Source organism: Pseudomonas sp. FSL R10-2189, assembly GCF_009600325.1.
GTDB classification, from domain to species: Bacteria; Pseudomonadota; Gammaproteobacteria; order Pseudomonadales; family Pseudomonadaceae; genus Aquipseudomonas; species Aquipseudomonas helleri.
This window is the reverse complement of sequence record NZ_WIVZ01000036.1, coordinates 1-55,977: the sequence shown is the minus strand read 5'-3', so window position 1 is coordinate 55,977 and position 55,977 is coordinate 1. Positions and strand designations below refer to the sequence as shown.

50 protein-coding genes, 1 tRNA gene and 2 pseudogenes (1 of these 53 only partly in view) are annotated in these 55,977 nt (G+C 59.5%); 16 read left to right on the top strand and 37 right to left on the bottom strand.

From position 1 onward, the window contains the following. The 4 genes from GHO32_RS21415 to GHO32_RS21400 form a co-directional block, all read right to left on the bottom strand. On the bottom strand, positions 1 to 1,851 hold the 5' portion of the coding sequence (locus GHO32_RS21415; RefSeq protein WP_048366901.1) for a cytochrome c/FTR1 family iron permease. Its footprint begins 48 nt before the window's first position; 1,851 of the gene's 1,899 nt are visible here — the first part of the coding sequence; it begins with the start codon at positions 1,849 to 1,851; its stop codon lies beyond the left edge, outside the window. Between the two features lie 66 nt (positions 1,852 to 1,917). Beyond that, the gene (locus tag GHO32_RS21410; RefSeq protein WP_048366902.1) at positions 1,918 to 2,550 is read right to left on the bottom strand and encodes a LysE family transporter; all 633 of its coding nucleotides are present in this window, start codon (positions 2,548 to 2,550) and stop codon (positions 1,918 to 1,920) included. Positions 2,551 to 2,715: 165 nt separating this feature from the next. Further along, complete coding sequence (locus GHO32_RS21405; RefSeq protein WP_153335232.1) at positions 2,716 to 3,273, bottom strand: mechanosensitive ion channel family protein; 558 nt, start codon at positions 3,271 to 3,273, stop codon at positions 2,716 to 2,718. Continuing rightward, positions 3,273 to 5,183 carry an ATP-binding cassette domain-containing protein gene (locus GHO32_RS21400; protein ID WP_048366904.1) on the bottom strand — a complete coding sequence of 637 codons (1,911 nt, stop codon included), beginning with the start codon at positions 5,181 to 5,183 and terminating at the stop codon, positions 3,273 to 3,275. The genes GHO32_RS21405 and GHO32_RS21400 overlap by 1 nt, the downstream gene beginning before the upstream one ends. A gap of 50 nt (positions 5,184 to 5,233) precedes the next feature. On the opposite strand from GHO32_RS21400, the gene GHO32_RS21395 reads away from it, so the two are divergent. After that, the gene (locus GHO32_RS21395; RefSeq protein ID WP_153335233.1) at positions 5,234 to 5,698 is read left to right on the top strand and encodes a TIGR02444 family protein; all 465 of its coding nucleotides are present in this window, start codon (positions 5,234 to 5,236) and stop codon (positions 5,696 to 5,698) included. Here the strand turns inward: GHO32_RS21395 and GHO32_RS21390 are convergent. Continuing rightward, positions 5,695 to 6,711 carry an AlgP family protein gene (locus GHO32_RS21390; RefSeq protein WP_153335234.1) on the bottom strand — a complete coding sequence of 339 codons (1,017 nt, stop codon included), beginning with the start codon at positions 6,709 to 6,711 and terminating at the stop codon, positions 5,695 to 5,697. The genes GHO32_RS21395 and GHO32_RS21390 overlap by 4 nt on opposite strands. A gap of 336 nt (positions 6,712 to 7,047) precedes the next feature. On the opposite strand from GHO32_RS21390, the gene GHO32_RS21385 reads away from it, so the two are divergent. Then, positions 7,048 to 7,623: an FKBP-type peptidyl-prolyl cis-trans isomerase gene (locus GHO32_RS21385; protein WP_371924554.1), complete on the top strand. Its 576-nt coding sequence runs from the start codon at positions 7,048 to 7,050 to the stop codon at positions 7,621 to 7,623. Between the two features lie 88 nt (positions 7,624 to 7,711). Here GHO32_RS21385 and rsd read toward each other — a convergent pair whose 3' ends face one another. The 8 genes and pseudogenes from rsd to GHO32_RS21345 all read right to left on the bottom strand — a co-directional run. Further along, positions 7,712 to 8,182 (bottom strand): sigma D regulator, encoded by a 471-nt coding sequence (gene rsd, locus GHO32_RS21380; RefSeq protein ID WP_123750962.1) that lies wholly within the window; start codon positions 8,180 to 8,182, stop codon positions 7,712 to 7,714. 177 nt (positions 8,183 to 8,359) lie between these two features. Continuing rightward, positions 8,360 to 8,899, bottom strand: a complete 540-nt coding sequence (locus tag GHO32_RS21375) for a disulfide bond formation protein B (RefSeq protein WP_153335236.1) — start codon at positions 8,897 to 8,899, stop codon at positions 8,360 to 8,362. A gap of 226 nt (positions 8,900 to 9,125) precedes the next feature. Beyond that, complete coding sequence (locus GHO32_RS21370) at positions 9,126 to 10,352, bottom strand: heme biosynthesis protein HemY (protein WP_153335237.1); 1,227 nt, start codon at positions 10,350 to 10,352, stop codon at positions 9,126 to 9,128. Further along, complete coding sequence (locus GHO32_RS21365; RefSeq protein WP_048390500.1) at positions 10,349 to 11,476, bottom strand: uroporphyrinogen-III C-methyltransferase; 1,128 nt, start codon at positions 11,474 to 11,476, stop codon at positions 10,349 to 10,351. Before GHO32_RS21365 ends, GHO32_RS21370 begins: the two co-directional genes overlap by 4 nt. A 16-nt stretch (positions 11,477 to 11,492) precedes the next feature. Further along, complete coding sequence (locus GHO32_RS21360; protein WP_262126086.1) at positions 11,493 to 12,260, bottom strand: uroporphyrinogen-III synthase; 768 nt, start codon at positions 12,258 to 12,260, stop codon at positions 11,493 to 11,495. After that, positions 12,257 to 13,198, bottom strand: a complete 942-nt coding sequence (hemC, locus tag GHO32_RS21355) for a hydroxymethylbilane synthase (RefSeq protein WP_153335238.1) — start codon at positions 13,196 to 13,198, stop codon at positions 12,257 to 12,259. The genes GHO32_RS21360 and hemC overlap by 4 nt, the downstream gene beginning before the upstream one ends. Before the next feature lie 238 nt (positions 13,199 to 13,436). Then, positions 13,437 to 14,183, bottom strand: a complete 747-nt coding sequence (locus GHO32_RS21350) for a LytTR family DNA-binding domain-containing protein (RefSeq protein ID WP_153335239.1) — start codon at positions 14,181 to 14,183, stop codon at positions 13,437 to 13,439. Then, positions 14,180 to 14,302: pseudogene (locus tag GHO32_RS21345) on the bottom strand (sensor histidine kinase); the annotation flags it as partial. The gene GHO32_RS21350 and the pseudogene GHO32_RS21345, both read right to left, overlap by 4 nt. 265 nt (positions 14,303 to 14,567) lie before the next feature. Between GHO32_RS21345 and argH the strand changes: the two are divergent. Continuing rightward, positions 14,568 to 15,962, top strand: coding sequence for an argininosuccinate lyase (gene argH, locus GHO32_RS21340; protein WP_048390503.1), 1,395 nt, complete (start codon positions 14,568 to 14,570; stop codon positions 15,960 to 15,962). Positions 15,963 to 16,042: 80 nt separating this feature from the next. On the opposite strand, the gene GHO32_RS21335 is transcribed toward argH, so the two are convergent. Continuing rightward, a complete protein-coding gene (locus tag GHO32_RS21335) occupies positions 16,043 to 16,702 on the bottom strand; it encodes a glutathione S-transferase family protein (RefSeq protein WP_153335240.1) in 660 nt (219 codons plus the stop codon). 125 nt (positions 16,703 to 16,827) lie between these two features. Here GHO32_RS21335 and GHO32_RS21330 point away from each other — a divergent pair, with 125 nt between their 5' ends. Next, a complete protein-coding gene (locus GHO32_RS21330) occupies positions 16,828 to 17,112 on the top strand; it encodes a hypothetical protein (RefSeq protein WP_153335241.1) in 285 nt (94 codons plus the stop codon). An 8-nt stretch (positions 17,113 to 17,120) separates the two neighbouring features. Here GHO32_RS21330 and dibA read toward each other — a convergent pair whose 3' ends face one another. Continuing rightward, entirely contained in the window at positions 17,121 to 19,043 is a 1,923-nt protein-coding gene (dibA, locus tag GHO32_RS21325) for a phosphodiesterase DibA (protein ID WP_153335242.1), read from the bottom strand. Between the two features lie 149 nt (positions 19,044 to 19,192). On the opposite strand from dibA, the gene desA reads away from it, so the two are divergent. Next, entirely contained in the window at positions 19,193 to 20,377 is a 1,185-nt protein-coding gene (gene desA, locus GHO32_RS21320) for a delta-9 fatty acid desaturase DesA (protein WP_048390508.1), read from the top strand. 86 nt (positions 20,378 to 20,463) lie between these two features. Here the strand turns inward: desA and GHO32_RS21315 are convergent, their stop codons facing one another. From GHO32_RS21315 to gabD, 3 genes are all read right to left on the bottom strand, one after another. Beyond that, positions 20,464 to 21,690, bottom strand: a complete 1,227-nt coding sequence (locus GHO32_RS21315; protein WP_153335243.1) for an HDOD domain-containing protein — start codon at positions 21,688 to 21,690, stop codon at positions 20,464 to 20,466. Positions 21,691 to 21,833: 143 nt separating this feature from the next. Then, entirely contained in the window at positions 21,834 to 23,117 is a 1,284-nt protein-coding gene (gabT, locus tag GHO32_RS21310) for a 4-aminobutyrate--2-oxoglutarate transaminase (RefSeq protein ID WP_153335244.1), read from the bottom strand. Between the two features lie 176 nt (positions 23,118 to 23,293). Next, complete coding sequence (gene gabD / locus GHO32_RS21305) at positions 23,294 to 24,736, bottom strand: NADP-dependent succinate-semialdehyde dehydrogenase (protein ID WP_153335245.1); 1,443 nt, start codon at positions 24,734 to 24,736, stop codon at positions 23,294 to 23,296. Between the two features lie 348 nt (positions 24,737 to 25,084). Here gabD and GHO32_RS21300 point away from each other — a divergent pair. Continuing rightward, positions 25,085 to 25,161 (top strand) — tRNA-Arg (locus tag GHO32_RS21300). A 23-nt stretch (positions 25,162 to 25,184) separates the two neighbouring features. Here the strand turns inward: GHO32_RS21300 and GHO32_RS21295 are convergent. Continuing rightward, entirely contained in the window at positions 25,185 to 26,210 is a 1,026-nt protein-coding gene (locus GHO32_RS21295; protein ID WP_153335246.1) for a 5'-nucleotidase, read from the bottom strand. Between the two features lie 148 nt (positions 26,211 to 26,358). Further along, positions 26,359 to 26,622: a DUF3077 domain-containing protein gene (locus GHO32_RS21290; RefSeq protein ID WP_048390979.1), complete on the bottom strand. Its 264-nt coding sequence runs from the start codon at positions 26,620 to 26,622 to the stop codon at positions 26,359 to 26,361. A gap of 440 nt (positions 26,623 to 27,062) precedes the next feature. On the opposite strand from GHO32_RS21290, the gene GHO32_RS21285 reads away from it, so the two are divergent. The 5 genes from GHO32_RS21285 (at position 27,063) to GHO32_RS21270 (ending at position 29,922) form a co-directional block, all read left to right on the top strand. Then, positions 27,063 to 28,316 carry a colicin E3/pyocin S6 family cytotoxin gene (locus GHO32_RS21285; protein ID WP_153335247.1) on the top strand — a complete coding sequence of 418 codons (1,254 nt, stop codon included), beginning with the start codon at positions 27,063 to 27,065 and terminating at the stop codon, positions 28,314 to 28,316. Continuing rightward, positions 28,313 to 28,573 (top strand): colicin E3-like toxin immunity protein, encoded by a 261-nt coding sequence (locus GHO32_RS21280; protein WP_372239834.1) that lies wholly within the window; start codon positions 28,313 to 28,315, stop codon positions 28,571 to 28,573. The genes GHO32_RS21285 and GHO32_RS21280 overlap by 4 nt, the downstream gene beginning before the upstream one ends. Before the next feature lie 87 nt (positions 28,574 to 28,660). Further along, positions 28,661 to 28,921, top strand: coding sequence for a hypothetical protein (locus GHO32_RS21275; RefSeq protein WP_153335248.1), 261 nt, complete (start codon positions 28,661 to 28,663; stop codon positions 28,919 to 28,921). A gap of 302 nt (positions 28,922 to 29,223) precedes the next feature. After that, positions 29,224 to 29,463 (top strand): pyocin S6 family toxin immunity protein, encoded by a 240-nt coding sequence (locus GHO32_RS27265; RefSeq protein ID WP_368668461.1) that lies wholly within the window; start codon positions 29,224 to 29,226, stop codon positions 29,461 to 29,463. A 228-nt stretch (positions 29,464 to 29,691) separates the two neighbouring features. Continuing rightward, positions 29,692 to 29,922: a hypothetical protein gene (locus GHO32_RS21270; protein ID WP_153335249.1), complete on the top strand. Its 231-nt coding sequence runs from the start codon at positions 29,692 to 29,694 to the stop codon at positions 29,920 to 29,922. Between the two features lie 81 nt (positions 29,923 to 30,003). On the opposite strand, the gene GHO32_RS21265 is transcribed toward GHO32_RS21270, so the two are convergent. From GHO32_RS21265 to GHO32_RS21245, 5 genes are all read right to left on the bottom strand, one after another. After that, positions 30,004 to 30,975, bottom strand: coding sequence for a biotin-dependent carboxyltransferase family protein (locus tag GHO32_RS21265; protein ID WP_153338227.1), 972 nt, complete (start codon positions 30,973 to 30,975; stop codon positions 30,004 to 30,006). Next, entirely contained in the window at positions 30,972 to 31,844 is an 873-nt protein-coding gene (locus GHO32_RS21260) for an allophanate hydrolase subunit 1 (RefSeq protein ID WP_153338228.1), read from the bottom strand. The genes GHO32_RS21265 and GHO32_RS21260 overlap by 4 nt, the downstream gene beginning before the upstream one ends. After that, positions 31,841 to 33,214: an acetyl-CoA carboxylase biotin carboxylase subunit gene (locus tag GHO32_RS21255; protein ID WP_153338229.1), complete on the bottom strand. Its 1,374-nt coding sequence runs from the start codon at positions 33,212 to 33,214 to the stop codon at positions 31,841 to 31,843. The genes GHO32_RS21260 and GHO32_RS21255 overlap by 4 nt, the downstream gene beginning before the upstream one ends. Before the next feature lie 10 nt (positions 33,215 to 33,224). Next, the gene (locus tag GHO32_RS21250) at positions 33,225 to 33,470 is read right to left on the bottom strand and encodes an acetyl-CoA carboxylase (protein WP_153326086.1); all 246 of its coding nucleotides are present in this window, start codon (positions 33,468 to 33,470) and stop codon (positions 33,225 to 33,227) included. A gap of 88 nt (positions 33,471 to 33,558) precedes the next feature. Beyond that, entirely contained in the window at positions 33,559 to 34,317 is a 759-nt protein-coding gene (locus tag GHO32_RS21245; RefSeq protein WP_153336882.1) for a 5-oxoprolinase subunit PxpA, read from the bottom strand. Between the two features lie 124 nt (positions 34,318 to 34,441). Here GHO32_RS21245 and GHO32_RS21240 point away from each other — a divergent pair, with 124 nt between their 5' ends. Further along, on the top strand, positions 34,442 to 35,359 hold the full coding sequence (locus GHO32_RS21240; RefSeq protein WP_153336883.1) for a LysR family transcriptional regulator: 918 nt from the start codon (positions 34,442 to 34,444) through the stop codon (positions 35,357 to 35,359). Between the two features lie 76 nt (positions 35,360 to 35,435). Here GHO32_RS21240 and GHO32_RS21235 read toward each other — a convergent pair whose 3' ends face one another. From GHO32_RS21235 to GHO32_RS21225, 3 genes are all read right to left on the bottom strand, one after another. Continuing rightward, positions 35,436 to 38,132, bottom strand: coding sequence for a TonB-dependent receptor (locus tag GHO32_RS21235; RefSeq protein ID WP_218577092.1), 2,697 nt, complete (start codon positions 38,130 to 38,132; stop codon positions 35,436 to 35,438). A 100-nt stretch (positions 38,133 to 38,232) separates the two neighbouring features. Beyond that, complete coding sequence (locus GHO32_RS21230; RefSeq protein ID WP_256665549.1) at positions 38,233 to 39,228, bottom strand: FecR domain-containing protein; 996 nt, start codon at positions 39,226 to 39,228, stop codon at positions 38,233 to 38,235. Between the two features lie 90 nt (positions 39,229 to 39,318). Beyond that, positions 39,319 to 39,825: an RNA polymerase sigma factor gene (locus GHO32_RS21225; protein WP_153336885.1), complete on the bottom strand. Its 507-nt coding sequence runs from the start codon at positions 39,823 to 39,825 to the stop codon at positions 39,319 to 39,321. A 203-nt stretch (positions 39,826 to 40,028) separates the two neighbouring features. Between GHO32_RS21225 and GHO32_RS21220 the strand changes: the two genes are divergently transcribed. The 3 genes from GHO32_RS21220 (at position 40,029) to GHO32_RS21210 (ending at position 44,082) form a co-directional block, all read left to right on the top strand. Then, on the top strand, positions 40,029 to 40,577 hold the full coding sequence (locus GHO32_RS21220) for an RNA polymerase sigma factor (RefSeq protein ID WP_256665545.1): 549 nt from the start codon (positions 40,029 to 40,031) through the stop codon (positions 40,575 to 40,577). Between the two features lie 10 nt (positions 40,578 to 40,587). Then, positions 40,588 to 41,514: a FecR family protein gene (locus tag GHO32_RS21215; protein WP_153338230.1), complete on the top strand. Its 927-nt coding sequence runs from the start codon at positions 40,588 to 40,590 to the stop codon at positions 41,512 to 41,514. A 114-nt stretch (positions 41,515 to 41,628) separates the two neighbouring features. Then, entirely contained in the window at positions 41,629 to 44,082 is a 2,454-nt protein-coding gene (locus GHO32_RS21210) for a TonB-dependent receptor (RefSeq protein WP_153338231.1), read from the top strand. A gap of 56 nt (positions 44,083 to 44,138) precedes the next feature. Here GHO32_RS21210 and GHO32_RS21205 read toward each other — a convergent pair whose 3' ends face one another. The 7 genes from GHO32_RS21205 to GHO32_RS21175 form a co-directional block, all read right to left on the bottom strand. Next, positions 44,139 to 45,620, bottom strand: a complete 1,482-nt coding sequence (locus GHO32_RS21205) for a YdgA family protein (protein WP_153336682.1) — start codon at positions 45,618 to 45,620, stop codon at positions 44,139 to 44,141. Between the two features lie 308 nt (positions 45,621 to 45,928). After that, positions 45,929 to 47,374: an efflux transporter outer membrane subunit gene (locus GHO32_RS21200; protein WP_153336683.1), complete on the bottom strand. Its 1,446-nt coding sequence runs from the start codon at positions 47,372 to 47,374 to the stop codon at positions 45,929 to 45,931. Next, positions 47,371 to 48,273, bottom strand: a complete 903-nt coding sequence (locus GHO32_RS21195; RefSeq protein ID WP_048390953.1) for an HlyD family secretion protein — start codon at positions 48,271 to 48,273, stop codon at positions 47,371 to 47,373. Before GHO32_RS21195 ends, GHO32_RS21200 begins: the two co-directional genes overlap by 4 nt. Next, positions 48,270 to 48,479 (bottom strand): DUF1656 domain-containing protein, encoded by a 210-nt coding sequence (locus GHO32_RS21190; RefSeq protein ID WP_153336684.1) that lies wholly within the window; start codon positions 48,477 to 48,479, stop codon positions 48,270 to 48,272. The genes GHO32_RS21195 and GHO32_RS21190 overlap by 4 nt, the downstream gene beginning before the upstream one ends. Beyond that, the gene (locus GHO32_RS21185; protein WP_153336685.1) at positions 48,476 to 50,566 is read right to left on the bottom strand and encodes an FUSC family protein; all 2,091 of its coding nucleotides are present in this window, start codon (positions 50,564 to 50,566) and stop codon (positions 48,476 to 48,478) included. The genes GHO32_RS21190 and GHO32_RS21185 overlap by 4 nt, the downstream gene beginning before the upstream one ends. Then, positions 50,563 to 50,994 (bottom strand): MarR family winged helix-turn-helix transcriptional regulator, encoded by a 432-nt coding sequence (locus tag GHO32_RS21180; RefSeq protein WP_048366941.1) that lies wholly within the window; start codon positions 50,992 to 50,994, stop codon positions 50,563 to 50,565. The genes GHO32_RS21185 and GHO32_RS21180 overlap by 4 nt, the downstream gene beginning before the upstream one ends. 100 nt (positions 50,995 to 51,094) lie before the next feature. Further along, positions 51,095 to 52,717 carry a glycosyltransferase family 39 protein gene (locus tag GHO32_RS21175; RefSeq protein ID WP_153336686.1) on the bottom strand — a complete coding sequence of 541 codons (1,623 nt, stop codon included), beginning with the start codon at positions 52,715 to 52,717 and terminating at the stop codon, positions 51,095 to 51,097. 287 nt (positions 52,718 to 53,004) lie between these two features. On the opposite strand from GHO32_RS21175, the gene GHO32_RS21170 reads away from it, so the two are divergent. Then, complete coding sequence (locus GHO32_RS21170) at positions 53,005 to 53,703, top strand: GntR family transcriptional regulator (protein WP_368668462.1); 699 nt, start codon at positions 53,005 to 53,007, stop codon at positions 53,701 to 53,703. Positions 53,704 to 53,750: 47 nt separating this feature from the next. Here GHO32_RS21170 and GHO32_RS27260 read toward each other — a convergent pair whose 3' ends face one another. Both GHO32_RS27260 and GHO32_RS27255 read right to left on the bottom strand, forming a co-directional pair. Then, positions 53,751 to 54,536: a methyl-accepting chemotaxis protein gene (locus GHO32_RS27260; protein ID WP_371924584.1), complete on the bottom strand. Its 786-nt coding sequence runs from the start codon at positions 54,534 to 54,536 to the stop codon at positions 53,751 to 53,753. Positions 54,537 to 54,605: 69 nt separating this feature from the next. After that, a pseudogene (locus tag GHO32_RS27255) lies at positions 54,606 to 55,631 on the bottom strand (cache domain-containing protein); the annotation flags it as partial. Between the last annotated feature and the right edge of the window lie 346 nt (positions 55,632 to 55,977).

Sequence of the window (55,977 nt, the reverse complement as noted above, 5' to 3'; positions counted from 1 at the left end):
GAGCACGATAATCGCGAGGATGGCGATGGCTTGTGCGCTGAGCGAGTAGGCGTCTGCGTGAATGCCGAGCCAGTCGAACTCGAAGAACGGCACAGGTCGTGTGCCAAAGATTCCGGCTTCCTGCAGGGCTTTGACACCATGGCCGGCGAAGACGACGGACAAGGCGCACAGCAGCGCGGCGTTGATGCCGAAGAACACGCCCAGTGGTAATTTGGCTGAGCCGCGCAGGATGATCCACGCCAGGCCAATCAGCAGCACCAGCGCCGTGGCACCGCCCGCCAGCACGGCGTCATGTCCGGCCGGGCCCGCTTGCAGCCACAGGGTTTCGTAGAACAGGATCACTTCGAACAGTTCGCGGTATACCGAGAAGAACGCCAGCACCGCAAAGCCAAACCGCCCGCCGCCGCTGACCAAACTGCTTTTGATGTAGTCCTGCCAGGCATCGGCATGGCGGCGGTCGTGCATCCACACGCCCAGCCACAGCACCATGACGCTGGCAAACAACGCGGTGCAGCCTTCGAGCAGTTCGCGCTGGGCGCCGCTGACGTCAATCACATAGGCGGCCAGCGCCCATGTGGCCAAGCCCGCGACCAGTGCCAGGCCCCAGCCGATGTTGACGCTGCGTACCGCCGATTGCTGGCCGGTGTTGCGTAAGAAGGCGAGGATCGCCGCCAGCACCAGAATCGCTTCCAGGCCTTCACGCAACAGAATCAACAAGCCCGAGATGTAGCTCAGGGACCAGCTCAAGCCGTCGCTGCCCAGCAGCCCGGCCGACTCTTTGAGCAAGGCTTTGGCCGCGTCCAGACGCTGCTCGACCTGTTCAATTGGCAAGCCGTCCTGCAGCGATTGCCGATACGCCATCAGGGCTTTTTCGGTGGTTTTACGCACGCTGCTGTCGACGTTGTCCAGCGAGCTTTCTACCAGCTCAAAGCCTTCCAGATACGCCGCTACAGACAAGTCGTAGGCTTGCTCACGATCGCCCTCGCGATAGGCCGCCAGGCTTTTGTCCAAGGTTTGGCTGGTGTAATCGAGCAACTGCGCCGGGCCGCGCTTGACCTGCGGCGGCTGCGCCCGTTGTGCGCGGAACGTGGCAGCGGCTTGCGGACCTTCTGCGGCCAGCACTTCGCCGGGGGTCTGACGGGCCAATTCAGCGAGGTCGTAGGTTTTGTCTGCTTTAGCCGCCGCTGGGTCTGCACTCAGGCCCGCCACATAGGTGGCCAGGTCCCAGCGCTGACGGTCGTCCAGTTGGTCGGCAAAAGCAGGCATGTCGGTGCCTTCAACGCCCAGCGCCAAGGTGTTGAAAATCGCGTAGAGGCTCAGGCGGTCAAGACGCGCAGCATCGCGCAGGTTGGCCGGTGGCGGGGTCATGCCCATGCTGGCCGGGCCGTCCCCGGCGCCGGTGGCACCATGGCACACCGAGCAATGCAAAGCGTAGAGCGGCTCACCGCGTGCAGGATCCGGGGTAATCACCGGCGCTTGGCTGACTTCGTAAGCGACCGCCAGCTTGGCCCCTAACTGGCGCGCTTCACGGGCGACCTTGGCGCCGTCTTCGCGCTGTTCAATGGCCGATTGCAGGGCCTCAACACCTTGTGCCAGCTCCGCACGCTCAGGGCGTTCAGGCAAGTCGGCAATCAGACCCTTGAGGACGGTGAGGAACTCTAACTGTTCGTGATACTCGGTTTCGTCGATGACTTTGCCGTCTTCGACCGTAGGCGGATAGTCCGCACCGATGTAGTCAATAAGGTGCAACGCTTGGGAAGCACCTTCTGGGGAATTGGCTGAAACAGCGAGGCTGCACAACGCGAGCACTGGCACCATCAGCCAGGCCAAACAGCGCGATCGGGCGGTCATTGAAAGATCCGGGTGGAAATGAGAAGTAACACATTGTTCACTTCCAATGACCGCGACTCAAGATGTTTAGGTGGTGGCGCGGTGCAACGTCGCCAGAAACCCTGCTGCACCCACGAACAAACCGGCAAAGGTGCGGTTCAGGCGGCGCTGCTGTTTGGGCGTGCGCAGCAGGCGCAAGACCTTGGACGCCAAGCCAGTGTAACCGGCCATGACGATCAGATCGACGGCGATCATGGTCACACCCAGGGTCAGGTACTGGCTCACCAGCGGCTCGTTCGGGTTCACAAACTGCGGCAGCACCGCGAGCATGAACACCAGCGCTTTGGGGTTGCTGACATTCACCAGAAAGCCACGGAACACCAGCGCCAGCGGTTTGCCGATGGGGCGGATGGCCGAGTCGTCGCTGAGGTCGGACGGCAAGGCACGCCATTGTTTAACGGCGAGGTAAACGAGGTAGGCCACACCAAACCATTTGATCGCGTAGAAGGCGGTGGACGACGCGGCGAGGATGGCCCCGACACCGGCGGCGACAATGAAGATTTGCAGGGCCAGACCCAGTTGCAGGCCCAGCGCATTCCAGTAGCCGCGCCAGAAGCCGTATTGCAGGCCGCACGACATCGACGCAATGGCACCTGCGCCAGGCGACAGGCTAATGACCCAGCAAGCAGCGAAAAAGGCCAACCACGTTTCCAGCGACATCGCACACCTCGGACAAAAACTGTAACAAGTCCTTAAGCTAATGCGCGGGCTGAAAATTGACCAGATGTTTTTGCGGATAGTGCGTGTAGGAGCGAGCTTGTCTCGCGATCTTTTTAAGGCCAAAAGATCGCGAGGCAAGCTCGCTCCTACAGAGGGTTGGGCGCCTTACAGATCGCCTTCGCGCCAGCGGCGCACGGAGCGCTGGAAGAACAGGCTGTTGGGGACTTGCACCATGCTGCTGCCACTGCCGGTTTCGGCAGGCTCAACCAGGGTGGTGTACAGCAGGTTGATGGCCACAACGCGCCCTTTAACCCCCGGCTTGTCGAGGGTGTCGAGCAACTCCACCACATCGCCAATGCGAAACGGCCCCACGGTGAAGATCAACACCGCGCACAGCAGGTTGGACAACACGCTCCACATGGCGAAGAAGGCAATCGCCGCCACCGCCACAAAGCCTGACAGCGCCGTCCACAACACCGTGGCCGAGACGCCCAGGCGTTCGAGGACGAAGATCACCGCGCTGCCCATGATGAACCAGCGCAACCCGCCTCGCAGCGGCAACAGCAACTGCGGCGGCAAGGGGTAACGCTCGCCCATGCGGGTCAGAAAACGTGCAACCCCGCGCTGCAGGAAGTACCCCGCCAGCAGGATCAGCAAGATCTGCACGCCGATCCACAGGGGCGCGATCAACTCGGCCGGTACGGGTAAGTTGAGCGACTCCATCAGGACAGGGCTTCCAGTTCGGCTTGCAAGGTCTCAAGCACTTCCAGGGCTTCCATCCAGCGTTCTTCAAGCTGGCCTTCGAGCACCTTGAGCTTGGCCTGATCGGCCAGCAACTCACGCAGCTCGTCTTTGCGCGCCGCCTCGTAGACGCCGCTGTCACCGAGGCTGGTCTCGATCCGGGCGAGCTTTTCAGTGACCTTGCCCAACTCGCTTTCGAGCTTGTCGGCTTCACGCTTGTGCGGTGCCAGTTGCTGACGCAACGCAGCCGCCGCCTGACGTTGAGCCTTTTTATCGGTCTTGTCCGGGTTGATTACGGTGTTGCTCACCGGCGCATTGCGCAGGCGGTAATCAGCCAGCCAACGGGCGTAGTCGTCGAGGTCGCCGTCGAACTCCTGGACTTTGCCATCGGCCACCAGCAAGAACTCGTCGGTGGTGCTTTTGAGCAAGTGACGGTCGTGAGACACCACTAGCACCGCACCACTGAACTCTTGCAAGGCCATTGTCAGGGCCAGGCGCATTTCCAGATCAAGGTGGTTGGTCGGTTCGTCGAGCAGCAACAGGTTCGGGCGTTCCCACGCGATCAGCGCGAGGGCCAGACGGGCTTTTTCACCGCCCGAGAAGTTCAGCACCGGCTCGTCGATGCGCGCCCCGCGGAAGTCGAACCCGCCGAGGAAGTCACGCAACACTTGCTCACGCTCGGTCGGCGCCAGACGCTGCAAGTGCAGCAACGGGCTGGCCTTGGAGTCCAGCGAGTCGAGCTGATGCTGGGCAAAGTAACCGACCGAGAGGTTTTCGCCACGGGCCAGACGCCCCGCCAGCGGAACGAGCTCACCCGCCAGGTTTTTGATCAGGGTCGATTTACCGGCACCGTTCGGGCCAAGCAAACCGATGCGGGCACCCGGCACCAGTTGCAGCTTGACCTTCTCAAGGATGGTTTTGTCGCCATACCCCAGGCGCGCGTCCGACAAGTCGAGCAACGGGCTGGAGAGTTTGACCGCTTCACGGAACACAAAGTTGAACGGTGAGTCGACGTGGGCCGCGCTCAGTTCTTCCATGCGTTCAAGGGCCTTGATCCGGCTCTGTGCCTGACGGGCCTTGGTGGCCTGGGCCTTGAAACGGGCGATGTAGCTTTCCATGTGCGCACGTTGCGCCTGCTGCTTCTCGTAGGCCTGTTGTTGCTGGGCCAGACGCTCGGCGCGGGCACGTTCAAAGGCGCTGTAACCCCCGCGGTAGAGGGTGATTTTGCGCTGTTCGACGTGAGCGATGTTATCGACCACGGCGTCGAGGAAGTCCCGGTCGTGGGAGATCAGCAGCATGGTGCCGGGGTAGCTTTTGAGGAAGTCTTCGAGCCACAGAATGGCGTCGAGGTCCAAGTGGTTGGTCGGTTCGTCGAGCAACAACAGATCGGACGGGCACATCAGGGCCTGGGCCAGGTTAAGGCGCATCCGCCAGCCGCCGGAGAAGTCGGCGACCGGGCGGTCCATTTGTTCGTTGGTAAACCCCAGCCCGGCGAGCATTTTGCGCGCCCTGGCATCGGCGGTGTAACCGTCGGCGCTGTCCAGTTCGGCATGCCAGCGGGCCTGCGCGGCACCGTCCTGGGCGGCCTCAGCCTGGGCAAGATTGGCTTGCACCTCGCGCAAGCGCTGGTCGCCATCGAGCACGTAGTCGATCGCAATGCGATCGAGGGTGTCGATTTCTTGCCGCATGTGGGCAATCCGCCAGTCGGCCGGTAGCAGACAATCCCCGGAATCAGGCGTCAACTCACCCAGCAGCAAGGCGAACAAAGTGGATTTACCGGCGCCATTGGCGCCGACCAAACCGGCTTTGTGGCCGGCGTGCAGGGTCAGCTCGGCGTCTTCTAGCAGACGCTGAGGGCCACGCTGTAAAGTCAGGTTCTGAAGTCGGATCATAATGGCCGCGGAGTCTACCAGCTTCCCTCTCAACTGGCGCGAATTGCACTATGCAGACCGATCTGTGGAATTACTGTTTGAAGGTCTATGCCCTGCCCGGCATTGAGCACGCCTGTTTAAGCCTGCAAAGCCAGGGCCTGGATGTGTGCCTGCTGCTGTGCGCAGCCTGGCTGGAACACCGGCGTATCGCCTGCGATGAGGCGCGTTTTGAGTGCTTGCGGGACTGCGCTGAGCCTTGGCAACGCGACGTCGTGCAGCCCTTGCGCCAATTACGCACGCAATGGCGCGAAGCGGCCACGCACGATGACGAACTGTCTGCGTTACGCGGGCTGATCAAAGGGTTGGAACTGGAGGCAGAAAGGACGTTGTTGCGACGTCTGGAGGCGGCAACCCTGGGCTGGCTGCCTGCGCAATCGCAAGACGACTGCGACTGGCTGCAAAGACTGGTCAGCCGGGTTGAACACCCTGATCACGGCGCGCTGCAAACGCTGCGCGCCGCAATCAACCACGCTTAAGAAGCGCTGGTAGGGGTTGTTGCCGGCGTTGCGGGTGCCGCTGCAGCGGGTGCAGCCGCCGGTGTTGACGCTGCGGTTGCGGTGGCTGCGGTGGTTGCAGGCGCAGTCGCAGGTTTTGCCGCAGGCTTGGCAGCTGGCTTGGCGGCAGCTGGCTTTCTCACGGCTGGCTTGGCAGCGGGTTTGGCCGCAGGTTTAACCGCTGGCTTGGCAGGTGCCTTGGCCGCAGTAGAAGCCGGTTTGGCCGCTGCAGGTTTAGCCGCTGGTTTTGCAGCAGCTGGTTTTGCCGCTGCGGGCTTGGCCGCCGGGGTTCTGGCCGCTGGCTTGGCGGCTGCGGATGCAGGGGCTTTGGCAACAGCAGGTTTGGCGGCGGTAGGTTTGGCTGCAGGTTTTGCAGCAGCAGTGCGAGCTGTCGCTGGTTTGGCGGCTGGCGCTTTAGCAGCGGCCGGTTTGGCGGCAGGAGCTTTGGCAGCGGGTTTTGTCGCAGCGGTTTTAGCCGCAGGCTTGGCCGCTGCTGGCGCTTTGGCCGGTGCTTTAGCGGCAGGTTTAGCAGGCGCCTTGGCGGCAACCGGTGCTTTGGCCGCAGGTTTTTTCGCGCTGGCAGCAGGCTTGGCGGTGCGAGCCGTCAGGGCCTTGCCAACGGCCTCTTTAACCCGGCCAATGCCTTGGGCCAACTTGAGGCTTTCTTGAGCATCACGCTTGAGTTGCTGGATATAAGCGCGCGTTTCGGTTTGACGGTCTTTGAGCGAGTCCAGCAGTTGCTCAAGTTCTTTAACGGAAGACTTGGCTTTGGCTTGTGCCTTGGACTTGCCAGCGTGAGCGGCTTCTTGCAGTTTTTCACGCGCCTTGTGCAGTTTTTCCTGAGCTTTGCCGCGCTGTTTTTCAAGCTTGGCGAGCAACTTCTCAGCATCAGCCAGCGCTTGGGAACAGGCGCTTTCCAAATGCTCAAGCAGGCTGCCTGAGAGTTGTTGGAGCAAGTGCAACGGCGTATTAACAGACTTCTTGTTGGCCGACATGGTTTACCTCCTGGCTGAAGTGAGTGCGGCTCATACTAGACCTCTGTAAGAACCGCCGCTAGATCATGTTGACACTAACCATAGCAGCGGGTTGCATAGCGCCGGAAAACTTGTGCCAGATCACTTTTTAGCGGCCTGTTCAGATAAATTTTTTGGCCACTTCTGCGTTTATTAAAGCCCCCGATATTTCCCCCAAACAATTGTGCTCGCACAGGCATAATCGCTGGCACTGAAGACCGGAGACTGCCCATGTCGCGTGCCCTTTTATTGACCTTGTTGTGCGTTGCCTGTTCGGCCCATGCAGCCCCGGCGCAAAGCCCGCAAGCCGCGCACGACCTGGCCTACAGCTTGGGTGCGAGCCTTGGCGAGCGTTTGCGCGAAGACGTGCCGCAGCTACAGATCCAGGCCTTGATCGACGGTTTGCGCAGCGCTTATGAAGGCAAGCCGTTAGCGCTGAGTGATGAAAAAATCGAGCAGATATTGGCTGCGCACCAGGCGCAAATCGACGCGCAGCCCGCTCAACCGCAGAGCGAAGTTGCCCTGAATGCAGAGCGTGACTTTTTATTAAAAGAAAAACAGAAAACCGGCGTTCGCGAGTTGGGCAACGGCATTTTGGCGACTGAACTCAAGGCAGGCGCTGGGGCAAAACCTGATGCTCAAGGTTCGGTGTACGTGAACTATGTGGGGCGTTTGCCGGATGGTACGATTTTCGATCAGAGCACCCAGCCACAATGGTTGCGCCTGGACAGCGTGATCAATGGGTGGCGCCTGGCGCTGGCGCAGATGCCAACCGGTTCGACATGGCGGCTGGTGATACCGTCCAATCAGGCGTACGGGGCTGAAGGCGCAGGGGATTTGATCGCACCTTACACACCGCTGGTGTTTGAAATCGAGCTGCTGAAGGTGCAATAAGACAACTATCTGTAGGAGCGAGCTTGCCTCGCGATCTTTTAGAAGATCAAAAGATCGCGAGGCAAGCTCGCTCCTACCGAATGGGGTATCAAGCCTGGGCGGCTTCTTTCTGTTTGTGCGCGCTGTGCAGCACTTCGATCAAACAGTCTTCAAGCTCAAAACGCTCGTCGAGCAAGGCGCCGAGTGTTTTGAATTCGCTGGCGAGTTTATCGCAATCCGGGCGATGCGCTTTGCCGTCGCAGTGGTCGTTAAAGGCCAATGCTGCTTCGGTAATGACGTTGATTCGGGGGTAGATGGTCTCTGCCAAGGCAAGCCCGCGCTCATCATTGAACGCTTTCGCTTCCTCGTTGAGCTGCTCATAAATTTCGAAGTGGCCTGCAGAAACGTAATCAACCAGCAGTTGGCAGAACTCTTTTTGAGGCCCGCGCTTGGGGTTGCGCTGCTGATCAATGACAGCCGCATACGCGCTCACAAGCTTACTGCGCTCATGCAACCAGCGGTCTACCAACTGGTGAACACCGTTGAAGCGTTCCTGAGCACTCTTACATCTTTCGAGCATGATGATCTCTCTTCCCTAGTGGGCCCATGCCACCCGACTGAGCCGGGCCTGTGTGGACCAAAACCTGTGCAGATACACCGGCAATGGGCGATATAACTCCAACAATGCGTGCGGGCCAGATTATGCCCGCCAAGCAACTGCTTCAAGGTACGCACGAGAGAAAGTTCATACAAGCGTTTAATACGAAGTGCTACTTCTGGTCGCAGGACCGGGCTTTTTACGCGGTAAGAAATAGCGCACCCACTGGAACAGACTCAGCGCCGCCAAACCTGCAAACGCCAGCATGCTCAGCTCGGGGATGCTCAGGTCAAAGAGTGTCCACTGGATATGCGCGCAGGCTTCGGTCCCGCGGTAGACCGACGTAAACAGATCGCCCAGTGACAGGTTGTTCCACAGGTGCGCCAAATCTGGCTGACAAATCATCAACTGCTGCGCCGGTAATCGCTGATAAAGCACTTGGCAGGTGGCACTGGCCAAACCCGCCAGAGCCAGCAGCATGGCCACCATTGAGTAAGCCAGTACGCCGACGGCACGCGGCGCATGGACAAAGGCGATCAGGTTGACCCCACAAAAAGCCAGTAACAGATAGCGTTGCACCAGACAGAGCAAACAGGGGCTCAGCCCGGGCCCGTACTCCAGATACAGAGAGGCGCCCAGCACCGCAGCACTGGTAACCAACGCCAAAAGGAATATGAAACGTGAGCAGGCCAACAACATGGCTTTTCCGTAACAAAATAGACAGGCGGGTACGGTAGAGGAAAGCCAATAGCCCTTTCAAGGCCAGCCAATACGGATACTTCCGTAAGCTTGTAGGGAATCACCAACAACAGCTGAAAGCCTTTAGTGCATGCAGTGTACGAAATTTCTTGGCGTGCCTAAAAAGCGGTCCACCCCTGTGAAAACGGTCAATGACGGTTCCCACAGGGGGTGTTTACAAAACGCTCTATTGCGGTAAGGGCAGCGCCAGCAAACGTTCATCCAGCAAGTTCAGGCCTTCCTGAAACAACTGGTTGCTGCGCGCCGTATCACCCAACTGGGCCAAGAGCCGTGCTAGCTCTGCACAGGTTTCTGGGTTGCGCTCAAGCTTGAGACTGCTTTCAAAGTAGTCCCGCGCCTTGCCCCACAGGCTGTTCTGCAAGCACAGGCGGCCCAGGGTCAGCAGCAAGCTGGCGTCCGCCGGGTGCGCCTTGAGCCAACCTTCTGCGGTCTGCAATTGCTTGACCGGGTCGCTGCCACGCAGCAAGCCATACAGGCGCACCAAGTGGCTGTCGTACGTGCGCTTGAGCGCACCGCGCACCACTTCTTCGGCCTCGGACTGTGCGCCCAGGCGACGCAATTGCTCGGCATAAGCCAGTACCAGAGTGGGCTCCTGACGCTGTGCCGAGGTCAGTTGCTGCCAGGCCAGAGTCAACGATTGCAGCCCGGCCTCGCCCCCCGTGTCGCGTTGCGCCGCCAGGCCAAGGTTTTGCCCCCAGGCGCGGCGTTCAAGTTCAGCCAGCTCCTGGGCAGGCAAGACTTTGTCTTTACGCAACTCAGGCAGCAGGCGGATCAGGGCCGACCAGTCGCCGCGCTGCTGGTGCAGGCGCTGAAGCTGGCGCAGCACCTGCACATTATGCGGATGGCGTTCGTGCATGGCCTGCAAGGTGTTGAGGGCGCCTTCGGTGTCTGCGCGATCAACTTGCAGTTGCGCATGGTTGAGGGCAATCGCCAGTTCGGCCTGGGGCTGACGCTCAAGGGCGCGCTCAAGCAGGCTGTCGCTTTCTTCGTAACGGCCCTGCTCATTGGCCGCACGCGCGGCACCGAGGTAGAACAGCAACGGTTGGCGCTCGGCTTCTGCGGCGCGGGTCAGGTGCTTTTGCGCGCTGACCCAGCGGCCCTCGGCCAAGTCCATCTGGCCTTGCTCGATCGCCAGTTGAATGCGACGGCTGCGGTTACGCCGTGACCACGGGTTGACCAGGCCAGTCGAGACGCTGAACAGCTCAACCAACAGTTTGATGCCCCAGATCACCAGCCACAGGATCACCAGCACAGCCAGAGACGCCCACAGGCTGGATTCGTAGCGGAAGTTTTTGTAAGCCACCAGCACGTAGCCTGCGTCCTCGGAGATTGCCAGACCGACGCACGCAGCGGCCGCAATCAACAAGAACACAATCACATACAGACGCTTCATGGGCGGGCCTCCTCGGCCGGTTTGGCCGCCGCACGACCCGGTTCGTCAGCCTCGACATGCCGACGCTCAAGGTAGGCCTGCATCGCACTCAAGGTGCCCGCCAGGTCCGGCGTCTTGACCGTGACCGGCTGTTTGCTCAGCTCAACCACTTGCTCCAGCATTTTTTTGCTTTGCGCGTTGTCCTGGTTGAAGTTGCCTTTGAGCACCTCTTGCGCCTGCGCCAAGGCCTGGGTGTAGACCGAGGCCTGGCCGTTAAGCGCAGCCCACTGCGCTTGCTCCAGCGCCAGGCTCAAGGCCAGACGCACTTGGGTCAGGCTTTGCCCTGCCAGCAACGGCCGCACGTTTTTGTCGGCATTGAAGTCGATGCGGATGTAATGGGAGATTTCATCCCACCATTGCTCCCAGCGGCTTGCCCCGTCGCCATCGGCGGTCAGGCCCAGCAATGAGTCACCGGAGTCCTTGAACTCGGGCGCCAGCGCGGTGAGTTGCGACACTTGATCACGCAAGGCCGCCAACTGCAGGAACACACCCGTGCGGTCCGGCTGTTCGACGCTGCGCAAAGCGGCGAGGCTCTTGGCCAGTTGCTCGCGGGCAGCGAACGAACCCGGATCATTCTGCTCACGCAAAATATCATCGGCGCCCTGCACCAGCGCCTGGGCGCTGCTGATGTCTTGCAGCGCTGACAAGCGCAGGCTGGCCAGGCGCAACAAGTGCTCGGCCTCGGCCAGACGCCAGTCTTTGCGGCTTGCCCCCAGCACGGTCTCAAGGCGTTGATTCAAGCGTTGCTGATCGCCTTGCAGTTGCACCACCAATTGACGCTGGTTATCCAGGTCGTTGGCCGAAGGCAACTGGTTGAGCCGCGTCAGCAGTTGCTGCTCACTTTGTTTGATCGACAGCGTTTGTGCGCCCAGCGCCTGCACTTCTGCCAATTGCTCGGCAGTGCTGGCTTCCAGATGGCGCATCTGCCATACCGCCCAACCGCCGACCGCGATGCCGGCAGCGCCGAGCAACAGCGCGAAGGCGGCCAGACCATTGCCCCGGCGTTCAGGCTTGATGACAGGTTTTTCAACCGGCGCTTCTGGCGCGGGCTGCACGTGTTCTTTTGGCAAGACTGTTTCGCTCACGTATCCATCCTTTGCGTTAGAAAGCAGGTACGGGATGTGCCCGTAGCGCCGCCAGCAAAGCCGTAGCGCTCGCGCCACGGCAATCCACAACGTTTTTGGCCCCGGCATCGCGCGCAATCTGCGCAACGCGAGGGCTTGGAACAAACAATGTCATACCACTCAGTTGGGGCCAGGCATCACCTGCCAACTGCTGCAAATGTTCAAACCCCTGTCCACTGCTGACCACCAGCGCGTTCAGGCGTTCCGCTTTTATGCGTTCAAGCAGTGTGTGAGCCGGGTAAGACGGCAGCGTCCGGCGATACAGTTCGAGGTAATCGACCTGCGCGCCCAGCTGGCGCAGGCGCTCGGCGAGCATTTCCCGCCCGCCCTCGCCGCGCACGATCAGCACCTTGGGCTCGCTGCACGTCACCGCTTGGGTAAACGCGGGCAACGCCAGCAAGGCCTCACTGTCATCTGCGGATAAAGGGTAGCTAACATCCAGGCCATGCTCGGCGAGAATCTGCGCAGTGGCGGCACCCACACTGAACCACGGCTGCTCAGGCGCTTGCGGCCAATACTGGCTGACCCACTGCACGCCCAGGCGCGCAGCGGGCTTGCTGACCACAATGACCGCGCAATAGCGGTCCAGGTGGGCGACCATCTCGCGCTGGCTTGCGCTCAATGCTAGCGGTTCGATGGCCAGCAGCGGCAAGCGGCTGCTGAACACACCCACAGTGGCCAGCTCGTTCGCGAGTGCTGCCGACTCCTCAGCGGGTCGGGTCAGCAGCAGGCGCCAGCCTGTCACTCGTGACCCGCCTCGCCGTAGACTGCTTTAAGAATCTCACCGGCGCCTTGTGCCAGCAGGTCTTCGGCGACCTGCACACCCAACGCTGTCGCCGCACTGTGCGGGGCACGTGCGTCGGCGCTCAGCAATGTGCCACCGGCGGGCTCACCGACCAGGCCACGCAGCCAGATCTGCTCGCCTTCCAGCACGGCATAGCAGGCGATGGGTACTTGGCAGCCGCCATTGAGGTGTTTGTTGAGCGCGCGTTCAGCGGTCACGCGCACTGCCGTGTCGGCATGGTGCAGCGGCGCCAGCAACGCGTGAATTTCGTGGTCAGCGCTGCGGCATTCAATGCCCACGGCACCCTGCCCACCGGCTGGCAGGCTGTCTTCGACACTGATCGCCGAGGTGATGCGGTCTTCAAAGCCCAAGCGGATCAGGCCCGCAGCGGCGAGGATGATGGCGTCGTATTCACCGGCGTCGAGCTTGGCCAGACGCGTGTTGACGTTGCCGCGCAGAAAGCGGATTTCGAGGTCTGGCCGACGGGTCAGCAACTGAGCCTGACGGCGCAGGCTCGACGTGCCGACCACACTGCCGGCCGGCAAGGCTTCGAGGCTGGCAAAGGTAGTGGAGACAAAAGCGTCACGCGGGTCTTCGCGCTCGCAAATGCAGAACAGACCGAGGCCTTCAGGGAAGTCCATCGGCACGTCCTTCATGGAGTGCACGGCGATGTCAGCTTCGTTTTCGAGCAGGGCGGTTTCCAGCTCTTTGACGAACAGACCCTTGCCGCCGATTTTCGACAGCGGCGAGTCCAGCAGCTTGTCGCCACGGCTGACCATCGGCACCAGCGTCACCACAAGACCTGGGTGAGCCTGCTCTAAACGGGCTTTGACGTATTCGGCCTGCCACAGAGCCAGGGCGCTTTTACGGGTAGCGATGCGGATTTCGCGAGAGGACATGGATCAATCCGTACTGAAAAGATACGGCTGATAATAACAGCTCAGCCAAAACAGCTTTGACTTGTATCAGAAAGTACGTGGCCGTTTAAGCCAGGAGCAGGCCATCCGTTATAGGAGGGCGAATAAATACCGCGTGGGAGCGGGCTTGCTCGCGATGGCATCGACCCTATGATTCAGGCATACCGCGCCGCCTGAATCGCGAGCAAGCCCGCTCCCACCACAATGACCATTTGCCGTGTCAGAGCTGCTGCATCATTTTGCGCACGCCCGCCACGTGGCGGCGGCTCACAATCAGTGCATCGCCATTGAGCCCCTTGAGGAACAACTGAAAGTGCCCCAGCGGGGTACGTTGCAGGCGTTCGATACGGTCACGCGCCACCAGCGCGTTGCGGTGGATACGCACAAAGCGTTCACCGAATTCGTCTTCGAGGGCTTTGAGGGGCTCATCGAGCAACACTTCGCCGCCCTCGTGACGCAAGGTCACGTATTTATGGTCAGCGATGAAATAAATCACTTTGTCGATAGGGATGAGTTCAATGCCTTTTCGGGTTCTGGCACTGATGTGGCTGCGCGGCCCGCTGCCCGTTTGCGCGGCAGGCCGAGTCAGGGCCGCCAGTTGCACACGGTTAGGCCGGTGCGCGTCTTTCAAGGCCGCAGTAAGGGCCTCGGCGCTGACCGGCTTGAGCACATAGCTCACACCGCTGTCTTGCAGGGCCTGAACAGAGAACTCGTCAGGCGTTACGCAAAACACCACGGCGGGTGGCAATTCGCGCTCGCATAATTTGGCAGCGACCTGCAAACCGTCGAGGCCCGGCATCTGGATGTCCAGAAGTACGACATCGGGCTTCAGGCTTTCGATCAGGCTCAGAGCCTCTTCGCCATGAGTAGCGGCGGGCTCCAGCGGCGTATAACCCCCAACAGCATTGAGCAAACGGCTCAAGTGCTCTCGGGCCAAGGTTTCGTCATCAACGATCAGGACATTCATATAGCGCTGTATTCCTGCGTGAGTCTCGCACAAGGATAGCGTAGACAGGTGAAGTGACGGCTGTCACAGCGATCCACGCTAAGACTAGCGTGAAGGCCAAAAAGTGCCGCAAGTCGCACAGCAAAATTCACCTGTGTCTGTTGCTCGATTTAATACCGGATGCGTCCAACAAGCTACAAAGACCTGCAAAGACTGCTCCATACGACCAACTGTAGACGGTTGCCAAGACGAATGGGGCCAATCTATACAATTCGTTTCGGTATTTTGTTTATACCTCAAATCCGTTAAAACCTGCCGACCTGCGTCAACGCCTTGAATGGCAACCCTGTTATGATCCGCCATAACTTTTTATGTACTCCCCCTCAGCCGATTACGAGCGAATCCATGAGCACCGACAAGACCAATCAGTCCTGGGGCGGCCGCTTCAGTGAACCCGTCGACGCCTTCGTTGCGCGCTTCACTGCCTCGGTCACTTTCGACCAGCGCCTTTATCGCCACGACATCATGGGCTCTGTGGCCCACGCCACCATGCTGGCCAAGGTCGGTGTGCTGACCGATGCAGAGCGCGACAGCATCATCGACGGTTTGAAAACCATCCAGAGCGAAATCGAGGCCGGCACTTTTGACTGGCGCGTCGATCTGGAAGACGTACACATGAACATCGAAGCGCGCCTGACAGACCGCATCGGCGTGACCGGTAAAAAGCTGCACACCGGGCGTAGCCGTAACGACCAGGTCGCTACCGATATTCGCCTGTGGCTGCGTGATGAAATCGACCTCATCCTGGCTGAAATCACACGCCTGCAAAAAGGCCTGCTGGAGCAAGCCGAGCGCGAAGCCGAGACCATCATGCCGGGCTTTACGCACCTGCAAACCGCTCAACCGGTGACCTTCGGGCATCACATGCTGGCCTGGTTCGAGATGCTCAGCCGCGACTACGAGCGTCTGGTCGACTGCCGTAAACGCACCAACCGCATGCCGCTGGGCAGCGCCGCACTGGCGGGCACCACCTACCCGATCGACCGTGAGCTGACCGCGCAACTGCTGGGCTTTGACGCCGTGGGCGGCAACTCGCTGGACAACGTCTCGGATCGCGATTTCGCCATCGAATTCTGCGCCGCCGCGAGCATTGCGATGATGCACCTGTCGCGCTTCTCCGAAGAGCTGGTGCTGTGGACCAGCGCGCAGTTCCAGTTCATTGATCTGCCCGACCGCTTCTGCACCGGCAGCTCGATCATGCCGCAAAAGAAAAACCCCGACGTGCCAGAGCTGGTACGTGGCAAAAGCGGCCGCGTGTTCGGTGCCCTGATGGGCCTGCTGACCCTGATGAAAGGCCAGCCATTGGCCTACAACAAGGACAACCAGGAAGACAAAGAGCCGCTGTTCGATGCCGCTGACACCCTGCGTGACTCGTTGCGTGCGTTTGCCGACATGATCCCGGCGATCAAGCCCAAGCACGCGATCATGCGTGAAGCGGCGCTGCGCGGTTTCTCGACGGCAACCGACCTGGCCGACTACCTGGTGCGCCGTGGCCTGCCGTTCCGTGACTGCCACGAAATCGTTGGTCATGCTGTGAAATACGGCGTGGAAACGGGCAAAGACCTGGCCGAAATGAGCCTGGAAGAACTGCGCCAGTTCAGCGATCAGATTGAAGACGACGTGTTTGCCGTGCTGACCCTGGAAGGTTCGGTCAACGCCCGTAATCACATTGGCGGCACAGCGCCCGCCCAGGTGAAAGCGGCAGTGGTTCGCGGCAAGGCCTTGCTGGCCAGCCGTTAAACACTGCGCTTGTAGGAGCGAGCTTGTCTCGCGATCTTTTTAAGGTCAAAAGATCGCGAGGCAAGCTCGCTCCTACAGATTTACTTCTTGCTGCTAATCCACGCCAAAAACTGCGGCATGGCTGCGTCTTTGTCTGCCGCGATGCGTTTAACGTGCGGGTTTTGCTCAAGGTGCTCCAGCAGCGCCTTGGCGCCTGGCAGTTCGGCCAGCAGGTCCAGGCCGAAGACTTTCTTGCCCACGCCACAGGCCAGGCTGACGCTGTACAGGAAGTAAATGTCCGCCACGCTCAGGGTGTCGCCCGCGACATACGGTGCGAATGTTGCCTGACGCGCCAGCGACGCAATGCCGTGCAGCAACTCAGCCTTGGCTTTGGTCTTGATCGCCTCAGGGACTTGCGTGCCGAAGAACGCTTCGGCATAGCACGTACGGGCTGGCAACTCGATGTACAACTCGATTTCTTTGGCGATGGCCAAGACTTGGGCACGCTCAAAGGGATCGGTCGGCAGCAGTTTGGGGCCCGGCTGGGTCTGCTCGATGTAGTCGAGGATCACGCTGGTTTCGTTGACGTAGCCCTGCTCGACGCCCAGTACCGGCACTTTGCCGCAAGGGCTGACCACCAGCGCTTCGGGGGTTTTGCCGGCAAAAAATGCGACCTCTTCAAACGGCAGGCCCTTTTCCAGCAGCGCCAGCTTGACCATGTTGTAGTAGTTACTGACGGCGAATCCATAAAGCTTGAGCATCACAAAGCCTCCAGGCCATGTTGGGGTTGGCAGCAGCTGTTATAGAGCTTCGCCGCTAAGCTGACCAGCAGCATCATTGCGCTGAATACCGCTAAACTGCCGGCCTTACCTTAAGGAGCCTGCCCATGAGCGAGCCAACTGATATCGACAACGACGAAGAAGAATTCGCAGAATCCACCCTGACCCAGGCAATTGAAAACCAGATCGAAAGCGACAACCCGCCCGCGGCCAAGGCCACCTTCAATAAGCTGACCCTGGTCGGTTACGAGCGCGAAGAGATTTTGAACTTGATGGCCCACGTACTGGCCATCGAGATCGACGCGATGCTCGACGAGGACCGCGCGTTCAACACCGAGTGGTACGAAGCAGCCCTTCGCGCACTGCCTGAGCTGCCACCCGAGAAAGCCTGAGGCAGCGCTCAGGTGCGAATGGCGGGCGCCCGCTGCCAGTCCAGCTCGCTGGCAGGCACCGGGCGACCAAACCAGTAGCCCTGGCCCAGATCGCACTTGAAGTCGAGCAGGAACTGCGCCTGCTCGATGTGTTCGATGCCTTCGGCGTGCACCTGCAAGCCCATGCTTTGGGACAGGGCAATGACCGCGCGCACAATCGCCACGTCGTCATTGTCTTCAGGCAAGCCTGCGACAAAGCCCTGATCAATTTTGAGTTTTTGCACAGGCAGTTGCTTGAGGCGCAGCAGCGATGAAAAGCCGGTGCCAAAGTCATCAATGGCCAGGCGCAACCCCAGCGCCCGCAGGCGGTGCATCTGCTCCAGCGCCCCTTGTGAATCTTCCATCACCGCGCTTTCAGTGACTTCCAGCTCCAGCAAGGCCGGGTCCAGGCCGCTGTCGGTCAACACGGTGGACACCAGCGTGTAGAGCTCCGGGCGGGCAAACAGGCGGCTGGAGATATTCACCGCCACGAACGACAAATGCACGCCGGCCGATTGCCACTGGCACATCTGCCAACAGGCTTGTTCCAGCACCCAGGCGTCAATTTCGGCTATCAGGCCGGTGCGTTCAGCGATAGGGATAAACTCCCCCGGAGGCACCAGCCCCCGCAGCGGGTGCTCCCAGCGCACCAAGGCTTCTACCCCGATCAGGCGGCTGGTTTGCAGGTCATGTACTGGCTGGTAAAACACCCGCAACTCTTGCTGCTCGAGCGCCCGGCGCAAGTCGCTGGCCACCTCGATCCGGTTAAGGGCGTGCACGGTCAGTTCTTCGGTGTACAGCGCGTAGCCTTCGCGGCCCGCACTTTTGGCCTTGAACAGCGCCGAGTCGGCATTGCGCAGCAGTTGCTCGGCGTTCAGCGCATCGCCGGGGAACACGCTGATGCCCACGCTGGCACTCACAAACAGTTGATGGCCGGTGATCTCAAACGCTGCTTTCATGGCCTCCAGCACCTGCTGCGCCAGCACCTCGGCGCGGCTCGCATTTGAGCAATTTTCGATCAGCACGGCGAACTCGTCGCCGCCCAGCCGGGCCACCGTGTAGCCTTTGCCGAACACGCGCTGTAAACGCCCGCTGACCGCCTTGAGCAACAGGTCGCCGACGTTATGCCCCAGGCTGTCGTTAATAATTTTGAAATGATCAAGGTCGATCATCAGCAGCGCGCAGCCTGTCTTGTGGCGCTGCGCAGAGGTCAAGGCTTGCTCTGTACGGTCGGTGAACAGCAAACGATTGGGCAGGTCTGTGAGCGGGTCATGGTGGACCAGCCGCGCCAGGTCTGTCTGGGATTTTTTAATCGCCGAAATGTCGGTGAACACCGCGACATAGTGGGTGAGCTGGCCTTTTTCGTCGGTGATGGCCCGTACGGTTTGCCACTGCGGGTAGATTTCGCCGTTTTTGCGCCGGTTCCAGATCTCGCCGTGCCAGTCGCCGGTTTCTTGCAAGGACTTGAAAACACCTTGGTAAAACTCAAGGTCATGGTGACCGGACTTGAACATGTTGGGCCGTTTGCCCAGCACTTCTTCGACCGTATATCCGGTGATTTCAACCAGCGCCCGATTCACATGCACAATTGCACCTGTACGGTCAGTGACCAGCACCCCTTCACGGGTGCAGTCAAACACCGCTGCCGCTTGGCGCAGACGCTCGCGATCCTCGCGTTGGCGCTTCAAACTGGCGCTGCCGCCGAGAAAACCCAACAGTTGGGAGCGGGCGACAAAGATCAGAACGGCGCTGACAAACACCCACACATATCCATTGATGAGCTGCCAGTGCGCCAACTGCGCCGAATCGTCAAAAAAACTGCTCAATAAATGATCAGTTATTTGCAGCCAGACTACCGATAACAACCCGTAAAGCAGGGCTGCACGCAAGGCATTGCGAGAAGAAACCGACATGAGAAAGTTATAACGCCTACAAAAAAATGGGAATTATAGAGTAAGAAACATCCAGCCACTCTTATCTCAAAGGGCGACTGGTTTTAAATGGCTGCATGGTGATAATGCGTGTTGCAATTTATTTCATCTTCCCGAGGGCCAAACAGCCTATGTGGTACAACGGTTTTCTTGACTTGTCAGCCTGGCAACTGGTTGCAGTCACCCTGTTGATGACCCACGTGACCATTATCGGTGTCACGGTTTATCTTCACCGCTACTCAGCTCACCGCTCACTTGAACTCAACGGTGGCCTGAAACACTTCTTCCGCTTCTGGCTATGGCTGACCACCGCGCAGAACACCCGCGAGTGGACGGCCATTCACCGCAAACACCACGCCAAATGTGAAACCGCCGATGACCCGCACAGCCCGGTCGTCAAAGGGTTATCGACCGTTTTGCGAAAAGGTGCAGAGCTGTATCGCGAAGAAGCACAGAATCCTGAAACGCTGCGTATTTACGGCAAAAACTGCCCTGAAGACTGGATCGAGCGCAATCTTTATTCACGTTACAAGCTGCTGGGCGTGGCCTTGATGCTGGTGATTGATTTGCTGCTGTTCGGCGCCATCGGCCTGACCATCTGGGCCGTGCAGATGATGTGGATCCCGGTGTGGGCTGCGGGCGTGGTCAACGGATTGGGCCATGCGGTCGGTTATCGCAACTTTGAGTGCCGCGATGCTGCGACCAATCTGGTGCCGTGGGGCATCCTCATTGGTGGCGAAGAGCTGCATAACAACCATCACACCTATCCCAACTCGGCCAAGCTGTCGGTCAAGAAGTGGGAGTTCGACCTGGGGTGGGCGTGGATCAAAGTGTTCAGCTTTTTGCGTCTGGCCAAGGTTCAGCGGGTTGCGCCTATCGCCCACCGGGTCGAAGGCAAAGGCAGCCTGGACATGGACACCGCGATGGCGATCCTCAACAACCGGTTCCAGATCATGGCGCAGTACCGCAAGCTGGTGATCGCACCGCTGGTGCAGCAAGAGCTGGCCAAGGTCGATCACTCGGTTCGCCACCAGTTCCGCCGGGCCAAGCGCCTGCTGTCGCGTGAAACCAGCCTGCTGGAAGAGCGCCATCATCAGCGTATCGAAACCCTGCTGGAGCACAGCCAATCGCTCAAAGTGATCTATGAAAAGCGTCTGGCGCTGCAACAGATCTGGATCAAGACCAGCACCAATGGTCACGACATGCTGGCGGCGATCAAGGAATGGGTCCATGAGGCGGAAGCCAGCGGGATTCATTCGCTGCGTGAATTTGCCAAACAGCTGAAAACCTACTCGCTGCGCCCTGCGGCGGTTTAAGAGCGGTTGCTGCTTTGCGGGCGGCTGCCTCGCGATCTTTTAAGATCAAAAGATCGCGAGGCAAGCTCGCTCCTACGCAAACAGGGTTAGACGGTGCTTTGCACCTTGCTCATCAGGCGCGACAGTTCTGCTCTGCCCACCCGCAGCAAACGCGCGGTCTTGCTGCTGGCCAGTGCATCCAGGCCTTCTTCTGATTCCAGCACCGCCAGCTGCCCGGCCAGGTTCATGACCAGCGCCTCACGCGAGTACACCCCGCCTCCCAAGTGATACACCGCCGCGATCAACTCGCGCAGCTCCAGCGGCAAGCGCCAGCGTGTGCGCAACGCAGAGCCATAGGCGGCCCCGAACTCGGCCAGGGACTCGTCAATCACCTGCGTGTCCAGCTCGCCCCCCGCCTGCTGCCATTCCTGCAAACAGCGCAGCACCGCCAGATCACCCAGGCGGTACAGCAAACCCGCGCAGTAGCAGCGCTGCTGATCGAGGTTGAGCATGCCTGCCAAGGTGCGACCGTACTCTGCCGCGCGCAACGACACCGCCCACTGGTGCTCGGCGTAATCGGCCAGACGCGGGTCGTTCAGTTGCGCGCTGTGCTTGAGCGTCAGCCCTTGCACCAGGTTCATGCTTTGCGCCGGGCCCAGCCGCTGCAAGGCGTGGCTCAGCGTCTGGGCGGGCCGCGCAAGGTGCTGCGCAGCGCTATTGGCCGCGGCAATCAGCACGGCGGTAATTTGCGGGTCTTTGCACACTTCATCTTCCAGCGCCGCCAGGTTGAGGCCGTCAGGGCTGAGGCTGCGCTTGACCGCTGCCCGCGCATCGATCCACAGCGGCGCGCCATCCGAGGACGCCCGACGCTGTGTCAGAAAACGTTTGAGGGTCATGCCGGGCGCCAGTGACGGCACGTCACACAGCACCTCTTGCCCCGCGCTCAGTAACAGCCCCTGCAGACGCTTGGTCAGACCGCTCAGGTCCAGCGGTTTGGTCAGATAGGCGGTGGGCGCCAGCGGCAAGGCTTCGCGCACGCTGGCGCTATCATTGCGGCTGCTGACTAAAATAAACGGCAAGGCCGGGCTGCGACGACGTTGGCGCACACTGCGCAACACATCCAGCCCGCTGACACCGGGCAGGTCCCGGTCTGAAATCACCAGGTCATAACTTTTTTGGCTCAGCAGCAAGAGTGCCTGCTGCCCTTCACCACACACATCCAACTGCGCGTCACACCGAACACTCAGCACCACTTGCTTGAGCAGATCCCGGGACCATGGATCTGCCTCGGCAATCAATACACTCGGTACAACGGATAAATCTACAACGGCCATTCAATCTGCTCCCAGCGCAATGCCTGCACCTTAGACAATGGCAACGCATGGATACAGAAAAATCACATGTCTGAATCGCTTAAACCAAAAAAAACCGCCGAAGCGGTTTTTTTTGTCTATCGAGTCACATCTCCACGGCGGGCTTACGCCAGCTCAGCGAAGCACTCTTCGATAATGGCCAGGCCTTTGTCCAGCAGCTCGTCTGGAGCGGTCAATGGCACCAGAACACGCAGGACGTTGCCGTACGGGCCGCACGACAGCAGGATCAGACCTTTCTCACGCGCTTTAGCAACGACTTGAGCCACGGCTGCTGCGTTTGGCTTGTGTGCGTCGCCGCCTTCGAACAGCTCGACCGCGATCATGGCGCCCAATGCACGAACGTCACCGATCACCGGGTACTTGGCCTGGATAGCCTTGAGGCCAGACACCAGACGCTCGCCCACTGCCTTGGAGCGGTCCAGCAGGTGTTCTTCTTCGAACACGTCCAGCACAGCCAATGCCGCTGCACACGCCACCGGGCTACCGGCGTAGGTGCCGCCCAGGCCGCCTGGAGCGATAGCGTCCATCAGCTCGGCCTTGCCGCACACGCCCGCCAGCGGGAAGCCGCCAGCGATGGATTTAGCGAAGGTGGTCAGGTCAGCTGCCACGCCCATTTGTTCCATGGCGAAGAAGGTGCCGGTACGACCCGCGCCTGTTTGTACTTCGTCAGCGATCAGCAGGATGCCGTGCTTGTCACACAGTTCACGCAGGCGAGCCATGAACGCTTTCGGCGCCACGTAGAAACCACCTTCGCCCTGAACTGGCTCGATGATGATGGCGGCGATGTCTTTAGGCTCGGCATCGTTTTTGAAGATGCGTTCGATGCTGGCGATGGAGTCGTCAACGCTGATGCCATGCAGCTCGCATGGGTACAGAGCGCGGAAGATACCGCCTGGCATCAGGCCCATGCCGGCCGAGTAAGGCACGACTTTACCGGTCAGGCCCAGGGTCATCATGGTACGGCCGTGGTAAGCGCCGGTGAACGCGATCACGCCAGCACGGCCAGTAGCTGCACGGGCAACCTTGATGGCGTTTTCAACGGCTTCCGAACCGGTGGTCACCAGCAGGGTCTTCTTGTCGAAGTTGCCTGGGACCTTGGCGTTGATTTTTTCGCACAGCTCTACGTACGGCTCGTAAGCCAGTACCTGGAAGCAGGTGTGGGTCAGCTTGGTCAGTTGCTCTTGCACGGCGGCAATGATTTTCGGGTGCAGGTGACCGGTGTTCAGTACCGCGATGCCGCCCGCGAAGTCGATGAATTCACGACCTTCAACGTCGGTTACGGTCGCGTTTTTTGCCGACTCGGCAAAAATCGGGTGGATCTGGCCAACGCCGCGAGGGACAGCGGCTTCACGGCGTTTCATCAAAGATGCGTTGGTCTTGTTGCTCATGGTGTTCCTCATTCGCCGTTTATCTAACGGCGTGGTTCAAGGCTGACGCGCCTGGGTAACACCGATGCCAGCATGCGATGATCGACTGGCATGGCGCTCCCGGCCACAAAAATTAACAGTTTGAAACACAGAGGGAGCATCGCTCTCGTGCCCCTTCTGCTGAACCACCCGCCGAGTTAAATACTCAGGCAGAGATATTTGATTTCCAGGTAGTCTTCGATGCCGTACTTGGAGCCTTCGCGGCCCAGGCCCGACGCCTTGATGCCGCCAAAAGGCGCGACTTCGTTGGAAATGAGACCGGTGTTAACGCCGACCATGCCGTATTCCAGTGCTTCTGCAACACGGAAAACGCGGCTCATGTCACGCGCATAGAAGTACGACGCCAGACCGAACTCGGTGTCGTTGGCCATCTCGATCACTTCGGCTTCGTCTTTGAAACGGAACAGCGGTGCCAGCGGGCCGAAGGTTTCTTCTTTGGCCACGGCAGCGTTTTTCGGCACGTTGACCAGAATGGTCGGCTCGAAGAAGCTGCCTTCCAGGCTGTTGCCACCTGCCAGCACGGTAGCGCCTTTGCTCAGTGCATCAGCGATGTGTTCTTTGACTTTGGCCACAGCCTTGTCATCGATCAGCGGGCCGGTGGTGGTGCCTTCTTCCAGACCGTTACCGATTTTGAGCTTGGCCACAGCCGCTTTGAGTTTTTCTGCGAACGCGTCGTACACGCCGTCCTGAATGTACAGGCGGTTGGCGCACACGCAGGTCTGGCCGTTGTTGCGGTACTTGGAGATGATCGCGCCTTCGACGGCCTTATCCAGGTCAGCGTCGTCAAACACGATGAACGGCGCGTTGCCGCCCAGTTCCAGAGAAACTTTTTTGATGTCCTTGGCGCATTCGGCCATCAGTTGACGACCGATTTCGGTCGAACCGGTGAAGGACAGCTTGCGCACGATCGGGTTGCTGGTCAGCTCGCCGCCGATGTCGCCAGCGCTGCCTGTCACAACGCTCAACACGCCTTTTGGAATACCGGCACGGTGCGCCAGCTCAACCAGTGCCAACGCGGAGAACGGGGTTTGCGAAGCCGGCTTGATCACCATGGTGCAACCTGCGGCCAGTGCCGGGCCTGCTTTACGGGTGATCATGGCAGCCGGGAAGTTCCACGGCGTAATGGCAGCGGTCACACCGATCGGTTGTTTGATCACGATCAGGCGTTTGTCAGGCTGGTGGCCTGGAATCACGTCGCCATAGACGCGCTTGGCTTCTTCAGCGAACCACTCGATGAACGAAGCGGCGTAAGCGATTTCGCCCTTGGCTTCAGCCAGTGGCTTGCCTTGCTCCAGGGTCATGAGACGGCCCAGGTCGTCCTGGTTTTCAATCAACAGCTCAAACCAGCGACGTAGTTTGCCTGCACGCTCTTTGGCGGTCAGTGCACGCCAGGCTGGCAACGCCTTGTCTGCGGCTTCAATCGCACGACGGGTTTCAGCCGCGCCCATTTTTGGCACGGAACCGATGATTTCGCCCGTGGCCGGGTTGTTAACCTTGATCGTCTGACCACCGTCCGCATCGACCCAAGCGCCATCGATATAGGCTTGTTGGCGGAACAGTTGTGCGTCTTTGAGCTGCATGTTGGCTTTCCTTAACAGCACCGCGCAGAGGCGGGGCGAATTATTGATAGAAGAAAGGCGCCATAGAAGGCTGCCGTCAGGAAGTCATTCACTGCCAAAGTACTTGGATAGCGCACAAAGAATAAGCCGTGCGATTCAGCACTCAGACAAGAGCGTTTGAAATCTCAAACGAATCCTAGGGTCAACAGGGGTAAAGGACAATAGGCTGTTCGAAAAAAAGAACAAACGGCCTGATTTCACCCTTTTCTCACCTAGTCCTCATTAATACCCCATAACGCACAAAGAAACACCCGACGAATCAGCGGCATGGACGGGCGACACGCAGATGAGTATCATGGCGCCCGCGTTGCACCAGTAGCTCAGCTGGATAGAGTACTGCCCTCCGAAGGCAGGGGTCGTGGGTTCGAATCCCGCCTGGTGCGCCATCTTTTCTTTGTATTGAGCCTTTCTACGGCTCAGCCGACTCAACCCCCGAATCGGCCGCTTCCAACATACCCCCTTCCTTGTCAGCCGGAGCCGGTAGCTCCAGTACGTTTGTGCGCGTCAGGTACGGTACTTTGCCGGAAGGCACCAGGGTGGCGGCGGCTTCCAGGTGGATGTCTTGATCGTCGAAGAAGATGTGCGGGTTGAAGGCGGTGAGTACTTTGGCTTTGCCGACGCCGCCGAGGAAGAAGGCTTCGTCGACGTAGACGCCCCAGGCGCGCAGGGTGTTGATGACGCGCATTTCTGAGGGTGAGTTGCGCGCGGTCACGATGGCGATTCGGATGGGGGAGTCTTTGCTGCCGGTGGGCAGGCGTTCTTGCAAGCTGGCCAGTTTTATTAACAGGCTGGCGTAGGGGCCTTCTTCCATGGGGGTGTGTTGCAGCGCATCTTCTTGCGCCTGGAAGGCGACCAAACCTTTGGTTTTATAGACCAGTTCGCTGGCGTCGGAGAACAGGACGGCGTCGCCGTCGAAGGCGATGCGCACTTGGCCTTCGGGGATTTGCGGAGCGTTGGCCGGGGGTGCGGTGAGGATCGCTGCGGCGCATTGTCTGGAGTCGATGACCTTTTGCGCATCTTCGACGTTGGTGGTCAAAAACAGGTCCACATCGAAGGCGTCGATGTAATCGGCCACTGACTCGCCGCCGGTGAAGGCCGAACGGGTGATTGCCAGTTGGTCGTGACGAATGGTTTTGAGCACGCGGATGCCGGTGTCCGGGCTATTGCGGGACATGACCACCACTTCGACCAGCGGCGCTTGGTCGTCGCTTTTGCGATGCCGGTTCAGGTCCAGCAGGGCTTTGACCAGGTAGTACCCCGTGCCGGGCTTCAGCAGTTCGTTTTCACGCTCTTGCATGTAGCGGCGGTAGTTGGGGATCGCGCTCTCAGGGTCGGTTTCGAGGCCGTCCTTGAACATTTGGTCAGATTCGCTCATGTCGAACAGCGCGGTAGCGGAAATACCGACGACCAAGGTGTTGCTCAAATCAAATGCCATGGGGACTTCCTTAATGCCGCTGCGCGCTTGCTGAGGCTGCGAGGATAGTCGATTTAGTGCTGTTCATCTGTAGGCGTGAGCCTCGCGATCTTTGGAAAGATCAAAAGATCGCGAGCAAGCTCGCTCCTACAGATCGGTGGGGGGTGGGTTAGAGGTCGTGCAGGCACAGGTCGTCGATGACGGCTTTGCCCATGTCGCACAGGTAGTGCGAGGCCCAGGCATGGCGTTCGCCGTCGTGTTCCAAGGCAGCATCAAGGGCCAGCTTTTTGGCGCAGAACAGTAAGGCCGAGACTTGTTCTAGCGCTTGGCGCAACGGGATATCCGGGTTTACACGAAACAACTGATGATCGTCTGCGCCGCAAGGGCCGAAGGTCACGACACCCAGGGTTTTGATCGGGGAAGAGGTGGTCATTGATCTTGCTCCTAAAGTAATTAAGAGCTGTCATTTTTGTTTCCAGGCAAAAGGTGACAGCCATACGCGGGCTGGAAAACCGGGACAATAGGAACCCGGCAGGCCTGAAGACCTCCCGCGCATAGCCGCCATAACGCATACAAACGCCAGCAATCGAAGTTAGATGGGCGTTAAGGCGATTATTGTTACCCGGGTTTCCAGGCCCGACCACTGTTTATTTCAGTGACGGTGCACAGTACCCCTGCCCTCAACGTCAAGAAGCCATCCATTGCTGCACTTCACGTAGGAGGGTGCGCTTTTCTGTGCCCGCCTTACAAACTGCGCGCTGTAAAAATCCTTCAGGCCTAAGTCTGCCTGCCTACAGACAATGCCGATCAAGCTGATTTCGGCTGCATTTTGATGCCGATACCGTGCGGCGCTCTCCTACTGGAAGGCGCCCTATGAGCAGCAAGCAAGGTGTGACGCAAACACTAAGGCGTGTGGGTGGCGATGGCGGCCAAGGGGCTTCGTATTTTGATGACATGACTCCGGCCGAACTCAAAGAACGTGATGCCGGGATCAAGGCCTACGAGGCCATTCAGGCCCGGCAAAATGCCTACATGGCGCGCCGCCAAGCTGAAGCGGCCGCTCAGCAAAGCCATCAGAAACCTGAGCGGCGGGGCTGTGTGTTCGCCAAGTGCAGCAAGCTGCCCGATGCCGTTATCAACTACAGCGACCCGGCGGGTTTCGTGCCGGTTGTTAGCCTGAGTGACTACGGCAATTTTGCGATTTTGGGTGGGACCCAGACCGACAGTTCCGGGTTGGTGCCACTGGCCTTAATCAGTGGCGCGGTACCGGCGGGTATCGGTGGTCTGGCCTTGAGCGGCACCGCCACTGGAACGACCGCCACTGGAGGCGTTGCCGCCGTTGGTGGAACGATGATTGCCAGCACGTTGTTGGGCGTGCTCGCCTTTTTATGGCCGTCTTCACTGGCTGACAGCGCCCTGTACACCGAAGACCAACTGCGCTCACTCAAGCAAGCCCGCACCCGTATGCGCTTGCAGGTTGAGCAACAGGCAGATGGATCGCTCAAGGGCTATGGCTTTTACACCGGCTCAACACCCGAATGGGAAATGATCGACGTCATCCAGTTCACCCCGCGCGGCTCGCAGCAGGTGGCGGACTTTGGTGATGGTGTGGAGTTGATCTGGACGCCCGCGACAAACCCTCAGGACACACTCGGGATTCCACCGCTAAAAGGTGCGCCGCACACTCCGCAGATATGGATCTACCCGCCGACAAAAGCCGCTGACGCGCTGATCGTTAATCCGATTTATCCACCGAACTACAAAGACTTCATTTTGGTGTTCCCGGCTGACTCGGGTGTGGCGCCGCTTTATGTTGTGCTGAATGTGCCTCGAAAGGGCGTAAAGGAGTATGGGCATGATTATCATGCTCCCCCCAAAACGAATGAAATCCTTGCATTCCCAGGGCTTATAAGAGCCAAGAAAAAAACGCCAGTACAAGGGGGTGGTGGTTATCGTTCACGCTGGATAGATAAAAAAGGTAGGTTTATTTATGAGTGGGACTCGCTGCATGGTGAGTTGGAACTTTATCGAGCAAGCGATGGAAGCCATCTGGGCTCATATCACCCTATGACCGGAGACCAAATTGATCCTCCGAAAAATGGCCGTAACATTAAAAAATATCTGTGAGGTTACACGTGGGTCTTAGAGTAGAGCTGGAATGGTTTGATAAAACAACAGAATACTGGGTCGCAGAGGAGTCCTCCATAGACCTCGGGGAGGACAGCACCGTGATGGAAAAGCTTGAAATTCCTGTTGCACACAATATTAATAACGGCGGGTTTGACGTTAAATATAAATGGCTTGAAACTTTACAGCCTTTGTTTAAGCATCGCATAGATTTAAATATCTACGACTACCAAGTTTCATTTAACTATAGAGATTGATATCAAAAAAATCGGCATATGGGTGAAGACCTTTACGAAGCAGACGAATGCTATTTATCTTTAGCCCCCTACAAAAAGTATTGAGCCATGTACCATTCTGTTTTTATTGTCGACAAGCTCACTGAGGAGGTGCTCAGTAAAGTTTTAATTCCAGCCATGTATGCCGCGCAGGTTAAAGCGTTAATGGGATGGACCTCTGATGAAGATGCAGTCTATGACTACGCCCTTCTTCCCTCTCAACTACAAGCCATCGAGCAGTTGTTAGAGAGAACATTAGAAACACCGAACTGTATTTATTATCTATCTGGCTCAGAAATAAGGGATGAAGTCAATGAAGTTTTTTGTTGAGGTCTTCGATAAAACGACTGAATTACTGGTTTTGAATTTGTTATCCCTGCGATACATGACGAACAGGTGAAAGTCATTATGGAGTGGACAACTCAACAGCAAGGTTGGGAAGGCTACGACCTCAGAGCAGACCAATTAGTAGCGCTAGATAAGCTCGCGAACGAAAACTTCGATACATCGGCTTATGATTTTCAGCTCACTGTCAATGCGTAAACTCCAGCGATATCACCCGATTGCTCCGATATAAAAGTGGCTTCGTCCAAAAACGGCCGAACCACTCAAAAACAAATAGGAGCAAAACAATGCACTTACAACTAACAGGTTTTCTACCAGCGCCGAATACGGATGACTCATTGAAATTTGAGCGTGTTCTGCAGGGTGATCTTGTGGTCGAGTCTCTTAAGATTATGGATTGGAAATCACTGGACGAGGCTGGCGGGTGGGAGACTGAGATTACGCCTGATCAAGCACGACTGTTCGCGAAGCTGTTGGACGAGCCCACGATAGTAGATTTGGCACTGTTTATAGGGTGTGTTGCTTAACGTAGGCATCGACGTTATGAAATTTATTATTGAGCCTTTCGACAGCGTTGATGACTTTCTGGGGCGTAATAGCTCTGCAGCTCAATCGTGCTTTCAGGGTTTACGATCGCTGCGCAATCGGACGTAGCCTCGCAGGCTCGGCAACTGTTACGAGATCGTCGCGCATGAGTGCCATCGAATAGATGACAGCAGAGGTAAATAAACGAAACCCACCAAGAAAGTAGAACCATGAACCATTCTGTTTTGATTTTCGATAAGACCACAGAAGAGCTAATAAACGAAGTGGCTATCCCTGGCGCGCATGCTGAACAGCTCAAAGCGCTCATGGGATGGGCTTCGGATGAAGAGGCAATCTATGAGTACGCCCTCACCCCAGCGCAAGTGCGGGCTATCCAAACATGGGTAGAGAGCACACTGGAAACCCCGAACGGTCTCTATCAGTTGTCTTGCTCAGCGTAAAAACTGTAGGAGCGAGCTTGTCTCGCGATCTTTTCAAGGTCAAAAGATCGCGAGGCAAGCTCGCTCCTACCGTGGGTGGGGTCAGGTGAATAGTTTGCTCAGGCAGGTGAGTTTTTTCTTGTAGGAACGCCGGGCTTCAAGGGCTTGGTCGAGGGTGACGCTGACGAAGCGGGCCTTTTGGTTGGGTTGCATTTGGCCGATCAGGTCGAGGTCGGCGCTGATGACGGTGCCGATCATGGCGTAGCCACCACCCGAGACGGCGTCGCGGTGTAAAACGATGGGTTCAAGCCCGGCAGGAACCTGGATCGAGCCAATCGGGTAGCAGCTGTCGACGATGTTGGACGGGTCGGAGCCCGCGCCAAACGGTTGCTCGCGCGGCTGGAAGCTCAAGGCGCTGCCACCCTTGAAGCGGTAGCCAATGCGATCGGCCTCGGAGCCGACGGTCCAGGGCTCGGCGAAGAAGCTTTGCGCGGCGGCTTCGCTGAGGCGCTCGTAGTACAGGCCCGGGACGACCCGCAGGGTGATTTCGCCACCAATGGCCTGGCGCAAGGCCATGGGCAAGCTGGCCCCGGCGCGGCCTTTGCCGCTGGCAATGCCCACGGGCAGTTCGTCGCCCGCCACCAACCGCCGACCGTTGAAGCCGCCCAACCCGCCAAGCGCATAGGTGGAGCGGCTGCCGAGCACAACCGGCACGTCGATGCCTCCCGCCACCGCCAGGTACATGCGGGCGCCCGCCTTCGGAAAGTCAAAGCGCAGCACTTGCCCGGCCTTCACCGAGAACGCGGTGTCGGGGTGCATTTCTATGCCGTCGAGGCGGGGTGTCATGTGGGCGCCGCTGACCGCGACCAGCGCGTCTTGCTGGAACTCAAGTTCCGGCCCCAGCAGCGTGCATTCCAGCGCCGCTGCACCGGCCGGGTTGCCCACTAACTGGTTGGCGGCGCTCAAGGCGTATTGGTCGAGCGCGCCGGATGGCGGGATGCCCAAGTGGTAGTAGCCTTCGCGGCCCAAGTCTTGAACCGAGGTGGCGAGTCCGGGTTTGAGTACTTTGATCATGCCAGCACCTGCAACAAAGACTGTGGATAGCCAACCGGGTCGGCCAGAAACGCGTCCAGCGAGAACTCCACCGGACGGATCCGCAAATCGAAACGCCCGGCGTCGACCTCGGCCACGGCGTGGTCGTAGTCTTCGCGGCTCATCGGTTTGAATTGCACGATGTCACCGGGGCGGAAGAACACCATGTGTTCCTTGAGGTAGGCGAGGTTCTGCTGCGGGTCGTAGATCGGGGCCGGGGTAACGCCAAACATTTGATAACCGCCCGCGCCACGCACCGAGTAAATGCAGCCGAAGCAACCGCCGTGACCGAGGGTCAATTTGGGCGTGTCGGTGCGCGGCCGCAGGTATTTGGGCACCTGCAATTGCCGCTCGCGCTCCACCATCTGGAACATGAACGGCAGCCCGGCAACAAAGCCGACCATGGAGACAAACCACGGCGCACCGCTGTGGGCTTCGATGAAGGCCTCGACATCGGCCAGGCCGTTGATGCGGGCGGCGTATTCCAGGTCCGTGGCGCTCGGATCTTGGTGACGATCGCGAAAACGCATCAGGGTTTCGTGCGTCCACGGGTCGTTGTAGAGCACCGGGATTTCAATGATGCGGGTGTGCAACGAGCGCTCGGCGACGGCCCCCGCTTCGGCGCTTTTTACGGCGTCGAGCAGTGTTTGAGGGGCGATGCGGTCCGGGTCAAAACGGATCTGGAATGACGCGTTGGCCAGGCACACATCAAGCACGCCATTGAGGGCCATGTGCTCCACGGCGCGGGTGACGGCCATGCCTTTGAAGAAGGCTTCGAGGGACATGCTGTCGCTGACTTCGGCAAACAAATGCTCGTCCGCGCCGAAGCTGTAGCGGATTGGGGTATTCATGCGTCACCTCCACCAGAGTGCTCGGTCAACCAGGTTTCCAAGGTGCCGGTGTTGAAGTCCGCGCTGTGCAGCCACGGCTGTTTCAACAACTGGCCATGCAGCGACAAGGTGCTGGCCATGCCGGTCAATTGAGTCTGCTCTACCGCGTGTGATGCCCGGGCCAAGGCTTGCGAACGGTCAGCGCCGTGCACAATCAGTTTGGCCAGCAACGAGTCGTAGTATGGCGGCACGCGGTAGCCTTGATACAGGTGCGTGTCGACGCGAACGCCCTCGCCCTGCGGCCAGACCAACGCCTCGACCACGCCGGGGCTGGGGAAGAAATTGCGCGCCGGGTCTTCGGCATTCAAGCGCATTTGCACAGCGGCGCCATTGAGGCGGATGTCGCTTTGCTGCAAGCCCAACGGCTCGCCAGCAGCAATGCGCAACATGGCCTGGACCAGGTCGATGCCAGTGATCAATTCACTGACCGGGTGTTCGACCTGAATCCGCGTGTTCATCTCGATAAAGAAGAACTCGCCTGTCTCATCGTCGTACAGGTATTCCAGCGTGCCAGCGCCCTTGTAGCCCAGCGACTCGGCCAAGCGTACAGCGTTCTCGCAAAGGGTTTCGCGCTGCTGCTGAGTGAGGACCGGTGACGGCGCTTCTTCGAAGACTTTTTGCCGACGGCGCTGCAACGAGCACTCACGCTCAAACAAATGCACGGCGCGCTGACCGTCGCCCAGCACCTGGACTTCAATGTGCCGCGCCTTGCCGATAAAGCGCTCCAGATACACCGCGCCATTGCCGAACGCGGTCTGCGCTTCACGCTGGGCGCGCGGGAATTCTTCGCTCAGTTGCTGGGCGCTTTGCGCCAGGCGAATCCCGCGCCCGCCGCCACCGGCCGACGCTTTGATCAGCAAGGGATAGCCCACGGACTCGGCGGCCTTGAGCGCGGACTCGACGTCGAACAGCTCATCCGCAGAGCCCGGCACCACGGGCACGCCTGCGGCCTGCGCGGTGCGGCGGGCCTCGGCTTTGTCACCCATGCGGCGGATGGTGTCGGGGCTGGGGCCGACAAAAATCGCCCCGGCGGCGAGCACGGCTTCGGCGAAGTCGGCGTTCTCGGACAAGAAGCCATAACCCGGATGCACCGCGTTGGCGCCGGTGGCTTTCAGCGCGCCGATCAAGGCCTCGATGTTCAGGTAGCTTTTATCGGCGCGGGCCGGGCCGAGGATGTGGACTTCATCGGCCATGCGCGCAGCTTGGGAGTCGACGTCGGCCTCGCTGCACGCGGCCACGGTGGGAATCCCCAACGCCTGGGCGGCGCGAATAATCCGCACGGCGATCTCGCCACGGTTGGCGATCAGTAATTTATGAATGCCTTGGGTCATGGTCGCGCCCTTACTCGTCGTCGAGCGTTGCGATGACCTGGCCCGGCTCGATCGGGTCGCCGTCTTCAACCAGGAAGGCGCTGACCCGACCGGCTGCCCCGGCGGTCAATTCAGAAAACTGCTTCATGACTTCAATCAAGCCAATGACCGTGTCGGCGGTGACCTGCGCGCCCACTTCAACAAAGTTGTCCGAGTCCGGTGAAGCTTTGCGGTAGAACGTGCCCGGCAATGGGGTGATGACGGTGTGTTCGGCCATGTCTGTTCCTCTTGGAATAGTTGTAGAAAGGCAGGCAAAAAATAAATCGATGCTTAAACCCTGGTTTCTGGCGCCAGGTGTTCAGGGATTAACGCGGCGCGCGCACCTTGAGCCCGGCACCGTCCAGCGCACCGCGCACCGCTTGGGCCAAAACGAGCGCGCCCGGCGTGTCGCTGTGCAAGCAAATGGAATCGAACTCGATGGCCAGGTCTTCGCCTTCGACGGTGCGTACCACGCCCTCCTGACAGGCACGCAACGCACGCTCGGCAACGTGGGCCGGGTCGTAAGCGCGCACATTGCGGGTAAACACGATGGAGCCGCTGAGGTCGTATTCGCGGTCGGCATAAAACTCGCGAACCACCGGCTGGCCCAACGCTTGCGCGATGCGGCAGATCACCGAACCCGGCATGCAAAACAGCAGCAGCTCCGGCTCCAGACGTTGCAGGTTCTCGACCAGCAAGCGCGCCGCTTCTTCGTCGCGGGCCAGGTGCATGTAGAGCGCGCCGTGGGGCTTGATGTGTTGCAGCGCAACGCCTTGAACACGCGCCAGCTCACGGAGGGCGCCGAGTTGGTAGAGGATGTCGTCGACCAGCTCCTGGGCCGGGGCATTGATGTGGCGACGGCCAAAACCGACCAGGTCGCGAAAGCCCGGGTGCGCGCCAATGGCCACGCCCAGTCGCTTGGCTTGCTCGATGGTGCGGCGCATGGTGCTCGGGTCACCGGCATGAAAACCGGTGGCGATATTGGCCGAGCTGATGAAGGCCATCAGTTCGGTGTCGACGCCATCGCCGATGGTCCACGGGCCGAAGCCCTCGCCTATGTCGGAGTTGAAATCTACGGTGTGCATGGGTGTTGCTCCTGGTGCTGATGACTGCATGCAAACTACGTTAGAGTGCTGCCAACCCCGTGGAAAGATCTATTAATAGATAGGATGCCTTCTGAAAAACAGATAGATGTCCTATGGAGTGCCCATGTCACTGACCCTGCGCCAAGTCCGCTATTTCGTCGCCACCGCCGAGATTGGGCAAATCTCTCAGGCGGCGATTTATTTGAATATTTCCCAGTCGGCGGTGACCACAGCGATCAAGGAGCTGGAGAGCACTGTCGGCACGCTGTTATTCCAGCGCTCGGTTCAGGGCATGACCTTGACCGAGGCCGGGCGGCATTTTCTGAACCGGGCCTACGTGATTTTGCGCAGCGTGGATGACGCCTTGAACAGCCCACTGCCGGACATTCGCGCCAGCGGCGTGTTGCGCTTGGCGGCCAGCTACACGGTGATCGGTTATTTTCTGCCGCACCATTTGCAGCGTCTTGAACACTGGCACCCGGACGTCACCATCGAGGTCCATGAACAAGAACGCACGGCGATCGAGCAAGGGTTGCTGGAGGGCCGTTTCGACATGGCGGTGGTGCTGACGGCGAACCTGACGCACCCGGACATCGTCTCCGAAACACTCTTCAACTCTGAGCGCCGGTTGTGGCTGCCCAGCCATCACCCGCTGTGCGAGCGCTCGGCCGTGAGCCTGGCCGACGTCGCCAAAGAGCCCTACATTTTGCTCACCGTGGACGAAGCAGAACAAAGTGCGATGCGCTATTGGGAGCAGAGCCACCAACAGCCCAGCGTGCGGGTGCGCACCAGTTCTGTTGAAGCGGTGCGCAGCATGGTTGCCAATGGCAGCGGCGTGGCGATCCTGTCGGACCTGGTGCACCGGCCGTGGTCACTGGAAGGCAAACGCATTGAAACCGTGACCGTCACCGACGCCGTGACGCCCATGAGCGTGGGGTTGGCGTGGCATCGCGAGCGCGACTTGAGCCCGGCGATGCAGGCGTTTCGCACGTACTTCCACGACGCCTTTTTGGCCCCGCAGCAGATATCGGCGCGGCGCTGATGCGGTGCAGGAGCGAGCTTTTTTAAGATCAAAAGATCGCGAGGCGAGCTCGCTCCTACAGGGGGAGGGATGAAGATTAGAACTGGTATTCGACGCTGCCTTGCAGGGTTCGCCCACGGCCCAGGGTGAAGGCCAGTACGTCGCCCAGCGGGACGAGGTAGGCGCGATCGGTGACGTTTTCCATGGCGACACGCAGGTTTAACTGGTCGTTGACCCGGTAGCTGCCGTACAGGTCGTAGACGGTGTAGGGCTTCCAGTCTGCCGGGTAGACGCCGCCCTGTGAGACGGTCACGTCCGGGCCGCCGGCGATGGAATAGCCGCCGCTGTAGCGGGCGCGGGCGCCGATATCCAGTTTGCGCTCGAAGAAGCGCGCGCCCAGGGTGAGGGTGCCGCGGTCCATCGGCATGTGTTCGGCGGAACCGAGGATGGCGCCGCAATGCGAGGAGCCGTTGGCGATGTCATCAGGGATCATGGCGTCTACCGGCTGACGGCTGCCGGGTTTTTTGACGATTTTGGTGACGCCGCCCAGCCAGGCGGTTTTGCTGCAGTAGTCGTTGGTGCCGATCATGTGCGTGTAGTTGAACTGGCCATAGGCGCGGCCCGCGTCGTAGTCCAACTGGTACTCAATGCCCTTGAAGCGAGTGGGTTCGAGGTTGTTGACGTAGGCGCTGTTGCCCAGGCTGGCCATGCCATAACCCGGCTTTTGCAAGGCCATGTTCATGAAGATGAAGTCGTCGACCCGGGTGTCAAAGTACGACACTTTGGCACCTATGCGGTCGCCGTCCAGGAACAGGCTGTCTTTGAAGACGTTGACGCCCACTTCCCAGGTGGTCGAGGTCTCTGGCTTGAGGAACGGGTTGGGGTAGGTGAATTCTGCGCCCCCGCCATGGGGCCGCCCGCTGATCATGGTTTCGGTCACGGCCGGTGGGCGCCAGCCCTTGCCGTAAGTGGCGAACAGTTGCATCCAGTCCAGGCCCGGCTTGACCGACAGGCCGAAGGTGGGCGAGAAGCGGCCTTGCTCTTCGTCAACGTCGTAGTGCACCGACTCACCGATCTGTTTGGTGGTCCCAATCACGAATGTTCGGGTTTCAAGGCCGGTCTTGCCGCGCAGCCGGTAACGGTCGTAGCGCAAGCCCGCGTTCACGTTGAACCAGTCGTCGTAGTCGTAATCCAGACGCGTGAACAGGCTGGCCACGCCACGATCGCCCTTGGGTGTCATGTTTTCTGAGTCCGGGCTATCGAGCACGGCGCCTTCAGCCACGGTTTGGGTCGAGTTGGGGCGCACTTTGTCGTAGAAGAACTCCAGCCCGTAGTTGGCTTTGATGATCGAGCGTTCACCCAGTGCAAACAGCGAGGTGTTCTGCGCTTGCAGGCCGTAGGTGTCGGTCTGGTAGGTGACCTTGTAGCCAGGGCTGATACCGCGCGCCAGGGTGCTCTGCTGGTTGCGGTTGTCGACGTGGTAGACCTTGGCCTTGAAGTCGATCAGCGGGTTGTCCGGCGTGTAGCTGTAGTCCAGCGCCAGGTTCTGCGCCCTGACGCTGTTGCTGCCGAGTTTGTCCCAGAGGTCGGCCTTCTCGACGTTCATCATGTTGGCGTCGGTGTAGTTGACGTTGGTCACCAGGTAGCTGAGTTGCAAGCGCTGGTCGTGTGGCAGGTTGAGGCCGAGTTTGATCAGGCGTGAGCGCATCACCGAGCCTGAGTATTCCACCGGGGAGTTTTTGAGCCGGGTGGCGTTTTCCGGGTGGGCGGCAGAGCCTGTGCGCAGTTCGCCGATGGAGCCTTTGGTGCCGGGGTCATAGTCGCCCAGATGGCGCTCGCTCGCGGCCACCAGCATGTCCCAGACTTCGCCGCCGATGGCAAAGGCCGAGCTGCCGATAAAGTGGGTGCCATTGCCCAGCCCGCCAAGGCCTGTGGTGGCGCGGATACGGCCGCCGATTTCTTTGCCATCGGTGAGCAGGTCCGACGCTTCGAGGGTGCGGAAGTTGGCAATACCGCCAATCACGCCCGCGCCGCCCATGGTGGACGTGGCGCCCTTTTCAATCACGACCTGGGAGAGCAAATCGGGGTCGACATACAGCGTGCCGTTACGTTGCTGGTGGCCGCTTTGTTGATAGTTTTGGCGCATGCCGTCGACCGACATGTTGACTCGACCATAGTCCTGAATGCCGCGAATGTTGACGGACAAACCGGGGTCTTGCTGGCTGACCGCCGAGTACACGCCGGTGGTTTCTTCGAGCATATCGGCGGCATGGCGCGGCGGGTTGCGGTCCAGTTGTTCGCGGCTGACCACGTTGACCGAACGCGGCGCCTGGTAGACCCAGTCCCCAGGGTGCGCGGCGTTGACTTGGGTGGCCGACAAGCTCAGCACATTACCTTCGTGCACCGGCAGTTGGAACAACTGCACGGACGGGCGTTTGCTGCCTTGGGCCTGGTTGTGTTCGAAGCGGATGCCGCTGCCGTCGAGCAACTGGCTCAGGGCCGCGGCGATGCTGTAGTTACCCTGCACGGCGTGGCCCGTGCGGCCTTGCAGCTGTGCGTCGCCGACCAGCAGATCGATCCCGGCTTGAGCGGCCAAGGCGTAGATGGCGGTGTCCAGTGGCTGAGCGGGCACGTTGAACGGACGAACGCTGTCGAGCGTGGCCACCTTGCCCGGCGCCCCCGTTGCCGTGCTTTGCTGAGCGGCCACCTGGCCTGTCGATACCACGCCAAGCAGCATGATGGCCATGCCTATAGCCCGTCCCAGACGACTGGGGATCGGTCGTTCTACGTTCATCCTTAACCACTCCTTGAATGCTAATGAATTTCATCTGCATTAGCATTGACGGATGGTCGCACACCCTAGGTAAAAATAATTTCCAGCCCGTGGTCGGGGCTTAATACAGCACGGTCACGCCGGCCAGTTGGGCGACCTGAAGCTGGCGTTCGGCCGCCAGGGTACGGATGGCAGCATCGAGGTTGTCGAGGTGGAACAAGCCGCTGACCGGGGTGTGCGCCTGCTCGCTGGCGACCAGTTTGAGCACGCCGGGGCGGAAGTCCGAGAAGCGTTGCAGCACCTGATCGAGGGGCACATTGCGAAAGATCAGCACGCCCTGCGCCCAGTCGGCGCGCTGTGTCGGGTCGTCGCTGAGAGCGACGATGCCCTGGCCGCGTTGGTAGCGGGCGGCCTGGCCCTCACTCAGCGTCAGCTCGCTCTGGGGCTGTTGCAGGCTGACGTTGACGCTGTGTTGCAGCACGCCGACCCAGGCGTTGTCGCTGTCTTGTCGTTGCACCACAAAGCGCGTGCCCAATGCTTGGGTTCGGCCGCCGGAGGCTTCGACGACGAACGCACGTTTTTCTTCGCCCTGACGCGGCGCCGGGCTGAACAATGCCTCGCCCTGGATCAGCCGCACGCGGCGCTCATGGCCGTCGTAATCGACGTCCAGGGCGCTGCGCGAGCCGAGCAGCACTTGGCTGCCATCTGCGAGGGTCAAGGTGCGAACTTCGCCGGTGCCGGTGCGGTAATCGGCCATCAATGGGGCCAGAGTGTCGCGGCTGTTCACCGCCAGCATCACCACCAGCAACAGGCCTGCAACGCCCGCCCAGCGCACGGGCATCCGCGGTTCCCAGGTAAACAGGCCGCGCAGGAAGCGCCGCACACGGGTGGACCGCGCCACGGGGACGGGGGTGGAAAACAGCGGATTGGCGCGCAGGGTTTCGGCCATCTCCCAGAGCATTTCAGCGTCGGCCAGAGCATCGGCATGGGCCGGGTCGGCGTCCAGCCAACGCTCCAGCGCGTCCATTTGTTGCGCATCCAGCCGCTCCATGCGTTGGCGTACGGCCCAGTCAGCGGCCTGCTGGCGGATTCGCTCAGCAGTGGCGTCAGGCGTCATCACAGGATGTTCTCTTTTTTGGGCGTATAGGGAATATGACGGGCAAGGCGGCCACATCCGGTAAATAAACACGCATACGGTGCAGGGTTTTCATCCGCGATGCTCCATTTTTTGCGCGACGAAGCTGACGGCCATGGCCAGATGCTTCTGCACGGAGCTGGTGGAAATCGCCAAATGTTCGGCGGCCTGTTGATAACTCATGCCTTCGAACCGACACAACTGGAACACCTGACGCGTGCGCAGGGGCAGCGCGGCCATCGCCTGCAACAGGCGTTGCATGTCTTGCTGGGCCTGGGCGCGCATGTCCGGGCCGGGCATCGGGTCGACGACTTCGTGCAGGGTTTGGAGGGGGACGCTGTCGGTGCGGGTCTGTTGATGGCTGCGCCGATGGTCAATGACCAGACGGCTGGCCATGGTAAACAGGAACGCCATGGGTTCTTGCAGGCGCTCTTCACTCTCGCGCATGGCCAGGCGGGCAAAACACTCTTGGGTGAGGTCGTCCGCCAGTTCGGGCTGGCGTGTTTTTAATAGCAGAAAGCGCCGCAGACGCGGCGCGCACTCGGCATACCATCGCTCCAGTTCGGTTTCAGAGGCCATGGCGCCTGCGCTGCTCGATTTAAATGAGGTTGATATTCTTTATCATTTGCGCAGTTGGAGGCAAGAGGCTATTACGGGTGAGGGAGCTCTTAAGGGCAAAAGCCAGATCAAGAGATCGCGAGGCGAGCTCGCTCCTACAGGGGGGCCGGTGGGTTGGGCGTTGCGTTGGCGGGCGCAATCGTGAATGATACGGCTTCTCATTTATGACCCTTTCTCGTCCGGGCTTTCCGTTCATGCCTTCGCCCTCCCCTTCAACGTTGCTGGCCAGCTTTCAGGAGCATTACGACGATCTGTTGTCGTTCCTGACGCGGCGCCTGCGTGACCGGCATCGGGCGGCGGATGTTGCACAGGAAACCTGGATCAAGCTGGCGAAGATCGACCCTGATACGGTCACGGTGCTGAATGATCGGCACTTTATTTTCAAGGTGGCGGGCAATCTGGCCATTGATGCGCTGCGGGTTGATCAGCGCCAGACCCGTAATCTGAGCGCCGAGCCGCCGTCCATCAACATCGCCGACCCGGGGTTGCCGCCAGAAGGTTTATTGCTGGCCAAAGAGCGCATCGGTATTTTGGATGAAGCCCTGCAACAGCTCTCGCCCAATGCCCGCAAAGCGTTGTTGCTGAGCCGTCTCGATGGCATGACCCAAGCGCAGATCGCGGCAGAACTGGGCGTGTCGCCGAGTATGGTGGCAAAATACATCGGCCAGGCGTTGCGCCATTGCCGTGACTGGCTCAAACACAATCATGCCTGAGCCCGCCGCAATGCCCTCAACACCCTCCTCTGACGACCTCGACGATCAAGCCATTGAGTGGCAAACGCTGCTGCATTCTGGCGACGCCAGTGCTCGTCAGCGCCTGGCCTACCAACGCTGGCAGCACCTCAGCCCGGCCCACCAAACCGCCGCCCGCGAGGCCGAAGCGCTGTGGGCCGATATCGGTTTGACCGCCACTGCCGAGCAACACCGTACGCGCCCGCGTCGCCGCGCGTTTCGCTGGGCCAGCGGGCTGGCGGCGGGCTTGGTCATGGCCGTGTTGGGCTACGGCGGCCTGGAGTACATGCCGCGTTGGTCTGACACCCATCACACCGGGGTCGGTCAGCGCCAGCAATGGCTGTTGAGCGACGGCACGCGGGTGACACTGAACAGCGCCACGGCGTTGTCCGTGGATTTCACCGCCAGCCAGCGCACCATCACGCTGCGCAAAGGCGAAGCGCTGTTTGAACTGGCGAACGATCCGGCCCGGCCCTTTGTGGTTGAGGCCGGTCAGGACCGGGTGCAGGCCAAGGAGGCAACATTCAGTGTGCGCCGTGACGCCGATCAGACCCGCGTGCTGGTGGCCACCGGCGCGGCGCAGGTTGAGCATCAGTCCCAGACTCTGGAGCTGCGCCCCAATCAGCAAGCGCTGTATCACGCTGGCCAGCCCGTTGCCGAGCGCCAGCAGGTGGATGCCAATGCGCTGACGGCGTGGCATCGCGGCAAACTGATTTTCAACCGCAAGCCCTTGCAGGAAGTGCTCAGCGAGCTGGAGCGTTACCAGTACGGCCGCATTGTGCTGCCGGACACTGACTTGGGCGCGATGCAGATCAGCGGGGTGTTTGACCTCAATGATCCGCACAATCTGCTGCACACCCTTGAGCAGCGTTACGGGCTCAACATCACCTATTTGCCGTTTGTGGCGTGGGTGCACTGAAAATAATTTCACGCGGGCACTGCAAGATCCTGTCGGGCATATCGTCGTACTAAGACCAAGAGCGAATCCGTTCTCATTAGCGATATAAAAACCCAGACAAGGATTAACACCGCAATGGTCCAGCCCATCAAACAGCCGCGCGGCGCACGCCCCACCGAACAACGACTGCGTCAAACGCTGATGGCCACCACGTTGCTGGCAAGCCTGGCGGGCACGTTCCACGCCACCGCGCACGCGGCACCGGCAACAGCGCCCAACGCCTCGGTGAGCACCCGCCAGGTCAACGTTGCCGTCCCGGCCCAAGACCTCGACCAGGCGCTGACGCAGTTTGCTGATCAGGCTGACTTGCACCTGTTGTTCACCTCTGCCGAAGTGGCCGGGCTGCACAGCCCTGCGCTGGACGGCCAGATGAGCATTGAACAGGCGCTGCAAGCCCTGTTGGCGGGCAGCGGCTTGAACTGGCAGTTCAGCGACGCGCGCACGGTGATTGTGCGCAAGCCGGACACGGCGGCAAAAGGGCTGCAACTCAAGGCGCTGGAAGTCAGTGTGGGCGCGCGCACCAGCACCGCCATCAGTGAAATTCCCGGTACGGTTTGGGTGGTGGATCAGGTGCAACTGCAAGAGCAACTGGATACCGGCGTCACCCTCAAAGAAGCCATTGGCAAGTTGGTGCCCGGCCTGGATCTGGCCCCCGAAGGCCGCAGCAATTACGGCCAGAACATGCGCGGGCGCAACGTTTTGGTGATGATCGACGGCGTGAGCCAAAACAGCTCGCGCGGCCTGTCGCGGCAGTTCGACAGCATCTCGCCGTTTAACGTGGAGCGGGTTGAAGTGTTGTCGGGCGCCAGCGCGTTATACGGCGGCGGCGCCACGGGCGGGATCATCAATATCGTGACCAAAAAAGGCGCCCCCGGCCCGGCCCAGTTTGAAACCGAAGTGTCGGGCACCAGCGGCTTCAACAAGAGCGATGACCTGTCGAGCCGCATCTCGCAATCGGTGAGCGGCGGGACCGATCGGGTGTACGGCCGCCTGGGGATTTCTGGCGAGCAGAACAAAGCGTTTTACGACGGTAAAGGCGACCAGATCTTTATCGACAACACTCAGACTGATTTGCAGTACAACCGCACGCTGGACCTGATGGGCAGCCTGGCGATCAAGCTCGATGACGTGCAAGACCTTGACCTGCTGGCGCAGTATTACGACTCGGGCAACAACGGCAACACCGGGCTTTACTTCCCCAACCTGCACGACAAGGCACCGTCCAATCTGGAAGATGCCGAGATCCGCAGCGGCTACCACACCGACCTTGAGCCACGCTCCAAGCGCCTGCTGTTCAACGCCAACTATCACCACAGTGACTTGCTGGGCCAGGACTTCTACTTGCAGGGCTCGTACCGCAAGGAAGACAACAATTTCTTCCCGTTCCCGTATTACAACGCGGGCAAACCCCAAGGCGCCAACGGCGTTTACTTCGCCGCGTCGCAACAAAACTTTGAAGTCACCAGCCTCAAGGCGCTGTTCGCCAAACAATGGGACAGCGTGAAGCTGACCTATGGCGTGGACCTGGACCGTGAGCGTTTTAACGCCACGCAAAGTGTGTTCAATTCGGCCATTTCTTCCGAGAGCGGCGGGCTGGATCTGGACACCCAAAGCAAAGCCCCGCGTTACCCGAGCTACCGCGTCGACGGCCACTCGGTGTATGCCCAGGCGGACTGGAAGCTCACCGACGCCCTGACGTTGTCCGGTGGCGCACGCCGCCAGCAAATGGATGTGGACGTGGGGGTGTTCAAAGGCATCCCGGGTGGCAGCAACGATTACGCGGTCAACCTGTTCAACCTGGGCGCCATTTATGACTTCAAGAACGGCCACCAGACCTGGATCAATTACAGCGAAGGCTTTGACCTGCCGGACCCGGCCAAGTACTACGGCAAGGCGGGCCTGAGCGTTAAAGACAACCCGCTGGCCGGGATCAAGAGCCGTCAGGTCGAAACCGGCTGGCGTTTTGCCGATGTGGACTGGGACGCGCAGGCTGCGGTGTATTACATCTGGTCTGACAAAGTCATCACCACCGACAGCGCGACGCTGACCATTGATGTGGTGGATAAAAAGAGCCGCGACTTTGGTTTCGAAGGTGCGCTGACCCGTCACTTCAACAACGGCTGGGATGCGGGCGGCACGTTGCACCTGGTGCGTTCCGAAGAGGAAGACGCCGATGGCGACTGGATGAAGCGCGATGCCCGTTACGCGTCGTTGTCCAAATCAACGGCGTTCGTGGGCTGGCATGGGGACGGTCGTAATGTTCGCTTGCAGGGCAACCACGCCTTCACGCTCAAGGACGATTCTGATCACAAAATCAGCGGTTACACCACGTTCGATTTGATGGGCAGCCAAGAGACAGAATTCGGCACCTTCAGCGCCGGTATCCAGAACCTGCTGGACAAGGAATACAGCACGGTCTGGGGCCAGCGTGCCGCGTTGTTCTACTCACCGACTTACGGCCCGGAGTACCTGTATGACTACCAAGGGCGGGGCCGGACGTACACCTTGACCTGGTCGATGGCGTACTGAGTGCAGGCAGGCTGCGAAAGGGCCAAGCCCTTCGCAGCCTGTGGCGGCGACTGCTTTTACTGAGGCGCTACACCGCCAAAGCGGGTGCCCATGAGGGTGACGAAGTCTTCGAGGCTCATTTTCTCCCCGTTGAAATTCACCACACCGGCGGCGTAGTTGAGCGACGCCAAAATGTTGCTGCCCTCAACGTTCGCCAGCCCGGTTTGCACCGCCATGACGCCCGCCAGTTCGCTGGTCATGTTGGCGACCTGGGCGATTTGTTTCGGGTCGGTCTGGCCGGCCAATTGCGCCTGAACGCTCGCCAAGTCAGCAATCATCGGCTTCGACAGCTGCAGTTTGGCATCCAGCGAGGTCAGCATTTGCTTCACCACATCGAGCGGCGGTAGCTCGAACGAAGCGGGCTGTGCAAGGCTGGTCGCGATGCTCAGTTGGCTCTCGCCATTGGTGGTTTTGATGTTGAGTTTTTCCAGCGCCAGGTTCGGCTTGGCCGCCAGCAGCGTGCTGACATCGGCTTGCACTTGGGCGTCTTCGGCCGGAGTCAGTTGCACCTTGGGCAGGGTGCCGTCGGCTTGTGGCTGGAACTTGGTCTGGTAGATCTGCAACAGCGACTGCATCGCTGGAATGTCCAGGTTGCTGGCAGACATGACCATTTCTGCGCTGCCCACGGGCTTGTCGTTAAACGTGACGTCACCCAGGCTGTAGGTCAGGCGCCCGGACATCAGGCGGTCTTTGGCCGAGGCGGAACCGGTGTATTCAAAGTTTTTGACCTTGAGCACCGATTGCGCTGCGCCTGAGGTCAGTTGCGCCTCGCTCAGTTCCAGCACGTTTTGCCCCAAGTAGAAACCGTAGGTGCTTTTGTTCAGGTCGCTGGCCAGGGTCAGCCCGCTCAGCTCTATCGATACCGGTGGGGTATCGGAAGGCGTGGCCAGGAGCTTGAGGTAGTCCATGTAGCCTTTGGCTTTGAGGTGCTGGGCGCCTTCATCGGTTTGAGCGCTGAGGTTCAGGCCCGAGAAACTGATGCGGGTTTTATCGTCCAGCGTAAGGTCGAAGGGCAGCAACTCCAGTTGCCCGTCCACCGAACGACCGTAGCCCAAGGTGACCTGGCCGATAAGAGGCGCCTGGTCCTTGGTGGCTGCGAACCATTTTTCGGTGAAGGGGGTTTTCTCAAGGGCGTAGTTGCTGACCGCCATGACCGGCGCCCACTTGAAGGTCTTGATGCGCGACCACGGCATCGGGCCGTGCTCGATGTGATCGACAAACAACAGCTCAACCGGCTGTGGATCAGAACCTTCGGCATCATCCTGAAGGGTCAGGCGATAGTGCGCGGTGCTGCTGTAGAGGTGGGTCTCAATGGACACCAGTTCGATGCTGCCGTGGGTCGCGGAACCGGCCAGTTGAGCGGCCATTTCTTTGTTGGCCTCTGCGATCGAGGTCTTGAGTTCGCCTTCGATTTTGGTGCCGGTGTACCAGGCGCCAGCCGTGTTTAAAACACCTGCGATTACAACAATGCCGACCAGTACGCCTAATGGTTTGTTCATCAAGTTGACCCGTTCAATGTCCGTTGTGTTGAAGATATGCGGTCTTTACTGAGCCCTTCATGGGCCAAAAAGTGGCAGCAGGTTATCACTCACGGCGAGTCGACGCTGCGTTTCGGTCGCTGCGAATAAGCGCACAGCGTAGACGCTATTGCGTAAAGCTTGCGAGCGTAGCGCCTGAATTAAGCGGCCCTGAGGACAATCGTGCTGGCTTGGCCGATGACTACGCAGAATTCTCCTACGTAATTAAAAGCCCCATCCTAAAGCCAACATGATAATCCTCAGCCGCTCTCCACTGCGTGACAGTGTTGTCAGGGTTTAGGCGCCGCCGGGGCTTGGGCACGGCTACTTTCCCAGCCGCCACCCAGGGCCAGGAACAGGTCGATCTGGCTCATCGCGACTTGGGTGTTGGCCGCCGCTAACTGAGCCCGCACATCGGTGTAGGTGCGCGTGGCTTGCAGGTCTGCGAGGAACGATTCACGCCCGGCAGCAAAGAACTGATGGGTCTGGTCGGCCGCTTTTTTGGCTGAGTCATCGGCTTCGGCCAAAGCATCGCGGCGTTGCAGTGCAGCGGTGTATTGCACAAGGCTGGTCTGGGTTTCGCGGACCGCGTTCAGCACCACGCCATCAAAGCTTGCCAAGGCGCCTTGGGTGGCGGCTTCGGCTTCGCGGATTCGCGCCCGTGAGCCATTGGTGGGGATGGTCCAGCTCAGCAGCGGGCCAAAGCCCCAGCGGTTGGTGGGCGCGGTGCCGAGGTTGTCGACGATCCCGACCGTGCCGATGGAGGCACCGATACTGATGTCCGGGTACAACGAGCCGGTGGCTACGCCAATTTCGGCGGTTGCGGCGGCCAAGTGGCGCTCAGCCTGGCGCACGTCCGGGCGACGCTTGAGCAGCGCAGCACCGTCACCCACCGGGAGTAGTTGCGCGATGTGCGGCAGCTCATCACAGGTGGCGAGATGGGCAGGCAGTTGGTCCAGCGGTTTGGCCAGCAGCATCGACAAACGGAACAGCCCGGCCTGACGTTGGGCTTCATAGCGCGGCAGTTCAGCGCGCAACGATTTGACTTGGGTTTCAGAACGCGTGACCTGGGTTTCATCACCGCGCCCGGCATCGCGCAGACGCTGGGTGAGCGCGGTGGTTTGCGCTTGCAGTTTTAACGACTCTTTGGCGATGCCCAGTTCTTCGTTGGCGGCGCAGACCTGCACGTAAGCCCGCACCACGTCTGCGACCACGGTGATGCGCGCGGTATCGGCGGCGGCTTGGGTGGCATCGGCGTTGGCCTGTGCCGCCTCAATGCCGCGCTTTAACGTGCCCCACAAATCGAACTGATACGAGGTGCTGATGCCCAGGTCACCGACGTTGGCCACCGGGACTTTATCCGCCAGCAAAAAGGCTTCGCCCGACTCTTGCAGGCGCTGGGCGCCGGCTTTGACCGAACCACTCCAGCCGCCCGCCGACTCGGCCTGTTCAACCTGGGCACGCGCCCGCGCAAGGTTCGCCGCCGCTACGCGCAGGTTGGTGTTGGAGGCCATGGCCTGACGCACCAATTCATTCAGCGTCGGGTCCTGGTAGAGCTTCCACCAATCAGTGGGCACCGGTGCCGAGACGACGTTATCGCCCTCGCCCGCCAACGTGCCTTGCAGGTCTGGACGCTGCTGGGCCGCGTCTTTGGGCAGGTGATAGTCCGGCCCGACCATCTGGCAGCCGGCCAGCAGCAACCCCAGCCCTACGGCTGCCAGGCGAACCGCTTTCATTGCGCCTTCTCCTGTGCCGGCTTGGCTTTGGGCGAGTCCGGGATGATGGAAACGGTCGCCGTGCGGCCGGCGATCATGCGGAAGTCCTCAGGCACATCATCAAAGACGATGCGCACCGGAATCCGTTGCGCCAGCCGTACCCAACTGAAGGCCGGGTTCACGTTGGGCAGCAGGTTCTGGCCGCTGGTGCGGTCGCGGTCTTCGATGCCGGCCACGATGCTTTCGACATGGCCACGCAAACGGGCGTCGTCACCGATCACGCGGATATCAACGCTTTGGCCGACGTGAATGCCATCGAGTTTGGTTTCTTCGAAATAGCCGTCGATGTGGAAAGAGCTGCTGTCGACAATCGACAACACAGGCCGCCCCGCGGTTACGAATTCGTTGACCCGAGGGGCGCGGTCGTTGACGTAGCCATCAACCGGGCTGCGCACCACGGTGCGGTCGAGGTTGAGCTGGGCACTGTCGACGGCCACTTCGGCCTCGGTGAGCGCGGCTTGGGCGCGCATTTCTCGCGACTGACTTTCTTCCAGTTGCTCACGCGCAACAAGGTTGCCCAACCCCCGGTTGCGGCGGTTTTCACGCTGGGCCTGGGCTAACGTTTCTTTACGGTCAGCCACGGTCGCCTGCGCCTGGCGCAGGGCCAGTTTGAAGCGGTCCTGGTCGATGACGAACAACACTTGGTCGCGCGTAACGGGCTGGTTGTCGCGCACATCGACTTGCTTGATGAGGCCCGACACGTCAGGGGAAATTTGCACCACGTCTGCGCGGATGTGGCCATCGCGCGTCCAGGGAGCAAACATGTAGTACATGGTCATGCGCCAGACCACGACGCAGGCAAACGCCACCACCAACAAGGTGAGAACGACGCGGCCCAAGGTCAATAAAGGTTTTTTCATGTCATCAAATATCGACTAAACGAATCCACAACGCCGAGTAGCAGAGCGTAGAGACCGACGTTGAACAAAGCCCGGTGCCAGACCAGGCGGTAAAAGTGCAGACGCGTAAGAACCGCGTGAACCGCTAAAAACAGCAGGTAGGTGATGCCCATCAATACCAGGAGCGTAGGCAGGAAAACCCCGCTGATATCGATATATCCGATCATAGCGGCGCTCCATCAATGCCTTGCACGTGCGGGTGCTGCAGGCCGTCGTTATCGACAATGAATTCCACACCCGGCAGCAGGGCCAGGCGCAAACCACTGAGGGCATGCAGCAGGTGAATCCGTGCATCGCTTTCGTCTTGCAGGGTATTGGCGTTGAGCGCACGCCGGGTTCTGTCCATGGTCATTTGCAGACCGCTGGGGATGGTCAAACGCTCACCGGCCATCAAACAGGCGCGGAAGTAATCCCCCACCTCGCTGACCACTTGACGCAACAGCAATTGCGGCCCGCCGGTGACGCGCGGGGCGTAGGCCAACAAGTCGAGGAGGTTCAGCGCCACGCGCAGTTCACGCAGTGCAATGCCGGTGTCTTGCCCGGTCATGGCCAGACGCGGCAGGTGCTGCATCAAGCGGTCGAGCATTTGCGCGCCCATTTGCCGGTGCTCGGCCAGGGTTGCGGGTTTGGTCAACCGCACAATGTCGCGCCAACTGAAACGGGTCAGCCGTTTAGCCGCCAGCTCTGCACCGAAGGGGCGCGCAATCAAGGTCCAGATGAAGGCAAACAGCAGACCGATAGGGCCGGCCAGGTTGGCGTTCATAAAGACCTGAAAGTCAGCGTCGTAGGCACCTTGAATGCTGATGAAGGACGCGGTGTTGACGATGGTCAGCAAGGTGCCCAGGTAAAAGCGCGGCTGGACGGTCAGGGTGCCGACGCAAATAAACGGTACGGCAAACGCCAGCACCAGCATGGGGAAGTCATGCAGGTTGGGCAGGATCACGAACAGGTAGAGGCTGGCGAACAGCACCGAGAGCGAGGTCCAGAAAAAGAACCGGTAAATCTGCGGGGCCGGGTCGTCCATGGCGGCGAAAAAGCTGCAGGCGACGGCGGCCAAAATGACTGCGCTGGCGCCGTCTGTCCAGCCGAGCAGAATCCACAGCACGCAGGCGACGACGATCGCCGTGACGGTGGAGAACGCGGAATAGAGCATGAGGCCGCGGTCCAGAAACGGCGTCAGCCGACCCAGCCGCCAGTGCCGGTAAACCGCTCGCCAGACGGTTTGATCACCGGTGGAGATGGCCTGTTGCAGGCTGCGGCAGTCTTGCCACAAGTCGATCCATTCCCCCAGGCGGTAGAGCACGTTGGAGAGCAATAGCTGGCGGCGGTCATCCAGGGCTTCGGCGCTGGGTTGCAGGTGTTGCAGCTCGTTGCGCAGCGCTTGCCATTGTTCGACGGGGGCGCCTTCGCTGGTGGTTTCAAGCCAGGTGCGCGCGTGTTGCAACACCGGCGTGACTTTATCGACCAGCTCCGGGGTCCGACGCTCCAGGGCGTAAAGGGCGTCGTCGAGGGCATCCACCACGGGCAGCAGGTGGATCATGCGCCCGCGCAGTTCTTTGGTGTTGCGCACGGTTTGCGGGTGCGCGCCTTCGTGGGGTAACTGACCGATCATCAGTTCCAGGGTGTTGAAGGTCGAGACCATTGAGGCGCGCAAGCCACTGGCTTTGCCGGGGTCGACCTCGCGGGACAAAAAGTACTGACTGTAGTTGGCGGCATCGGTGAACCACTTGGCCGATGAGTCGATGAACACCGGTGTGAGGCGTCGAGGCCAGAACATGCTGCCGACTACGGCCGCACAAACGATGCCGAGCATGATCTCTTCGGTTCGCGAGACGGCGATGTCAAAGACGTTGAGCGGGTTATCCACAATCGGCAAGGCGATCATTGGCATGGTGTAGCCCGCCAGCATGAAGACGTAGCTGTTGGCGGTGCGCAGGTGCAATGACAAGAACAGCAGGATGCCCGTCCACAGCGCAATCACCAGCACCAGCAGAAACGGTGTCTGGACAAACAGCGGGACAAAGAACACCGCTGCTGAAGCCCCCAGCAGCGTACCAATGGCGCGGTAGATCGCCTTGGAGCTGGTGGGGCCGACAAAGGGGCTGGAAACGATGTAAACCGTGGCCATCGCCCAGTAAGGACGGGGCATTTCCATGAGCAGGGCGATGTACAGCGCGATCATGGAGGCGGCAAACGTCCGTACGCCGTAGAACCAGTCACGGGCGGGCGGCATGCTGCTGAAAAACCCGTTCAAGACGCCGCTCCATCAGGCAGTTGGCCAGCGGCTTCAAAAGCTTTGATCACTCTTAAGGCGGCTTCTTGATCAGCGACTGAAATGTCGGCCAATGCTGCACGCCGCAGTTGTACCAACTGGGCTTCAATGGACTGCACCAAGGTGCGACCGACGGGCGTAAGGCTCAGGGTTTTGGCGCGGCGGTCGCTGGCGTCTTCGTTGCGCACAACGTAGCCGGCCTTGCACATCTGATCGAGCAGGCGCACCAGTGACGGGCTTTCCATGCCCGCCGCCTGGGCCACGGTGACTTGCCGCACGCCCTCGCCCAAGCGGCCGATAATCAGCAGCGGCATGGCGCAGGCTTCGGAGATGCCGAAGTTGACCAGCGTGGTTTGGCAGACGCGACGCCAATGACGGGTCGCAACCACCATACCGGTGCTGATGCTCATTTGGAGTTGATCTAGAGAGTCAGGCAAGAGACATCACACAATGTTAGTTTGCTAACTATTAATACTGCTCGGCCAGATGATCACCGTCAAGTGTTACGAATTAATTCTGCTGACCTGTTGTCTGTTTTATGAGCAGATCAGCGCCGCAATCAGTGGCGCCGCAGGTCAAATATAGTCGAACCTGGGTGTCATCGATGGTCAGATCCTGGGTTTTGTGCCACCCGGACGGAATGGGCGCGAAGTCGTCCGGCTGCACGCTGCTGCTGATCAGCCAGATGCGCCCTGGGGCGGCGGGTACGTCGGCCAGGTGATCAACGTAGATCTTGGCGCCGTCCTCGTTTACCAGCGTTCCGAAACCATAGGCCGTCGGCCGCCCGGAGACACCGTCTGGCGTGGGCGGTGTGTAGAGCATGGGTTGGGCTGGGGTTTTGTTGTAGTAAACGTAACTGAAGTACCAGAACAGATCGCTGACGATGATTCGGTCACCCGGCAGGAACTGCTGATTCACGTGCTCAACCAGTTGGTCAAAGTGGTCGGCATCGCTGCTGAAGTTGCTGCGCAGGCCCACACTTTCGACGCCCATGAACAGCACAAGCACTGCAATTGCTATAACGCGTTTGTGCACAAGCAGGCGGTCGACTGCGATGGCGACGAGCAACGGCAAGCCCAGCGCGGCAAAACTCACGTAACGTTCGATGAACATGGGCGAGATAAACGACAGGGCGTAAATCGCCAGGATCGGCAGCAAGGTGTAGATCGCAATAAGCGCGTGAAATTTATAAGGGGAGGCATCGCGCACAGCGATCCAGATCACGCCTGCAAACAGCGCCAAGGGGGCCAGCCAAAATACCGGCCAAGGCAGGGTATCGCCTTCGTCTTGTGTCAGAAGCTGCCAGACCATGGCCGGTAAAGAGCGCGCATCGACAGGCGGCTCCCAGCCCACATCGCCACCAGCTTTTAGCTCGTGCATGTGTTGCAGCAGATCCACCAGGCCCGGCAGCCAGGGCAGGAACAAGATGACGATGCCGGCGTTGGCCAGCCACCAGATCGGCCGCTTGATCAAGCTGCCCGCTGCACTGTGACGAGTGCTCAGTATCAGCAGGTATAGCCAATGCGCCATTACGCAAAAAGCAGTGAAGTAGTGGGTGTAGAACGCTGCGGTCATCAGCGCCGCGTAGACGGCCAGATAGCGTGTTTTATCAGGGTTTTTGACCCAGTAGATCAAGGCAATGGTTGCACCGATCAGCCACATGCCCAGCAGCGAATACATGCGCACTTCCTGGCTGTAGCGCACGGCTGTCGGCAGCAACGCCAACAGGATGCCTGCCAGCAACGCAGCCCTTTGGGTCGCGACCAGTCGCACCAGCCACATGCCCAGAAACACCGTGGCGATGCCGGGTAAAACGCTCAGGGCACGGATCGAGGCCAGGCTGTCACCGAACACGCCCATCCAGCCATGCAGAAGCATGAAATACAGCGGTGGGTGAACATCATGTGCGGCATGAAACCAGATGCCGCTGAGCGAGTAGTTACTCAGCATCAAGCTGGAGCCTTCGTCACACCAGATGGACGAGCTGGTTGAGCCGTAAAACCGCACGGCCGTGGCCACCAGCAAAATGCACAACAGCCACGGCTGGAGAAACAGTCGAGTCAGTGCGTTGCGGGACGGTTCAGGGCGTTGAAACAGTTGCTCGTCGACATCGCTATTACTGAGTACGCCCATGTTTCACCTGATGTGCATTAAGACTACGACTGGAGCCGTATTAACTGTCGCGATTGTAGGGCACAAACCACAGGAAAAGGGGAACCGTCCATTCGGAATAGCGCAAGAAAAAACAGTGGAAGCCTTTGTAATCTCTTGGCTTACCGCCGCGTTAGACTAGCGCGCTCACGATGGGCACATCGTTATCAAAGCCTGTTCGTTACAAGGTTTGACAGAAATAGAGTCAGTGCCTAACGTAAATTGGATCCAAATCAACGTGCCGAATGTCCACAGCGGGTAGCGTCAACGTGACCGTCAAAAAGAACTTATTAAGCAGTATTGAAGTACATGGGGCGATTCCAGCGCATCTGGCGCGGTCAGTGATTGAAGAGTCGCTGCGCAACGCCATCCTCGATGGACGTTTGCCCTGCGGGACGGCTATTCGTCAGCAGGCCCTGGCCGCCTTGTTTGGTGTGAGCCGCATGCCGGTTCGTGAAGCCCTGCGCCAACTTGAAGCCCAGGGGTTGCTGCAGGTCGTCCAATATAAAGGCGCGGTGGTTGCGCCTTTGATTCAGGATGATTCGCTGGAAACCTACGCGCTGCGATTTTTACTGGAAGCGCAGGCTTTGCGCTTGTCATTGCCATTGCTTGGTGAAGAGGATTTCAAGACCGCGTCGGCTTGTATTGAAGCGCTTGTGGTCGAAACGGATTTCGGAAAAATCGGCACGCTCAATCGGCTTTTTCACCAAGCGCTCTACGGTAAAGCTCCTAACAAGAAGCTGTTGGCACTGATCGAAACGGGGCTTGTGGAAGAGGAGCGTTTTTTGCGCTTTAACCTTGAGCAGATGGGCTTGGGCAGTTTGCCTCAGGACGATCATCGGGCGCTGCTGCGGCATGCCCGGGCTAGGGATGTGGAGGCGTGTGTGAATGAACTGGAGCAGCATTTGCAGCGCGGGGTTAATGCGATTATTCGCTATCTCCAGGACCAGAAACCGAAACAGCCCTGACACATAGAATGCCAGGGCTGTGGATAACTTATTAAGGGCGGTGGGGCTCAGATTTTGAAGCTGTCGACCAGTTGCTTGAGGCGGCTGGCTTGCTGCGAGAGCGCATCGCAATCTTTGAGGGTTTCGTTAAGGTTCACCACCCCCTGCTGATTGAGCAGGTTGATGTGGGTGATATCCAGGTTGAGGCTTTCGACCACGGAGGTCTGCTCTTCCGTGGCCGCGGCTACCGATTGGTTCATCCCGTCAATTTCTTCGATGCGCTGAGTCACGCTGATTAAACGGGCACCGGCCTGGTTGGCCACTTCTACGCTGTCTTCGCTGGAAATCTGGCTGGCATTCATGGTGCTTACCGCCTCGCGAGAGCCGATTTGCAGTGAGGTGATCATTTTATGGATCTCTTCTGCCGACTCCTGAGTGCGATGAGCGAGGTTTCGCACCTCATCCGCCACGACGGCAAACCCACGACCCGCCTCCCCCGCACGCGCAGCCTCAATGGCCGCGTTGAGGGCCAGCAAGTTGGTTTGCTGGGAGATCCCTTTGATCACATCAAGTATGTGACCAATGTTGTCGGTGCTGGCGTTGAGGGTTTCGATCTGCGCGCAGGACACGCTGATCTTTTGTGAGAGTTCGGTCATGGCCTCGATGGTCTGCTCGACCACTTTGCGGCCATCATCCGCCTGCTCACTCGCACCGCTGGCATGCTGCGAGGCATCGGCGGCATTGCGTGCGATCTCCTGGGTTGCAGCGCCCAGTTCATTGATGGCAGCGGCGACGCTGTTGGTGCGTGCGCTTTGCTCGTCTGAACCGACGATGGAGGCGTTGGACGAGCTCATCACACGCTCGGACAAATCATGGACCTGCCGAGTGACCGAGGACACTTCGGAGATGGACGCATGAATACGCTCAACGAATTGGTTGAAGGAGCCGGCCAGTTCGCCAAACTCGTCTTTGTGTTCAATCGCCAGACGCCGCGTCAGATCGCCTTCACCTTGCGCGATGTCTTGCATGGCGCGGCCCATGGTGGTCAGCGGACGCATCAGTACACGAATCAGCAGACTCAACAGGAGTGCAATCACTGCCACAGCAATCACCGTTGCGATGAGTGCCGAAGTCCGGAATTTAGTGAGCGACGCGTAGGCTTTATCTTTATCCAGTGACTGACCGATGTACCAGTCTGCAGAAGGCAAACCGGTGACCGGGGTAAACGAGATGATCCGCTCTTGGCCATTGAGCATCACGTCTTGAATGCCTTTCTCAATCTTCAGAGAACTGCTGGGATAGATGTCCCGCAGGTTCTTCATCACTTGGTCTTTTTCGGGGCTGACGATGACTTGGCCATCTCCGCTCACCAAGAAGGCGTAGCCCAGACCGCCGGAGTCTACGGAGTTGATGATGTTGACCAAGCTGTCCAGACTTAAATCGCCACCGACAACGCCCAACAACTCACCGTTCTTTTTGACCGGCATGGCGATGGTGACGATCAGACCGCCTACAGCTGCCATGTAAGGCGGCGTAAGCATTGTTTTGTCTGCCAGGACGCCTTGCTTGTACCAAGGCCGTTCACGCGGGTCATAGCCGTCTGGCATCTTGGCGTCAGGGCGCTGAGTAAATACGCCATTGGACTGACCGATATAAGTGAACTGGAAGTTTGACGTCAGTGCAGGCTGATCGATGAGCCCGGCGAGGTCAGCTTGATCGCCTTGGTGGGCGATGTTTTGGGCAAGGCTCTCTAACACCAGGATGCGACCGCTCAACCAGTTCTGAATGCTGCTCGCGGTCAGGTTGCCGGCTTGCGCCACTGAGGAGTCGATGTCTTGCCTGATGGTGTTGCGCTGCAGATAGTCGTTGTACAAGGCAAACAACGCAAACGCTAAAACGACGACGCCTGAAGCGGCCAGAAGAATTTTATGACTGAACTTGAGATTCATAGCATGGGACTTCTTATGCCGAAAGGATGGATGTCGGTTGAAGCATGCTTGGGGGATCAGGCAGCCGATCAGGCCCAACCGACTTGCTCAACAGGCTGTCGGCATCAGCGGCTGAAAAATTAGCGGTTTGTTGAAGCTATTTGTGTGATCCGACGAACGCGCCGTCGCAGATGTGGGAATGGTCTGAGGAATTATTGGGACGTTTGGGAATTTACGTCGCGCAAAAACAAAACCCCTGTCTGCGTTAGCAGACAGGGGTTTCGGAATTCAATCTTGACGATGACCTACTCTCACATGGGGAAACCCCACACTACCATCGGCGATGCATCGTTTCACTGCTGAGTTC

What these genes read in the sequence shown, in the direction of transcription:
- GHO32_RS21410 (WP_048366902.1), bottom strand. Translation starts at nt 2,550, where the DNA reads ATGTCGCTGGAAACGTGGTTGGCCTTTTTCGCTGCTTGCTGGGTCATT.
- GHO32_RS21405 (WP_153335232.1), bottom strand. Translation starts at nt 3,273, where the DNA reads ATGGAGTCGCTCAACTTACCCGTACCGGCCGAGTTGATCGCGCCCCTG.
- GHO32_RS21400 (WP_048366904.1), bottom strand. Translation starts at nt 5,183, where the DNA reads ATGATCCGACTTCAGAACCTGACTTTACAGCGTGGCCCTCAGCGTCTG.
- GHO32_RS21395 (WP_153335233.1), top strand. Translation starts at nt 5,234, where the DNA reads ATGCAGACCGATCTGTGGAATTACTGTTTGAAGGTCTATGCCCTGCCC.
- GHO32_RS21390 (WP_153335234.1), bottom strand. Translation starts at nt 6,711, where the DNA reads ATGTCGGCCAACAAGAAGTCTGTTAATACGCCGTTGCACTTGCTCCAA.
- rsd (WP_123750962.1), bottom strand. Translation starts at nt 8,182, where the DNA reads ATGCTCGAAAGATGTAAGAGTGCTCAGGAACGCTTCAACGGTGTTCAC.
- GHO32_RS21375 (WP_153335236.1), bottom strand. Translation starts at nt 8,899, where the DNA reads ATGTTGTTGGCCTGCTCACGTTTCATATTCCTTTTGGCGTTGGTTACC.
- GHO32_RS21370 (WP_153335237.1), bottom strand. Translation starts at nt 10,352, where the DNA reads ATGAAGCGTCTGTATGTGATTGTGTTCTTGTTGATTGCGGCCGCTGCG.
- hemC (WP_153335238.1), bottom strand. Translation starts at nt 13,198, where the DNA reads ATGTCCTCTCGCGAAATCCGCATCGCTACCCGTAAAAGCGCCCTGGCT.
- GHO32_RS21350 (WP_153335239.1), bottom strand. Translation starts at nt 14,183, where the DNA reads ATGAATGTCCTGATCGTTGATGACGAAACCTTGGCCCGAGAGCACTTG.
- argH (WP_048390503.1), top strand. Translation starts at nt 14,568, where the DNA reads ATGAGCACCGACAAGACCAATCAGTCCTGGGGCGGCCGCTTCAGTGAA.
- GHO32_RS21335 (WP_153335240.1), bottom strand. Translation starts at nt 16,702, where the DNA reads ATGCTCAAGCTTTATGGATTCGCCGTCAGTAACTACTACAACATGGTC.
- GHO32_RS21330 (WP_153335241.1), top strand. Translation starts at nt 16,828, where the DNA reads ATGAGCGAGCCAACTGATATCGACAACGACGAAGAAGAATTCGCAGAA.
- dibA (WP_153335242.1), bottom strand. Translation starts at nt 19,043, where the DNA reads ATGTCGGTTTCTTCTCGCAATGCCTTGCGTGCAGCCCTGCTTTACGGG.
- desA (WP_048390508.1), top strand. Translation starts at nt 19,193, where the DNA reads ATGTGGTACAACGGTTTTCTTGACTTGTCAGCCTGGCAACTGGTTGCA.
- GHO32_RS21315 (WP_153335243.1), bottom strand. Translation starts at nt 21,690, where the DNA reads ATGGCCGTTGTAGATTTATCCGTTGTACCGAGTGTATTGATTGCCGAG.
- gabT (WP_153335244.1), bottom strand. Translation starts at nt 23,117, where the DNA reads ATGAGCAACAAGACCAACGCATCTTTGATGAAACGCCGTGAAGCCGCT.
- gabD (WP_153335245.1), bottom strand. Translation starts at nt 24,736, where the DNA reads ATGCAGCTCAAAGACGCACAACTGTTCCGCCAACAAGCCTATATCGAT.
- GHO32_RS21295 (WP_153335246.1), bottom strand. Translation starts at nt 26,210, where the DNA reads ATGGCATTTGATTTGAGCAACACCTTGGTCGTCGGTATTTCCGCTACC.
- GHO32_RS21290 (WP_048390979.1), bottom strand. Translation starts at nt 26,622, where the DNA reads ATGACCACCTCTTCCCCGATCAAAACCCTGGGTGTCGTGACCTTCGGC.
- GHO32_RS21285 (WP_153335247.1), top strand. Translation starts at nt 27,063, where the DNA reads ATGAGCAGCAAGCAAGGTGTGACGCAAACACTAAGGCGTGTGGGTGGC.
- GHO32_RS21275 (WP_153335248.1), top strand. Translation starts at nt 28,661, where the DNA reads ATGTACCATTCTGTTTTTATTGTCGACAAGCTCACTGAGGAGGTGCTC.
- GHO32_RS27265 (WP_368668461.1), top strand. Translation starts at nt 29,224, where the DNA reads ATGCACTTACAACTAACAGGTTTTCTACCAGCGCCGAATACGGATGAC.
- GHO32_RS21270 (WP_153335249.1), top strand. Translation starts at nt 29,692, where the DNA reads ATGAACCATTCTGTTTTGATTTTCGATAAGACCACAGAAGAGCTAATA.
- GHO32_RS21265 (WP_153338227.1), bottom strand. Translation starts at nt 30,975, where the DNA reads ATGATCAAAGTACTCAAACCCGGACTCGCCACCTCGGTTCAAGACTTG.
- GHO32_RS21260 (WP_153338228.1), bottom strand. Translation starts at nt 31,844, where the DNA reads ATGAATACCCCAATCCGCTACAGCTTCGGCGCGGACGAGCATTTGTTT.
- GHO32_RS21255 (WP_153338229.1), bottom strand. Translation starts at nt 33,214, where the DNA reads ATGACCCAAGGCATTCATAAATTACTGATCGCCAACCGTGGCGAGATC.
- GHO32_RS21250 (WP_153326086.1), bottom strand. Translation starts at nt 33,470, where the DNA reads ATGGCCGAACACACCGTCATCACCCCATTGCCGGGCACGTTCTACCGC.
- GHO32_RS21245 (WP_153336882.1), bottom strand. Translation starts at nt 34,317, where the DNA reads ATGCACACCGTAGATTTCAACTCCGACATAGGCGAGGGCTTCGGCCCG.
- GHO32_RS21240 (WP_153336883.1), top strand. Translation starts at nt 34,442, where the DNA reads ATGTCACTGACCCTGCGCCAAGTCCGCTATTTCGTCGCCACCGCCGAG.
- GHO32_RS21235 (WP_218577092.1), bottom strand. Translation starts at nt 38,132, where the DNA reads ATGAACGTAGAACGACCGATCCCCAGTCGTCTGGGACGGGCTATAGGC.
- GHO32_RS21230 (WP_256665549.1), bottom strand. Translation starts at nt 39,228, where the DNA reads ATGACGCCTGACGCCACTGCTGAGCGAATCCGCCAGCAGGCCGCTGAC.
- GHO32_RS21225 (WP_153336885.1), bottom strand. Translation starts at nt 39,825, where the DNA reads ATGGCCTCTGAAACCGAACTGGAGCGATGGTATGCCGAGTGCGCGCCG.
- GHO32_RS21220 (WP_256665545.1), top strand. Translation starts at nt 40,029, where the DNA reads ATGACCCTTTCTCGTCCGGGCTTTCCGTTCATGCCTTCGCCCTCCCCT.
- GHO32_RS21215 (WP_153338230.1), top strand. Translation starts at nt 40,588, where the DNA reads ATGCCCTCAACACCCTCCTCTGACGACCTCGACGATCAAGCCATTGAG.
- GHO32_RS21210 (WP_153338231.1), top strand. Translation starts at nt 41,629, where the DNA reads ATGGTCCAGCCCATCAAACAGCCGCGCGGCGCACGCCCCACCGAACAA.
- GHO32_RS21205 (WP_153336682.1), bottom strand. Translation starts at nt 45,620, where the DNA reads ATGAACAAACCATTAGGCGTACTGGTCGGCATTGTTGTAATCGCAGGT.
- GHO32_RS21200 (WP_153336683.1), bottom strand. Translation starts at nt 47,374, where the DNA reads ATGAAAGCGGTTCGCCTGGCAGCCGTAGGGCTGGGGTTGCTGCTGGCC.
- GHO32_RS21195 (WP_048390953.1), bottom strand. Translation starts at nt 48,273, where the DNA reads ATGAAAAAACCTTTATTGACCTTGGGCCGCGTCGTTCTCACCTTGTTG.
- GHO32_RS21190 (WP_153336684.1), bottom strand. Translation starts at nt 48,479, where the DNA reads ATGATCGGATATATCGATATCAGCGGGGTTTTCCTGCCTACGCTCCTG.
- GHO32_RS21180 (WP_048366941.1), bottom strand. Translation starts at nt 50,994, where the DNA reads ATGAGCATCAGCACCGGTATGGTGGTTGCGACCCGTCATTGGCGTCGC.
- GHO32_RS21175 (WP_153336686.1), bottom strand. Translation starts at nt 52,717, where the DNA reads ATGGGCGTACTCAGTAATAGCGATGTCGACGAGCAACTGTTTCAACGC.
- GHO32_RS27260 (WP_371924584.1), bottom strand. Translation starts at nt 54,536, where the DNA reads ATGAGCTCGTCCAACGCCTCCATCGTCGGTTCAGACGAGCAAAGCGCA.